Genomic DNA, 57,671 nt, shown 5'->3' with positions numbered 1-57,671 from the left:
CAGTTAATTGAGCTAAGTAAGCTGGTACGAGTGGGAAAATACATGGTGATAAAAAAGATATAATTCCAGCAAAAAAAGCGAGCCAGATTGAAACTTCCATTATGAAACCTCCTCATTTATACAACGAACGTTCATTTAAATGTATTCTAAAACAAATCGATTTTATAAATCAAATAATTAAAAAGCTGATATTTATTATTAGGAGTATGGGAACTTTCCACGAGATATTCGTGTGGAATACTTATAGCTCAGTCTATTATATCGCAATTATTCATTAAAAATAGGATGATCCATGAAAGTTCACGGAAAGGACAAGAGACTGAGTGTTCTCTCAGTCTAAAGTCTGAGAGAAAAACAATCTTGAGAGTGGCTACAGTAAATCGAGTGTCCTGTATGATAAGAGTAGATTCAAGAAGGAGGACATAGCAATGAAAATAACAGGAAAAGTGTTTGTCGGTTTTTTACTTATTTTTATTGGAGCAAGTATGCTACTAAGCTTGATTGGAATACATCTTGGAGGATTGCTAGGACTTGCAATTGGAGCTGCTCTGTTGTATTGGGGGTACTGCCGCTACCAAGAGCATGGACGCTGGTCATTATCTAGCATTATTCTGGTTGTTCTGGGAATAAGCTTTTTATTCGGAGGCATAGGAGGTGTCATTAGTTTATTAATTGGTGGGTTTTTAGTTTATGTTGGTTATCAATTTATGACAAAAAATGATATGAATAAGGACGAGGAAGCGGAAGAGGAAAGCTTGGATTACTCGAAATCAACATATGATTCATTAGATGAAGAAATCGATCGCTTATTAGAAAAGAAATAGTAGGAGGATGCTAAAGATGGATATGACAAAGCGAGTTCAGCAATTTTTTAAGGCTTATGTAAATGAAGGGTTAGAAAAGATGGAAGATCCTGTTATAATGGTGAAGCAATATATGCGAGATGTGAATGTAGAAATAAAACGAATGACACAATTAATTAAAAAGAAGCAAGAGCTTTCTGAAACGTTAAGAAAGGATGCTGAGCAGTTGAAGGAAACAATTGCGAAGCGAGAAAAGCAAGCGAAAATCGCCTTAGAAAATGAGGATGAGGAACTAGCAAAAAAGCTATTAAACAACAAGCATGATGCGTATGAGCAGAAAAATCGTTATGATGCTTTATTTGAGCGTAATGAGGAGCAGCTTGTTGAACAAAAGGCTGAATTAGAGCAGTTACTTGTGAAGTATCAAAAGCTAAAGGAACGTAAGCTTGATCTGTTATTACGAATGGAAGCAGTTGAATCAAAACGCCATGTTGAACAGTTGGAGAAGCAAGGCATCCGTCGCTCGCAAATACAGGAAGATCCATTTGAACGATGGGAAGAGAGAATAACGGAAATGGAACGACACCAAGGGAAGACGCATAAGCACGAAACCTTTCAGGTAAATCAATTAGTAATGGATGAGTTAAAGCAATTAAAGGCTAAATTAAACGAACAGAGATTATGAGTACAGTCGTGTGGGGATTGGAGTATTTTTCTTTCCTTCCCTCACGACTTTATCGCATGTAAGAATAGCCGCTGCGCGGTTTTCTTAAGTGAATGGGGGACTTATCATGAAATCTTTATTGGGGATCGCTTTAATTATCTTTGGTGTAATCATCGTTGTGTCTGCTGTTTGGCCAGCGTGGTCAACAATGAACAAGGATGAGGTAGGGGACTATTTACAGGAATCCACGGATCAATTGAATCAGGTGAAGCTTTCTGGTGTGTCAGTGGATTGGGAAATTGAAGAGTCAGATAGCTCATATATTGAAGTTGAGTTAGTAAATAAGCATAATAGTACGAATATGTATTCTTCTGTGCAAAATGGTGCATTAACAGTAGAGGTTAAACGAGAACAACGCTTTGCCTTTCTATCATTTGATTTTTCTTTTCAGCAAGAGCAAGCAATTGCTAGAATTCCAGCAGATTATATGGATTCTATTGAAGTTCATTCTGTCTCAGGTGACATACTCATGCGTGAATCGTCAAGCGTAAATTCTATTGTTCTAAAAACGGTATCAGGTGATATAAAGGCTGATTCTCTTACTATTGACTCGGAAGCGGATTTCAAAACGACCTCTGGCGATATTTTAATAGAGAGTATATTGGCAGAAGAAGTGAAGGCTGAGACAGTTTCAGGAGACATTGGTATCCTAACTATTCAGGGAGCTCTAGTTGCCAAGACGACTTCAGGAGATATTCAGGCAGAATTTCAGAATGAGCATAAGGAAGCGGCACTACGAACGATTTCAGGCGATGTACTTGTAGACTTGGCCAATGCGAATGCAGATTTATCATTAAAGACGACCTCTGGCGATTTAATGGTTGTACCGAGTTTGTCAAATCAGCAGCTTTCCAATCGTAAAATTTCTGGTAAGATTGGTGAGGGGGAATATCCAGTCTCGGTTACTACGACCTCCGGAGATATTGTAATTAAATAAATTGTTGGAAAGGAGCGGTTCTCATGAAGAAACAAACATTAATTGGAATTATTATTGCCATTATCGGATTAAATCTTCTGTTTAATTCCTTTCATCTTTCAATTGGTTCTTTAATTGGACCGCTCATTTTTATATTGTTGGCGATATTTTTTTACCAAAAGGGTCATCGCTTCTTAAGTTTGCTATTTTTTATCATTTTTTTAACAGTTGTGTTTGATTTCATTTTTTCTATCAATTTCTTTTCCCTTTTCATTGCAGGTGTGGCAATTTATTTTGGGATTCGTTTATTGCGCTCTAACAACAATGGTAATCAAGAAAACATTTACGAAACAAAATGGGAAACGGATGAAAATGATCAGAAGGAAATAGAACCACGACAGGAGCATAGCGCTTATCATGATGATGCGCCACTTATTCGTAGAAGTATTATTGGTGAGATTGATTATCGTGAATCATTCGAACTAAGAGATATGACAGTGTGGAACGGTATAGGAGAAGTTCGTCTAGATTTATCAAGGGCTATTATACCAGAAGGTGAGACGGTTGTTATTGTTCAAGGGTTGATTGGCGAAGTTCAGATTTATATTCCTGACGACCTAGCTGTTTCAGTGCAAGCTTCCACGATCCTAGGGGAAGTAGCTGTTCTTCATGAGCGGCATAGCGGTATTAATCCGAACTTAAGTATTACAACGAAAGGATATAAAGAATCCTCTCGACGTGTCAAGCTCATATTGTCAACCTCGATTGGGGAAGTGAAGGTGCGTTCACTATGAGAAAACGGCTTGCGCGTATTCAATGGCAGTTCATTCGACATAATTTAGTTGCGATGTTTCTTATTTCATTTTTCCTTATTTTTATGATTACGTATGAAAGCAGCCGTGGTTTTCTATTGTTAATTGATTATTCACTTGCAGGTATTCCAGTGTTAGTATTGTGTATTGCCGTTATTATTATGACAGGAATTGTAAGTGGCTATCTTCAAGCATTACCGATGCGGAGAAGAATGGATCAACTTGTGCATGCTGCCGCGAAATATGAGAGGGGAACTTTTGCTTACCGAACAGAAATAAGTGGTGAAGATGAAGTGTCAGAGCTAGCTGATCGTATGAACAGAATGGCGGCTCATATTGAGGAGCAAGTAGCATCTTTGCAACGTTTATCAGCCGAACGAGCTCGTATGCAGGATTCAATGAAGAAAGCCGCTGTTACGGAGGAAAGGCAGCGATTAGCACGGGAGTTACATGATGCTGTTAGTCAGCAATTATTTGCGATTTCCATGATGACTGCAGCGATTAAACAAAGCCTTGAGGAAAAAGAGGATTCTTCTGTTGAGCAAGTGAAGGTAGTGGAGAAAATGGCTAATACGGCACAGGCTGAAATGAGGGCATTATTGCTTCATTTGCGTCCTGCTCATTTAGAAGGAAAGAGTCTTCATGAGGGAGTTGAGCAGCTTCTTACTGAGTTAAAGCAAAAATATCAAATACGAATTCAAGTGAAAATAGCAGACGGTTTATTGATGCCAAAAGGAATAGAAGATCAATTGTTTCGTATGGTTCAGGAAGCGATTTCGAATGTTCTTAGGCATGCAAAAGCATCACAGCTCGAATTTGATTTGAAACAAACGGATAAAGAAGTCAAATTAAAGTTAATTGATAACGGTGTTGGCTTCTCTGAGAAGGACGTTCAGCAGAGCTCTTATGGTTTGCAAACAATGAAAGAACGAATGAATGAAATTGGTGGTACATTACATATCGTTTCCGTACCGAATAAAGGAACACAAATAGAGGCAAACATTCCAGTCACATGGAGGGACGAACAATGATTCGAGTCGTATTAGTTGATGATCACGAAATGGTACGTATGGGACTGTCCGCTTTTTTATCAACACAAGCTGATATTGAAGTTGTCGGAGAGGCTAGCAATGGCCAACTAGGAGTTGATTTAGTATTAAACAAAAAGCCTGACGTTGTATTAATGGATCTAGTAATGGAAACGATGGATGGAATAACAGCCACATCAGCCATTACAGAAAAGCTGCCAAATGTTAAAGTGATTGTTTTGACAAGCTTTATTGATGATGAAAAAGTATATCCTGTTATTGAAGCTGGAGCATTTAGCTATTTGTTAAAGACCTCCTCTGCCAATGAAATAGCAACGGCGATAAGAAGTGCAGCTAAGGGAGAAGCAATTGTAGAGGCTCAAGTAACGAATAAAATGATGCAAAGGATGCGAAGTGCGAAGGAGAAACCCCTTCACGACAGCTTAACGAGACGTGAGCATGAGGTGTTGCTGCTCATAGGTGAAGGAAAGAGCAATCAGGAGATTGCTGATACGCTTTTTATCGGGATAAAAACCGTGAAGACACATGTAAGCCATATTCTTCAGAAACTAATGCTTGAAGATCGGACGCAAATTGCTGTATATGCTCATCGATTTGGGTTAGTTGAATAAATTAAGATATAGATGTTACGAATCATTCTATGGAGTAGACTAGTGTTATCCTCTTTAGGATGGATTCATATGTTAATTGAATTGTTTTTATGGGTATTCGTATGGATCTTGGTGTACATAGCTAATATTAAAAAAGGAAGGTGTAAAGAGCTACATTCATGCAGACCTCATTATTTACACCATCTTCGCAAGTAACAGGTCTCATTGCGGAATATATTATTCAGTATTTATCTCAAGTGTTTCTGAGGCATCTTTCAAAGTACAAACGTTATGAAGGTATAATTAAATAGTTGATAGGCTTGAGTATACTCACTTTTATGTGAGTATTTTTTAGCGTGAAAGAGATGTAGCGATTTGAAGATTCCATCGACATTTTATGATAAAATTTGCATAAAGCTAAAGCTGATGATTCGCATTATTAAATAATAATCGTTATGATAAAAAGAAACATATGTACGTTAAAGGGGGTGTATACATGACAATGAAAAAGCGGATAGTTCTCTGGTTTGGAGGCTCTATCACACTTATATTATTAGCTTTTATTATATATCTTACTTTTCTATTAACTGGCCAATATGTCATTGATGAAGAGAAGCTCGTTATGAAATCAACGACATCATTAGTCGATCAAAATGGCGAATTAATTACTCAATTATATCGTGAAAATAGAGAACCAATCTCAATAATAGATGTACCAGAATATGTTCGAGATGCCTTTGTGGCCATAGAAGATGTCCGCTATTATGAGCATCAAGGGTTTGATATGAGAGCAATTGGCCGTGCCTTGTATCGAGATATTGCAGCAGGTGCAAAGGGTGAAGGTGGTAGCACGATTACACAGCAACTTGCCAAAAATGTCTTTTTGTCAAATGAGAAATCATGGTTAAGAAAGACACAGGAAGTTTCAATTGCGATGAATTTAGAGAGACGGTATAGCAAAGATGAGATACTAGAGATGTATTTAAATCAAATTTATTTTGGGCACGGTGTGTATGGTATTCAAGCAGCAGCCACACTTTACTTTAATAAAAATGTTTCAGAATTAACGGTGGATGAAGGAGCGTTGTTAGCAGGCTTACCGAAAGCTCCTAATGCCTATTCACCACTTGTTGATATTGAGCGTAGTAAAGAGCGTCGTGACCTTGTATTATCTGTTATGCAACAAAATGGGTTCTTATCAGCTGATGAGGCTGTTCGTCTGAAAGGAAGAACTGTCGCGGTTGCCGAGCGCAAGGATCTTAATCTCGACCCATATTTTACGTATATCGATATGGTCATGAATGAAGCGGAAGAGCGTTATCAGCTGACAAATGAAGAGCTTCTAACTGGAGGTTATACGATCGTCGTCCCGATGGATGAGCAATTATTAATCGATGCTTATACAAAACTACAAGCTGATCACTATTTTCCTTCTGAAGACGCTCATGCTGAAGCGGCATTTGTCCTAATTGATCATCAAACAGGTGGCGTACTAGCAGCTCATGGTGGTCGTGAGTATGTAAGGAAAGGATTGAATCGTGTTGATGTTAAACGTCAGCCAGGATCGTCCATTAAGCCGATTGCTGTCTTTGCTCCAGCAATGATGAATGGGTATGAGCCTTATTCACTATTAAAGGATGAGCGAATCGATTATGATGGGTACTCTCCGAGAAATTATCATGATCACTATCAAGGTGAAATCTCTCTTTATGAAGCAATCATACAATCGACAAACGCGCCGGCGGTTTGGTTACTTGATCAAATAGGATTGGACGATTCGATAGCACTACTCAATGACGTTCAAATTGAAATTGAGGATCGAGGGTTAGCAATAGCTTTAGGTGGATTAAGTGAAGGTGTATCTCCGCTTGAATTGGCGGCTGCTTATCAAATCTTTGCGAATGGTGGTTATTATGTGAAGCCGTCTTTTATTTCAGAAATTTACTCGCGTGATGGAGAGAAATTAGGTGAAGCAAGTCAGGAAAAACGAGCAGTTGTAAATCGACAGCTAGCCTGGGATATGACAAGGATGCTTGAATCTGTTGTTCAGGAGGGGACAGCAGCTGTTGGAAATACTCAGTGGTCTTTAGCAGGAAAGACAGGTACGACATCCTTTCCTGATGTTCAGGGTGCTACTCGCGATGCATGGTTTGTTGGATACACTCCGAAAGCGGTCGGAGCAGTGTGGATGGGGTATGATGTAACGACAACTGATCAATACTTCAATGGTGGTAGTCAGTATCCTACGGTATTGTTTAAGGATATTATTAGTGAACACAGAAGTGAGAATAGCTTACTTACATTTAATAAGCCGATCAATGTTAATGAATTAGAACGACCTATAAGAATGCCTACTTCTCTTGAATTGCAAGCTTCCAAGGCGTTTGGTGGCCGAGCCCCATTTAGTGTACGATTAAATTGGACTGAAACGGAAGATGGGCGGGTACAGTATACGATCTATGAAATAAATGAAGAGAGTAAGGAAGAGGTTGCGACTGTTATGGGTATTCATGAATATACATTGCCCATCTATAATCCATTTATAACAAAGACCTATCAAGTTGTATCGTACAATTATCAAACAGAGCAATCAGGTGAAGCTTCTAATTTGGTTGAAGCAACCTTTCAGTTTGGATTTCATTAGATATGGGCGTCGGCTTCGCTCGTTACACGCATTTCTGAAAGTACCCCATTTTCAGAAATGCTCATACCACTGTAACGGTTACGCGCGACGTTATTAAGAAAAGGCGCTATTGCGTATTTCTTAGGCGATTTTTTGACATTGTGTTGGAATGTGTATACAGCTAACAGTTGGGTGATTATAGTAGAAGTAGTAATTAAAAGAACGGATGAATAGGTGAAGGAGTGGCGAAATGACACAATCTAATTTTAATGACGCGTTTTTAAAGGCATGCCGAGGCGAGGTGCATGATCATGTACCTGTTTGGTATATGAGGCAAGCAGGACGGTCACAGCCAGAATATCGAGCATTGAAAGAAAAATATTCTTTATTTGAAATTACTCATGATCCTGAGATATGTGCATATGTGACGAAATTGCCGGTCGATCAATATAACAATGATGCTGCAATCTTATACAAAGATATTATGACACCACTTCCGGCCATTGGAGTCGATGTTGATATTAAGTCAGGCATTGGTCCGGTTATTGACAACCCAATTCGTTCTATAACCGATGTGGAACGATTAGGTTTCATACGTCCTGAAGAAGATGTACCTTACGTATTAGATACGATTAAGCTTTTAAGAAAACAGCTTTCTGTACCATTAATTAGCTTTGGAGGAGCCCCCTTTACTCTTGCGAGCTATATGATTGAAGGAGGGCCTTCGAAAAATTACAATAAAACAAAAGCTTTTATGTATGCTGAACCTAATGCGTGGCATCTACTCATGGACAAGCTTGGAGAAATGACGATTACATATGTGAAGTCACAAATTGCTGCTGGTGCGCAAGCGATTCAAATTTTTGATTCGTGGGTTGGAACCCTTAATGTGGCAGATTATTGTACATACGTAAAGCCAGTTATGACGAAAATTTTCACCGCTTTAAAAGAGGAGGGTGTTCCACTCATTATGTTTGGAGTCGGCGCGAGTCACCTCATTCATGAGTGGAACGAACTACCTTTAGATGTCGTTGGTCTTGATTGGCGACTATCGATTCAAGAGGCACGGGGGTTAGGCGTAACAAAATCCGTTCAAGGTAACTTAGATCCAGCGATTTTATTAGCGCCTTGGAATGTAATTGAAGAGCGAACGAAAGCAATTTTAGATGAAGGAATGCAAACACCAAACTTTATTTTCAATTTAGGACATGGTGTATTTCCTGATGTTAACCCAGATACGTTAAGAAAATTAACTGCATTTGTTCATGAATATACAACGACGAAATAGGAGGATATCTATATGACAAAGAAGAAAATTGGGCTACTTATAATGGCTTATGGTACACCAAGAAAAAAAGAAGAAATTGAACCTTATTACACGCACATTAGACATGGTCGAAAACCATCACAGGAAGCGCTAGATGATTTAACAGAACGTTATGAAGCCATTGGTGGGATTAGCCCATTAGCAAAAATTACAGAGGATCAAGCATATGGTCTTGAACGAACTTTAAATGAACGATTTGAACATATTGAATTTAAGGCATATCTTGGGTTAAAGCATATAGATCCATTTGTTGAGGATGCGGTACAACAAATGAAGCAAGATGGCATTGAAGAAGCTGTTAGTATTGTACTTGCGCCACATTTCTCTACATTCAGTGTGAAATCTTATAATGGACGTGCTCATGAAAAATCAGAGAAAATAGCTGGTCCACGTATTACGAGTGTAGAAAGTTGGTACGATGAACCACTATTCATTGACTATTGGGTAAGGCAAGTCAAAGAAACAATGAAGCTTATAAAGGATGATGACAAATCTTGCGTCATTTTTTCTGCACATAGTTTGCCAGAACGTATCTTACAAGTTGGGGATCCTTATCCTCATCAATTACGAGAAACGGCAGATCTTATTGCGAAGCAGGCAGGGGTTAAGCACTATGAAATAGGCTGGCAAAGTGAGGGAAATACACCTGACCCTTGGTTAGGACCTGATGTACAAGACTTAACGAAAAGCTTGTATGAACAGCATGGGTATACTTCATTTGTTTATTGCCCAGTTGGATTCGTGGCGGATCACCTCGAAGTTTTATATGACAATGATTACGAATGTAAGGTCGTAACGGATGAGCTTGGTGTTGATTATTATCGACCTGAAATGCCTAATGCAAAGCAGGAGTTTCTTGATTGTTTAGCAACAGTTGTTGAAAAAAAGCTTTTTGGAAATGAGTGAGGACGTTGAAGAAACGAATCGCAATCATTGGTGGAGGAATAACCGGGCTAGCAGCTGCTTGTCATTTAGAGCAAGCCATTGCTAGAGGAGCGAACATTGAATATGACTTGTATGAAGCTACTAATCGATTAGGTGGAAAAATCCGTACGGAATATCGCAATGGCTTCATCATTGAACGAGGGCCCGATTCTTTTTTAGCACGAAAGCAAAGTATGGCACGTCTCGCTAAGGAAATTGGGATGGAGGATGAGCTCCTTGCCAATGATACAGGACAAGCTTTTATTTTGAAGGGTGAGACGTTACACCCAATGCCTGAAGGAGCTGTTATGGGCATTCCTACACAATTAAAGCCTTTTTTGAAGACAGGCTTACTATCTCCTATCGGGAAGGTTGTTGCTTTAAAAGATTTGATGCTACCCCCTGTTACAGAGTCGGATGAGGATATTTCGTTAGGTCATTTCTTTCGAAGGAGATTAGGGGATGAAGTAGTCGATCATCTGATAGAGCCTCTATTATCAGGAATTTACGCGGGAGACCTTGATCGATTAAGCTTGAAATCAACCTTCCCCCAGTTTCAAAAGATGGAGGAGGAGCATGGTAGTCTCATTAAAGGCATTTCTAAGCAACGTGCAAAGAATCAAACATTCACAAAGTCAAATGAGAAAAAGCAAGGGATGTTTCTATCGTTTAAACGGGGATTAGAGTCATTTGTAGATGGAATTGAAGCTTATTTACAGAACGGAAGGATTTATAAAAATGCTCACATTAACGAAATTGTAAAGACTGAAAACAGCTATAACGTACATTTGATGAATAACTCTAGACGATATGATGCGGTTATCGTCTCAACACCTGCTCCGGTCGCAGGACAGTTGTTTAACGATGATCAGCATTTCTCTTATTTGAACGAGATGAAAGCAACATCTGTCGCAACGGTTGCGATGGCTTTTAGAGAGGAACAGGTTATTTTACCATATGACGGAACAGGATTTGTTGTCTCAAAGAAAGGTAATCACGTGATTACAGCATGTACATGGACTCATAAGAAGTGGAAGCATACTGCACCGGAAGGATATGCATTACTTAGAGCATATGTCGGTAGACCGAATGATTCAAATATTGTCGATCAATCGGATGAACAAATTGTGAAAGCCGCATTAGATGATTTAAAAACGATCACACATATTGAAGGTGAACCTGAATTTTTCTATGTGACTCGATGGAAGGAAGCGATGCCTCAGTATGAGGTAGGCCATTCTTTCAAAGTGGAGAAGCTAACGGAAGATATCGAAAAATTATATCCAGGTGCTTATTTAGCTGGTGGAGCGTATAAAGGAATTGGTTTGCCGGACTGTATTGATCAAGGAGAAGCAGCTGCCAAAGATGCTTTAATGTTTGTGAAGGGATCGTTATGATCGTTACATTGAATGTAGAATAAAAAAACACGGCCCATGTGAATTGAGGTGCCGTGTTTTTTCTGTATTTTGACTTATTCTGCTTCTAAAATTGCATCAAGCTTTGACGTATCAACAAATCCATCTAGATTTGGTTCAGCATCCATAAATTTCAGCTCATAAGAAGCATCAGCCCAATCTTGCAACGCTTCTGGATGCGTTTCGGTTGTTACAACCATACGTGTCCAAGCTTTTTCTAAAACAGCGTCTGGTAAGCGATTTTGTGTGAGCTCGTATAAATGATCATTAATCGCGCTTAACGTGTCTCCTGTGTTTTCTTGCGTATATTCAACGGCTTGCTTATGTCCACGAAGAACAGCCTCTACAGCTTCAGGATTTTCTTCTAGAAATTCATTCGTTGTGACAATGACGACACTTGGTAACGTTTCGCCAATGAATACATTATCCCATTCAGCGACAACATTCGCATTTAACTCTAGCTCTAAATAGGTTCCCCAAGGCTCAGGTGCTGCAGCGGCATCAATTTGTCCTTGTTCGAACATCGCCACCATGTTTGCGGGTGGTATACGTGATTGGTGTTCAACTGTACCACCGACACGATTTGATTCGAGTCCAAGTTCTTTTAACATAATCTCAAGCTGAACGTTGTGTGTACATCCATTCCCTGGAGTACAAAATGACTTTCCGTCGAAGTCATCTAAGGATTCTATTCCAGAATCCTCACGGGAAACGATTAATGTTGCTCCATTTGCGGCCGCTCCAAGAACAACAACATCGCCACCTGTTAAGAAATAGTTAATGGCAGGACCAGGTCCAACATAACCAATATCTAATGAACCAGTTGAAAGTGCATCAATAAAGTCATTTCCATTTGGAAAGTGAGTATATTCTGAACCTCGATTGCCTAATTCTTCATCGAAGTACCCTTTTTCCTTGCCGATAATCGCTGCTGCGTGATCTAAGTTAGGAAAGTAGCCAATCCTAACATCTTCACCCGGAGCTTCTTCGTCTGAATTCTCCCCTGTTGTACTTTCATTCGCTGTTCCACATGCTGCAATGAATGTCAATAGTGTAGCTGAAGTGATCAGTAAGATCCATTTTTTCATGATGTTTCTCTCTCCTTTTACTTATAAAATCTATTATTATTTTGCATATCCCCAACGAGTTAACACTTTTCGTTCGATTGGATTGAATATGAAATATTCAACAATAAGTCCGATAACCGCAATAATAATCATAATCGCAATTACGAGCTCCATATTAAAGAAATCACGTGCATCCATTAATGTCCTTCCTAATCCACCACGACCTAACAATTCAGCGGCCATTAGAGCTCGCCAACCGAATGCCCAAGAAAGACGAATACCTGTTAAAGCGGATGGAATAGACGCAGGAATCATGACCTTCCAAATAAGCTCAAAGCCGCGGTAGCCCATCGTCCTCGCGGCCCGAATGAGAATGGGCTGAACATTCTTCATACCCATTCTTACGTTCATCGTCATCGGCCATGTTCCCCCGAGAATCACGACGAACAAAATCGCCATTGGTCCACCTTGGAACATGACAAGTGCAAGTGGTAGCCAAACAATACTTGGTACGGATTGTAGGGCAACAACTAGTGAACCAAGTGTTTCATCTGCCAACTTTGACGTTGCAAGGGTAATTCCTAAAATAGAACCGATAATGATAGCAAGTGCAAACCCGAGCAAGATTCGGCCTAAGCTTGTTGTCAGTGCGGCGGTTAAAATCCCTGTTTCAAAAAATCCTTTATAAAGTTCTACGAACGAAAGAAAGGGAGACGGAAACATTTGCGTTCCGAAAACGTCTAATCTATATACGATCTCCCATATCCCGATGAGAACTGTAAAGAAGAGTAGCCTTCTGACTACGGTAATCATCTCCCATCTCCTCCTTCATCACTTTATCTATTTCTCCAGCTAGACGCTGACTAATTCGTTCCTCTAATGAAGTAAAAGCTTCATCACTTGTTTTACGTGGACGAGGTAATGGAACATCATAGGTTTCAATAATTCCTCCAGGTCTTGTTCCCATTAAGACAATTCGATCAGATAGTAAAATCGATTCACGAATGTTATGAGTCACAAACAGAATCGTTTTCTTTGTTTGTTGCCAAATATATTGCACTTCCTTATGAAGCATGGAGCGGGTTTGCTCATCAAGAGCACCGAATGGCTCATCCATCAATAACACTTCTGGGTCCATAGCAAGAGCTCGGGCAATCGATACACGCTGCTTCATTCCTCCAGATAATTCATGAGGATAAGAGTTAATAAATTTACTTAAATGAACCAGCTTTAAATATTCGATGGCGCGATCCTTCGCTTTTTTCTTGCCATATCGCTTCTTTATCGAAAACATAACATTATCCAGTACGGTCATCCATGGCATAAGTGCTGCTTCTTGGAAGACGACTCCACGGTCTGCACCAGGTCCCTTAACTGCAGTGTCTCCAACATAGACGACACCATTGCTTGCATGATCAAGTCCAGCAACAATGTTTAATAAGGTTGACTTTCCGCACCCAGAAGGACCGAGTAAGGATACGAATTCACCTGATTGAACATCTAAATGAATATCATTAAAAACGGTATAGGATGTTTTTTCTTCTTTATTTTCAAATGTTTTCCCAACATTTTCAATTTTGACATTAGCCATTTATAAGCTCCTCCTCTCTTCGTTGAGCTATAAAATTGATAATTCATACTTCTCTTGTCGGTTTTAACTTGTTTTAGTATAACAGATTCGTGAATGCTGTCAATTCCCGAGTTCACTGGAAATGTTGGGTTTTTAACTTTTTTTAGTGAATGTTCAGTAATGAGCGGAAAGTTGTCTTATTTGAAAAGCTTGATACGATTGTTTTTTTTGTATCAAGCACGCAACGAGTGTAGTCATGGCTACTCAAATAAAAGGGACTGAAAAAGTTGATTGGTCCTTTTTCAGTGTCCTCTAAATTCACTTTTTTGCTGGTGAAGAAGGATGGAATTGGCAATCTTTCATCAATATATAAAGAAATCCACTACGAATCTCTATGTCCTCCCCTTATTTCAATTAGTTTGTGGTAAGATATCGATAGAAAAAGATTGAACGAACTAATTACGATAGGGGAACGAGGAAGCAATGGTAGAAAAAGATGTCATTAATGCGTTACGTCATGCTAGACATGATTGGTTAAATATTATCCAATTAATTAAAGCGAACGTAGAACTTAAGCGGTATGATCGAATTGAAGACATTATCGAGAAAGCGGCTCAGCAAGCTTTTTGTGAAAGTCGACTATCGTCCTTGTATGTGACGAAAGTCGAATATTATCTTCTTACTTATCATTGGAATCAACATCCTGTTCAATTGGAACTAGAGGTCATTGGGGAGCCTTTTTCTCTTAAGCATGAAGAAGATCGTCTTTTTCGATTATGTCAGTCAGTATTGGAAAAACTAAATGATACGTGTACCGAAGATGCAGAGCATAATGTACTTATTTCTTTTCTTTTTAAAGAAAAGACTTGTCACATAACGTTTGATTTTCATGGAGTTGTGAAAATGAATGAAGATGAGTGGGAGACATTAGAACCGTTTAATCTTCAAGTTGAAGAATTCCATGAGCATGAATGTCTGTTATCTGCATCCTTCTGGAAAAAATGAGGTGAAACATCGATGTTTGTTGATAAGGTAAAAGTGTATGTAAAAGGCGGAGATGGCGGGAACGGTCAAGTTTCGTTCCGTCGTGAAAAGTATGTTCCTGATGGCGGGCCAGCAGGTGGAGATGGTGGACGCGGAGCAAGTGTTGTCTTTGAAGTGGAAGAAGGATTACGAACGTTAATGGATTTTCGTTATCAACGTCACTTTAAAGCCCAAAGAGGTGACCATGGTAGGCCGAAGAATCAGCATGGAAAGAATGCTGAGGATATGATTGTGAAGGTGCCACCTGGGACAACGGTAATGGATGCTGAGACCGAGCAAGTATTAGCTGATTTAACGGAGCATGGTCAACGTGCGGTGATTGCAAAAGGAGGTCGCGGAGGTCGCGGGAATACGCGTTTTGCTACCCCGGCGAACCCAGCACCGGAAATTGCTGAAAATGGAGAACCCGGGCAAGAGCGTGATGTCATTCTTGAGTTGAAAGTATTAGCGGATGTTGGATTAGTTGGCTTTCCTAGTGTAGGGAAATCAACGTTATTATCTGTTGTATCAGCTGCAAAGCCGAAAATTGCTGATTATCATTTTACGACGATTGCTCCTAACCTTGGTGTCGTTGAAACGGATGATCAACGAAGCTTCGTTATGGCCGATTTGCCAGGCTTAATTGAAGGGGCACATGAAGGAGTTGGTCTTGGTCATCAATTCCTAAGACATATTGAACGAACGAGAGTCATTGTACACGTTATTGATATGTCTGCTCTTGAAGGGCGAGACCCTTATGAGGATTTCTTGCTCATTAATGATGAGTTAAAGCAATACAATTTGCGTCTGCTAGAACGTCCACAAATTATCGTTGCGAATAAAATGGACATGCCTGAATCAGAAGAAAATCTAGAGAAATTTAAAGAGAAACTTACGGAGGATTACTCGATTTATCCAATATCAGCTGTGACCAAGCAAGGCTTACGTGAATTATTGCTTACGATTGCTGATAAAATTGAAGAAACTCCTGAATTTCCGCTTTATGAGGAAACAGAGGAATCCACTCGTGTGTTGTATAAGCATACGAAAGAGGACATACCGTTTGTTATAACTCGTGATGACGATGGAGCCTATGTATTATCAGGTGCTCAAATCGAGAAGCTGTTTAAGATGACAGACTTTTCACGTGAGGAATCGATACGTCGTTTTTCAAGACAAATGCGAGGGATGGGTGTTGATGAAGCATTACGCGAGCGCGGTGCAAAAGATGGTGACATCGTTCGCTTACTAAGCTTCGAATTTGAATTTATTGACTAAGAAAACCGCGTAGCAGTTTTCTTAAATGCGTCGGGTAAAGACATGACAAGGTTGTAGGTAGACTGAAAATGGTCTTCTTTCTGTCTACCGTGTCATGAGCGAAGCTGACGCTCTCCATTGAAATCACAAAAGTCTCTTTGTTTAAGGTTTTAAGCTTTTGACAAAATCAGAAAACCGCGTAGCAGTTTTCTTAAATGCTTTTGCTTAATTTGAAATAGCCTACACGATTGTACGATCTTCTCGTATGTTGTGTAGGCTGTTTGCATGAAAGAGCTTTTTTCATATTGTCAAATAGGGGTTGCACTCTTATAATAGGAAAGATAATGTAGTGGTGAAAGTAGGTGCTGATTTTGACATCACGGAAAGATTTTTATCTTGTTCGCGCTGATATGTTAACAGAGGCAATGGAGAAAACATTGCAAGCAAAAGAACTGCTTCATTCTGGTAAAGTAACAAAAATTAACGAAGCGGTTCATAAGGTTGGCATGAGCCGTAGTGCGTTTTATAAATACAAAGATGGGATATTCCCTTTTCATACGATGGTTCGTGAAAAGATTGTCACCTTATCGATCATTTTAGTTGATCGATCTGGCTCTTTGTCTCAGTTACTCGGAAAAGTAGCTGAAACAGGAGCGAACGTTTTAACGATTAATCAAACGATCCCATTACAAGGTCGTGCACAAATGACCATTACGATTGATACAGCTCCAATGCAGCTTGAGCTTGGAGATTTAATTGATTGGATTGAACAATTAGAGGCAGTTGAAAAGGTAGAATTGGTGGGAACTGGATCATAAAAGGAGCGGAAGACAATATGAAGGTTGGCTATTTAGGACCTAGAGGAACATTCACAGAAATGGCAGCACGGGGCTTGTTTGTTAAGGAAGACCTCATAGCATACCGAACGATTCCTGCATGTATGGATGCCGTTGCAAAAGAAGAAGTAGAGCTTGCTATTGTACCAATTGAAAATGCGATTGAGGGTACTGTTAATTTGACGCTAGATTATTTAATTCATAAACAACGCCTACCAATTGTTGGTGGAGTGACGTTACCAATTGTGCAACATTGTTTAATTCATCCACAAAATAAAGAAAAGCATGTAGAAAAGATTGTCTCTCATCCACATGCTATAGCTCAATGTCATGACTTTCTACAAAAAACGCATCCAAATGCTGAGTGGGAATATATGAATTCAACAGCAGCAGCAGCCGAATATGTCGCTAATCATCCAGAATTACCTGTTGCGGCTATTGCCAACGATTTGGCAGCCGAAGAATATGAATTAAAGGTTGCTCATGCGAATGTGCATGATTATCAGCAAAACCGCACTAGCTTCATCGTTCTTCGTAAGACGACAAAAGCCATTTCAATTGATGGAGCAGAACGCTCTGAGGATAAGACGACATTAATGGTGACATTACCTTCAGATTTTTCTGGAGCACTTCATCAAGTATTATCAGCATTTGCATGGAGGAAGTTAAATTTAACAAAAATAGAGTCAAGACCTATGAAAACAGGTTTAGGGAATTATTTCTTTATCATTGATGTCGAAGAGAAGCAAGACAACGTGCTAATTCCAGGAGTTATTTCTGAGCTAGAAGCACTTGGGTGTGGAGTAGAGATACTTGGTAGCTATCCTTGCTATGACTTGGCGATCGTAAAGACGGAAGCGTAGAAAGAAAAAAGAAGGATAAAAGAATGGGACAAAAAAGTACAGCCAAAGTAAAGCCTACATGGTGATTTAATGTAAAGCGTGCCTGCTCTCCATAAGATGGGATTCGAAGCGGCTGTGCTCTCTATACAAAAAAAGGCATTAAACCTCGTTTAACGCCTTTTTTTTGTATTAGGATTATGTCGCTTATACCTTCTGTACATGTTAAATAGGGAATGGATCAAGTAACCGATAATCAGTATAACAAGAACGGTAGCTACCACGGAAGTGTATTGACGGTATCCTAGTAGAAGAAAGAGGGCGAAGATAATAAACGAATAGAAAAGTAGCTTGAAACCTCTACTCATTATTGTTTCACCTGTTTGGTTATAGGACGTTCTCGATTATTCATATTCATCCAATAGAAAACCTTTCCTACTAAGTTCTAGTACGGCTTTATCAATTTGAGCTTCTGTTGCCGCTTCAACTAAATGAAGGTGCACACCATCGGTTAATTCTGAGAGCAACGATGAGTTGGTCTCTTCAACACGTTTACAAAATTGCTCGGCCTCATGGCGTGATGACACCATAAGGGATGCTGTTATTTCTCCGTAAATCGCATGCTCAACCATCACTTGTGACACCGTTAGTCCGTGATCGACTAGAATAAATAGCTCTTCTTTTGCCTGTTCACGATAATGCTTGCAGGCGATCATTCGTTTAGCTAGTACTGTTTCTTTCATTTGGTTGTATAGATACCCTTGAGCTGTAGCAATGATCGGATGCTTTTTTGCCTTTAATATCGAAATATCTTGAACGATGACTTGTCTACTCACATTTGATCTTTTTGATAATTCACTACCCGTGATTGGAGTATGAGTCGATGTTAACCAATTGATAATTTGCTTTCTGCGTTCTTCTCCTAATAATTTCTTACCATTGCTCATATGCATTGCTCCTTTAATACCGTTCGAGAATCTCATGTATGGCTACTATTAGTTTATCGATATCTTGTAACGTTGTCCATCGTCCAAATGTAATTCGAATTAACTCGAATGCCTCCTCCTTCGACCTCCCAATACTCATTAACGTTGAAGATGGATTTGTATCACCGACACGACAGGCTGATCCAGTTGAAATAGAAAAGCCTCTCCGGTTACATTCAAGCATGAGAAGCTGTCCTTCTATCCCTTTGATCCGAATAGCTAAATGAAATGGAAGTCTCTTTATCGGATGTCCTTCAAGAATGATACGCTTCTCCTGCTCAAACGCCTGTAAAAAATGAAGGCGAAGTTTTGATAAGCGGTTCATTTCTTCATCCTGTTTTTGGAAAGATTCTTCAGCGGTAGCAGCAAATGCAGCGATTCCTGGAGTATCAACCGTACCAGCTCTAAAGCCACCCTCGTGAGTCGTTCCTTCAAAGAATGGGTTCCATGGAAGTCGGCTTTGAATAAACGTTAGACCAACTCCCTTTGGACCATAACACTTATGTGCTGAAGCGCTCATACTCGATAACAAAGCTAATGGTATAGGTAGTTTTCCGAATGTTTGTACGCAATCACTATGAAAAAGGACATCATGCTTTCTTAACAGTTGACCAATTGCTGTAAGGTCTTGAATAGTTCCTACTTCACTATTGGCATGTCCAATGGAGGCAAGAATGACATCACTATTGAGTAGATGTTCCAAATGATCCATTTGAATACGCCCAAATTCATCGACTGAAATATAATCGATTTTAAAGTCGAAACCTTCTAAGTAGTTCAATGCTTGATGAACAGAATGATGCTCTCCTCTCGTGGTCAAAATCGTACTCCCTTTATGTTGATGTGCAAAGGCTAGTCCGGTTAAAGCGAGAAAGGTCGATTCTGATCCTGAACCTGTAAAATAAAGCTCCTGTGGTCGACAACTTAATATTTGCGCCAATGATTGACGACTGTATTCAATGATATCAGCACTTTCTTGACCATGAGTATGCAAGCTACGACTATTTCCAAAGAACTCACTCGCCACTCGATTATACGTTTCAATCGCAATGTCAGACATAGGAGTTGTTGCGCTGTAATCGAAATATATCATTCATTTTCCACCACTTTCTATATAAATCTAAAAAAACAATACAACTTCCCAAAATAACGTCTTGTCACTTTAATCATTTTATGTAAAGATAGGTGACAAGACAAGTGTTAAGTTTAAATGGAGGTGAAGGCATGGTTGATAGGACAGCTGATGTCATCATCATAGGTAGTGGTGTAGCTGGATTAATGACTGCTCACTTATTAGCTGACGAATTAAATGTGATGATTATCACAAAGTCAAATGTCGAAATAAGTAATTCAAGTTGGGCACAAGGTGGAATGGCTGCATCACTCGGAAAAGATGACACGTGGCAACAGCATTATGCAGATACATTACGAGCAGGATTAAATCATCATGACGAACAGCATGTCGAACACCTAGTCAAACATGCCCCTACTATTGTTAAGCAATTGCAGAAGCTAGGTGTAACTTTTGATCATAATGAGAGTGAGCTTGTCCTTGGAATGGAAGGAGCTCATCAACGAAGAAGAATTGTCCATGCAAATGGAGACCAGACTGGAAAGGCGCTTACTCATGCATTAATACATGCTGTAAAGGGGCGTGTCCAAATAGAAGAGCAAACCCATGTTTACTCGTTACTGAAAAAGAAGGAGCGAGTGATTGGGGTTCAGACAAATAAGGGAGCTATTTTTGCCAAAGCAACAGTGCTTGCAACAGGAGGTTTAGGTCAGATCTATTCGTATTCCTCCAATGTACGTGAAGCAACAGGGGATGGCTATGCTATTGCTTATCGAGCCGGAGCTACGTTGAAGGATATGGAATTTATTCAATTTCACCCGACATTGTTCATTCATAATGATCAATCTCAAGGGTTAGTGAGTGAGGCAGTGCGTGGTGAAGGAGGAAGGTTAATCAATCAAGCTGGAGAGTTTATTATGGCGCACCATCCTGAACGTGAGCTTGCTCCACGTGATGTCGTAAGCCGGGCCATTTATAGGATGATTGAACAAGGAGAAAACGTATATCTTGATTGCCGATCTATTGCAAATATAAAGGTTCGTTTCCCTGGTTTAGCAAAACGAGCAGGCAAAGTTGGTGTTGACCTTACAACGACGCCGATCCAGGTAGCGCCTGGAGCTCATTTTTGTAGTGGTGGAGTCGAAGTAGACCTTTACGGTAAAACGACTGTGGCAGGTTTATATGCGGTGGGCGAGGTAGCTTGTACAGGTGTTCATGGAGCAAATCGATTGGCAAGCAACTCATTGTTAGAAGGGTTCGTTTTTGCCCAAAAGCTGAGTGAAGCTGTAAAAGAAGAGGTGCAAACGGTCAAACTGGTATCTATATTGATATCAAGGAATCATCGTCAAGTTTCTGATCAGCTGCCAGAAAAAGAAGAGATTCAACAGAAAATGATGAAACATGCTGGAATTGAACGAACCGCTATTGGTTTACTGACATTAAAAAATTGGTTAGATCGATTTAAAGAGAAGTTTCTAGAAGTTGGATATGAGGACGAAGAACGGATTGAACGAAAAAATATGCTTCTGACAGCTAGCCTTATTGTTCATGCTGCTTTACAAAGGACAGAAAGCCGAGGAGGACATTACCGTTCAGATTTTCCAAATCAGAAGGATTATTGGTTAAAAAGATATGTCAAGCATGATTTAAATGAAAATAAAAAAAGAGAAACCCATGTCATATAAGGAGATAAAGGGTAAGGGGATGAGGAACATGAATCAGCTGTTGCTGAAGAGAAAGTTAGAAGAGTTTTTCCTAGAAGATGTTGGTGAAGGAGATGTGACAACAGAGTCATTGCTCGTAAGTGGTGAATATAGACGCGCCAACATTGTAGCAAAGGAAGAAGGAGTGTTGGCGGGAACTGACGTGATTAATGCCGGTTATGAAGTTATAAATAATGACATGATCGTTAAGCTTTTTAAAAAAGATGGAGAAGCATTTGAAAAAGGAGAAGTTTTGGCAACTGTTGCTGGTAAGGTTAATGATTTATTAGCTGGTGAGCGAGTCATTTTAAATTTATTACAACGAATGTCCGGTATTGCAACAATGGCTAGACGAGCGAAATCGGTATTAAACGATGAATCAATTCGGATTTGTGACACGAGAAAGACGACACCAGGTTTACGTATGTTTGAGAAGTATGCTGTTCGATGTGGTGGGGCTTATAATCATCGTCGTAGCTTAAGTGATGCGGTTCTTTTAAAGGAAAATCATCTTCTAGCTAGCGGTGGAGTGAAAAAAGCGGTCGAAGCTGTACGTGAGCGAATTGGTCACATGGTGAAGGTAGAAGTGGAGACGACAAATGAGAAGGAAGTACTCGAGGCCGTAACGGCAAACGTTGATGTCATCATGTTTGATAATGCAACACCAAAAGAGGTGAAAGCTTACCAGCAGCTTGTACCGGGACATATTGTGACAGAAGCTTCAGGAGGAATTAATTTAAATACGTTAGCGGAATATGCTGGTTGTGGTTGCCATTATATTTCACTTGGCTGTCTAACCCATTCCGTTCAATCAACAGATATTAGCTTTTTGCTAATAGAGGAGGAACAACGATGAGCATATTAGAACAATTAACAAAAATGGATCGAGTACCAGAACATTATCGAGAATTAGTGCTTGATGAGAAGCGTGAACGGATTTGGGCCATTAAAAAACGGTTAGGTAAGCGTTTGTTCATTCCTGGACATCACTATCAACGAGATGAAGTCATTGAATTTGCAGATGCGACAGGTGATTCTTTGCAGCTTGCTCAATTATCTCAAGATAATAAGGATGCCGAATATATCGTTTTTTGTGGTGTGCATTTCATGGCTGAAACTGCTGATATGCTAACAACCGATGAGCAACATGTCATTTTGCCTGATCTGAAGGCTGGCTGTTCAATGGCTGATATGGCAGATATCGACCAGACGGAATATGCATGGACGATTCTGCAAGATATGTTCAGTGACACGATTCTTCCACTAACATATGTGAATAGCACAGCAGCAATTAAAGCGTTTTGTGGTAGATACGGTGGTGCGACTGTGACTTCTTCAAATGCGAAGAAAATGGTCGAATGGGCGTTTACACAGAAAGAACGCTTGCTTTTCTTACCAGATCAACACCTTGGACGCAATACGGCTTACGACCTAGGAATTAGATTAGATGAGATGGCTGTGTGGGATCCAATTAATCGAAAGCTAGAATTTGAAGGTGACTTTGAACGGGTAAAGGTTATTCTTTGGAAAGGGCATTGCTCTGTTCATGAAAAATTTACTGTACCACAAATTGAACAATTCCGCCAAAACTCACCTGACACGAGCGTTATTGTTCATCCAGAATGCCCATATGAAGTTGTACAGGCGGCTGACTTAAATGGGTCTACGCATTATATTATCGAAACGATTCGCAAAGCTAAATCAGGTACATCATGGGCAGTTGGTACTGAAATGAATTTAGTTAATCGACTTGCTCAACAATTTCCAGATAAAAAAATTGTATCATTAAATCCGACTATGTGTCCTTGCTTAACAATGAATCGCATTGATATTGATCATTTACTTTGGTCATTGGAGGAGTTAGAAAAGGGCAATCTTCATTATCCAATTACTGTCGAGTCCAATACAACGAAGGAGGCATGTTTAGCATTAGAACGGATGCTTGAACGTAAGTAAATAGGGTATTAGAGCGAGATCTTCTATGGAGGTTTCGCTCTTTTTTAGGTGAGAATGATTAGACTCCTGCGCTGTCTAATATAAGGCCACTGAAAAAGTGGAAATCGCGAGGTCACTGAAAAAGTCCTTTCTAGTAACTCAAGGAAGAGTAATGGCTCCGCTCGTTGCGCGCCTTGCTATGAGAAACCCACTCATTGCAAGGCTTTCAAAATCGGGCAACGGCTACGCACATTACTTCAAAGCCACTGAAAAAGTTAAAACCAAACTTTTTCAGTGGCCTCGAAATCGCAGTTTTTCAGTGACCTCGTCTAATATGAGTGTTGGATCTGAATTATGGTAAAAAGTTTTAAGCGTATGTTCAAAGGTACCAAAAAAATATAGCAATGGCCTGTTCGCTACTCGTCATGTTGCGAGAAAAGCATTCACCACATGACTTTAAAGCTGTAGCGACTACACTAGATGTTTAAAGAGGGGGAAATTACCATTTTTGAACAATCTCTTTAAGAAAAGGTACTAAGCGATTTTCTAATTAGGCATAAACCTTTTTTTATAACATAAAATGTGCTAAAAGCCGTTTTCTATTCGAATTCTTCTTATTTTTTGTGAAAGGGCTCGTGTCATTTCGCCTACATTCACATAGGATGATATAGAGAACAAGAGGAGGGGAAGGAAAGTGAAAATTCATATTGTCCAAAAAGGCGACACTCTTTGGAAGCTTGCACAAAAGTACGGTGTGGACTTTGATCAACTGAAGGCTGCCAATGCCCAATTATCAAACCCGAATATGATCATGCCAGGAATGAAAATTAAAATCCCAACTGGAAGTGTTCCGGTCAAAAAAGAGTCACCGGCACAAATGGCTCCTGTAAAAGAGCAGCCTATTCAAATGCAACCGAAAGAGCAGCCAAAGAAAGAGCAACCGATACCAAAAGAACAGCCAATTGAAAAGCCACCAATTATGGAGATGCCAACGAAGGAAATGCCGGCACCACAACCTCCACCACAGCCACCTTCAAAGAAATTTGATTATAAGAAGAATGTGTACGAAACAAATATTCATTTTTATAAACCGCAACCACAACCGATTAAAAAGCCGGCACCACCTATGAAGGAAAAGCCAGTAAAGAAAGAAAAAATAAAACCAGAACTAAAGAAACCAGAAGTGACAAAACCGCAACCGACAAAAACCCAACCACAAATGCAGCCTAAAACCCAACCACAAATGCAACCTAAAGCACAACCACAAATGCAGCCGCAACTACAACCAATGCATCAACAACCGATGAAGCCACAACACCACCAACCAATGATGATGCCAATTGATTGTGGCCCAACACCAATTAGTCCAATGGTGCCTGGGTGTGCACCTAAGCATGGGCCATTTCAACAGGTGCAGCCAATGCATGGGACCCAACCGATGCCTTATTATCCTCAGCAAACTCATCAAATGAATATGGGATGTCAAGATTGCGGTCCTGGTCCACAGCCATTTTTCGATCCAATGATGCAACAGCAACCAATGATGTCAGCACCACAGCCACAACAAATGACTCAGCAACATCAGATGCTTGATCCATATCAGCAGCCGATGTATCAGCAACAACCGATGCAAGGGCCAAGTCAAATGCAAGCTTCACCGATGCAACCACAGCAACCGATACCACAAGCACCACCATATCCAGAACAAATGTCAATGCCTTATAATAACAATAATATGACTGAACAGCTTGCTCAATTAAATCCTTATCAGGAAACAGACGATTATGATGACTAATTATATTTAAATGCCGGTACAAATGTATCGGCTTTTTTCATATAGTATATGGTTAAACGTATTTTTGAAAAAGACACTTCAAAAAACTCAGCTGTGCACGACACAATTAAAAAAGCCTGTTAAGGGGGGACAAAAAGTTAAAAACCAAACTTTTAGTGATCTCTGCTAATGCGTTTTCATATCCAAGACTTAACAGACTAAAATGAGGTTCTCTAAGCCATTCTAAATGGTGAAAGGGGGAATTTCATTTGAAGAAAATAGCGATGACAGTCGCAACCGCTACGATACTTTTAGGTGGTTTTGCAGGTTGTGGTACTGATAATCAAGAAACAGGAATGAATGCACAAAATAATCGAACGGGTATTCATTCTCAAGATATGGGAGCAACTGGTACAACTGGTCGTCACCACGGTGAAGGACCTATAACAGATATGATGACACCAGACCGTGGACATCGAGGCGGATTTGGTACAACGAATCATAACCAGAACTTTGGTGGTCAAGGTGAGCGAGGAACTTATGGAACAAGCCGTGCTCAAGGCCATACGAATTATCATGGCACACTCGACAATCAACAACGTGGTGGTGGCTATGGGTTAAATGCTGGAGAAGGTCAGGGACGTACTCACTTAAATAATTATCATACACTAGGTGATGAACGAGGGTTTTTTGGTACGCAAGAAGGACGTACTCCAGGTATGGGGAGAACAGGATTGAATGAAGGAAGAATGGGAGCTCAAGCGACACAAGGTGGGTTTGGAGCAAGAGGAATTACTGGAAATGACCGTCCAGGGATGGTTGATGAGGATGGTGTTCTTCGTGAACGTGGAGGCAATCGTGTAGGAATGCAAAACCGTCATCAATCGAATCAACGTCAAGGAATGGGTGCTTTAAACTTAAACCCTCGACATAAGCAAGAGCGTTCGAGAGCTGTTGGTATGGAAAATAGTGCTACCCGTGGTTATCGCGATGCGCTTAATAATGAATTTGGTGTTGAAACTGGTGTAAATCGTCAAGATCGTCAACAAACGACTCGTGCGACAGAAAATAATCAAGGTCAAAAGGCTAACTACCACCGTAGTTACGATAGTCAAACAGTCGAGAAGATTAATAAAGAATTAAGAGGAATTAAAGGATTAAATGATTCACGTGTTATTGTTCATGATGATGATATCGTCGTGGGTGTACAAGCTGAACGCAATAGCGATGATGTACGTGATCGTGTAGAGGATCGAGTAAACGATATCGCAGATGGAAAGAATGTTCGTGTTGTATCTGATTCTGATGCGTTTGGTCGTATTCGTACGATGGATGATGAGCTTCGTGGAGGAGCTGCATTTGAAGAAGTCGGAGCAACCTTCGAAGATATGTTACGTGATTTAGGAAATGCTGTTCAACGCCCTTTTGAACGTTCACGTTAAGTATATGTTTTAAAAAGGCTACTGAAGATACGTTCAGTAGCCTTTTAATTTTGTGAATTAACATCATAGAGAGAAGGTTGGTTGAAAGACTACGGTAAAGCATGAAGCAATTAAGGTTTTCTTACTGAATAAAAAATTACTACTTTGGTAATGCTTATGTTGTATACACAATTTAAGAAAAATACGGTGGTGAACACGTATGAGAACAAAATCTTATCAGCTCATATTATTAGCTGTTTTAATCGGAACTTTTTTCTATATGAAGAATTCAACAGGTACCATTCAAGAAGAACATGTTGAAAGTGAGTCAGAAGCATATGAGGTTCTTGCTCCACAAACAGTCCAAGTTGTTTTAGAAAGAGTTTATTTAGATGGCGAAAAAAGCAAGGAATATGTAGAAGAAACGATATTATCGATGGAGGACTTTTGGGCTTTCTATGAAGATTGGGAGTTAATTAATCAAAGCGGTGAAGAAATTATTTTTCGAAAAGAGATGTATGATATTTCACCACTGTTAAAAATAAACGGCTATTTTGGTTTGACGGAGGAAGGTGTATTGACGATTTTTGAGGGAGAGCCTAGTCACGAGAAGGTGATTCAAACATTTTTCTATATCGATACATCAAAATTAAAAAGTCATCATTATACGGAGCTTGAAAACGGGATACCTGTAAAGGATTTACGGAACTATGAAGAAGTGTTGCAAGTATTTAGTCAATATAAGGCGAAGGAAATATGACAAACCAAGGGGGGAAGGTTGATTTCTCCTTTGGTTTTTTTGTTTATTCAGCATAGTGCAAAATAAGAAAAGATCGCTGAGCAGTTTTTCATATATCTTCATAGAGACTACAAGTAAGTTATGGTAAAATAGAATGTACTGTGTTGAGAGGAGAATATGAAAGTGATTGATTACATTCGTGGTCCGTTGGTTGAAATAGAATTGTCTTATATTGTCATTGATCATCAAGGTTTAGGTTATCAAATTTATTGTCCGAATCCGTTTCGATTTCAAGCTAATGTAGGTGAAGCGATTCAAATTTATACATATCATTATGTTCGTGAGGATGTTTTGCGTTTATACGGTTTTGCTGCTAAGGAAGAGCGGATACTATTTGAGAAGCTTTTAAATGTTTCAGGTATCGGTCCAAAAGGAGCATTGGCTATATTAGCCTCAGGGGAGCCTGAAAATGTCATTGCTGCCATTGAGCAAGAGGATGAGGCGTTTCTCGTTCGTTTTCCTGGTGTCGGTAAAAAAACAGCTCGACAAATGATTCTTGATTTGAAAGGAAAGCTTGAAGAACTAACAACTAATTTAACATCTAATCAGGAAGTTATTGAACGAGTAAGCACAGCACCTTCTGAGCTAGAAGAGGCTTTAGAAGCATTACGGGCATTAGGTTATGTTGAGAAAGAGCTTAAAAAGGTTCGACCGCATTTAGAGAACGAAGAGCTTACAACAGATGGTTATATTAAAAGAGCGCTACAATATATGTTAAAAAGCTAGGGAAGGGAGGAAGTGTTGGTGGAGGAACGAGTCGTTTCAGCGGAGGAGCAAGGTTATGAGGATTCACTTGATCAACAAGTCCGCCCACAGCAGATTGCTCAATATATTGGACAAGAAAAAGTAAAGCAAAATCTAAACGTATTTATGGAAGCTGCGAAAATGCGTGAGGAAAGCTTGGATCATGTTTTACTTTATGGGCCTCCAGGGCTAGGAAAAACAACGTTATCAGCGATCATAGCTAGTGAAATGGGTGTGAATATGCGGACAACATCTGGTCCAGCAATCGAACGTCCCGGTGATCTAGCAGCTATTCTTTCAGGTTTAGAGCCCGGGGATGTCCTTTTTATAGATGAAATTCATCGTTTAAACCGGATGGTAGAAGAAGTGCTATACCCTGCGATGGAGGATTTCTGTCTCGATATTGTCATTGGAAAAGGTCCGACAGCGAGGTCTGTCCGTCTTGATTTACCTCCATTCACATTAGTGGGGGCGACAACAAGAGCAGGGATGCTCTCTGCACCATTACGTGATCGATTTGGCGTGATGGCAAGGTTAGAGTATTATACAGAATCTGAGTTAACACAGATTGTCCGAAGAACGGCCGAGATTTTTCAAGCTGATATTGATGGGGAGGCAGCTGTTGAAATTGCGCGCCGCTCACGTGGAACACCTCGTATTGCTAATCGCTTGCTCCGTCGAGTCCGTGACTTTGCGCAAGTTCAAGGTGATGGTACGATTTCATTGGCGATAGCCGCACATTCACTTGAACAGCTCCAGGTTGATGAGTTAGGGCTTGATCATATTGACCATAAGCTACTGCTTGGAATGATCGAAAAGTTTAGAGGAGGTCCCGTTGGTTTAGAAACGATCGCTGCGACAATTGGTGAAGAAGCGGAAACGATTGAAGACGTGTATGAACCGTATTTGTTGCAAATAGGCTTTTTGCAACGAACACCGCGTGGACGTATCGTTAGTCCTATTTGCTATAAACATTTTCATTTGGAGGAGCCAAAATGAATATAGCAAAAGTCTTAATCAGCTTAGGTGTTTTGTTTATTATCATTGGTGTGCTGTGGATGTTGATTGGACGTTTTTTACCATTGGGGAAGCTACCTGGTGACATTGTTATAAAGAGAGAAAATATGACTGTTTATTTTCCAATTATGACAAGCATTATTGTTAGTATTGTTTTGTCACTGCTTTTCCTCCTTTTTCGAAGATAGTGAAAGACATTGCTCTTTTGCTTCGGTTTCGATATGATAACGTAGGAAAAGATGACGAAGACAGATTAAAGGTGAGAGACTAATGAATGTTGAAGATTTTGATTTTGACTTACCAGAGGAATTAATTGCGCAGACGCCGCTACTTGATCGGACGGCGTCTCGTTTGCTTGTGTTGGATCGCAACCGAGAAGACATGAAGGATCGTACGTTTATGAATGTACTTGATGAAATTCAAGCTGGTGATTGCTTAGTATTAAATGATAGCCGTGTGTTACCTGCTCGTCTTTATGGAACAAAGCACGAAACGGGTGCCCATATTGAAGTTTTACTTCTGAAGCAAGAGGAAGGTCACGTGTGGGAAACGTTGGTGAAGCCCGCCAAACGAGTGAAAGAGGGCACTGTCATTATGTTTGGTAATGGTCAACTGCGAGCAACATGTGTAGGTGAAGCGGATCATGGTGGTCGGATGTTAGAAATGAAATTTGAGGGTATTTTTCATGAAGTATTAGAAGAGCTAGGAGAAATGCCGTTGCCACCGTATATTAAGGAGACGCTACCGGATCAAGAGCGTTATCAGACGGTTTACTCGAAACATAGTGGCTCTGCAGCAGCTCCAACAGCAGGACTTCATTTTACAAATGAGCTACTAGAAGAAGTAAAAGCGAAGGGTGTACATGTCGCGTTTGTCACTCTTCATGTTGGACTTGGTACATTTCGCCCTGTTAGTGTGGGTACAATAGAAGAGCACAAAATGCATGCTGAGTTTTACCAAATGAGTGCACAGACCGCTCAATTGTTAAACTCTGTTCATGAGCAGGGAGGACGAATTATTGCGGTTGGAACGACGTCTGCCAGAACACTAGAGACCATTATGAGTGAGCATAGTGCTTTTAAGGAATGCTCAGGGTGGACATCCATTTTTATTTACCCAGGATATGAATTTAAAGGAATCGATGGCTTGCTAACGAACTTTCATTTACCGAAATCAACACTAATGATGCTCGTTAGTGCGTTTGGTGGAAAAGACTTTATGATGAGAGCATACGCTCATGCGATACGAGAGCGTTATCGTTTCTTTAGCTTCGGTGATGCGATGCTTATAATATAAGGAGGAACGTTGATGGCGGCCATAACATATGAACATCTAAAAACATGTAAACAATCAGGAGCGCGCCTCGGTCGTGTCCATACACCACATGGCTCCTTTGAAACGCCAATCTTCATGCCAGTAGGGACGCTGGCAACAGTAAAGACTATGAGTCCAGAAGATTTGAAAGAAATGAATGCACAAATTATTTTAAGTAATACGTATCACCTCTGGCTTCGTCCTGGTCATGATATTGTGCAAGAAGCAGGGGGCTTACATCGATTTATGAACTGGAATCGTCCCATTTTAACAGATTCCGGTGGGTTTCAAGTATTTAGTTTAAGTGATTTGCGTAAAATTGAAGAAGAAGGTGTTCATTTTCGAAACCATTTGAACGGTGACAAGTTATTTCTCAGTCCTGAGGGAGCAATGGAGATTCAAAATGCATTAGGCTCTGATATTATGATGGCCTTTGATGAATGTCCACCATATCCTGCTGAATATGATTATATGAAGGAGTCTGTTGAGCGAACGAGCCGTTGGGCTGAACGGTGTTTAGAAGGGCATAAGCGTCCAGATGCACAAGGGTTGTTTGGGATTGTTCAAGGTGGTGAATACGAAGAGCTTCGTAAGCAAAGTGCTCGTGATCTTGTTTCGCTTGATTTTCCAGGCTATGCAATTGGAGGTCTTTCGGTTGGTGAACCGAAAGATGTCATGAATCGAGTATTGGAGTTTACGACTCCACATTTACCATTTGATAAGCCCCGTTATTTAATGGGAGTCGGTTCAGCTGATTCACTTATTGATGGAGCAATCCGAGGTATTGATATGTTTGACTGTGTGCTACCGACACGAATTGCTCGAAATGGGACGTTAATGACAAGTGAAGGAAGACTCGTCGTTCGCAATGCGAAATATGCGCGTGACTTCCGGCCGCTCGATGAAAATTGTGATTGTCATGTGTGCAAAAATTACACAAGAGCTTACATTCGTCACTTAATAAAATGTGAAGAAACGTTCGGATTTAGACTTACCTCTTATCATAATCTCTATTTCCTGTTAAACTTAATGGAGCAAGTAAGACAAGCGATTCGAGATGATCGTTTGCTTGACTTTAGAGAAGATTTTTTTGAGCAATATGGTTTTAATAAACCAAATGCCAAAAACTTCTAATGAATGATTAACTGAATGAAGGGAGGGAACAAAATGGAACTAATGGCTACAGTCATACCACTTATTTTAATGTTTGCGATTTTTTATTTCCTTTTAATTCGTCCACAGCAAAAGAAACAGAAGGCGATTAATGAAATGCATAGTGCATTACAACGTGGAGATAAAATTATTACAATTGGTGGCTTACACGGTACAATTGATGCCATCGATGAAGATCGTATTGTGATCCTTGTAAATGACAACCGTAAGCTTACTTTTGATCGCACAGCTATTCGTGAAATTGTTAACCCAGATTGATACATAGTAAGGGGTAACGAAACCATGTGTGAACATGAATCAAAAAAAGATTCTCAACCTTTTCGGGTGGGAATCTTTTTTATTATAATGGCTCGATTATTCACTTGAAAGGTTAACTCCGACGATTCCGCCTATTGCTCCTGTTAATATATATAATCCATGGAATAGATATTGTTCATTTGAAAAACTAACATCAAAACCTAAAAATTGAATAAGAAATGTGAGCAAAGAGAACATAAGTGCCGTTATTGCCCCTACTAATAAGCCTTTCTCTTTCGCACGTCCTCCAGCTATTAAGCCTCCAGTAAACATCGCTAAAAAGGCAATCGTAATAATAAACCAATGTACGGATTGTTCTGTTAACGAGCTAAATGACAGAATAAGCGAAATAACAAGGCTCGTCGTCAAGATAAGGACGAGAATAGTCATGAAACCGAATAAAATTGCGGGGAAAAATCCTCGGTTATTCATAAAGTAAGACACACCTTTCTGATTATATTTTATTAAAGCTTATTCAGGCTTGTTCAAAATAGACGTATTTCCTAAAAGAAAAGGTAGACATGTTTAAGTAAGACAAGTCATACGATGGTAGAAATGAGTGGAAGGGAGTTCATTTCATGGCCGTCACCTTAGCCTTAGTCATTTTTTTAGCGAGCTATTTTTTTATCATCATTGAAAAGTTTAATCGAGCGGTGATTGCTTGTTTTGGTGGAGTTCTTATGCTCGTTTTCGGTGTATATGATATTAACATCGCTTTTTTACATCATATTGATTGGCATACGATTACGTTGCTATTAGCAATGATGATTTTAGTTTCTATTACGAGTCAGAGTGGTTTTTTTGAATATATAGCTGTCTCTTTAGCAAAGAAAGTTCAAGGTCGTCCGCTTCCGTTACTTTTTGCTGTAGCGAGTCTAACAGCTGTCGGTTCAGCATTTTTAAATAATGTGACGACTGTATTATTGCTAGTACCGATTATATTTACATTAACGTCATTATTGAAGTTGCCACCAGTTCCTTTTTTACTAACCGTTGTGATGGCATCTAATATTGGAGGGACAGCAACGCTCATTGGTGATCCTCCGAACTTAATGATTGGTCAAGCAGTGTCACATTTAACCTTTAATGATTTTTTAATAAATTTAAGCCCTGTTGTCATATTGATCTTTTTCGTTGTAATGTTTGGACTGCTTTGGATGTATCGCAAACAATTGCTTGTATCGGATCAAGATCGAAAGAAATTAATGGCGATTAATCCTGCTCTCTATATTAAAAATAAGACGTTACTCGTTAAATCTGTCTCGATATTAACGATTACGACGATTGGCTTTATCATTCAACCTTTTATTCATGTGGATTTAACAAGCATTGCAATGGTAGGGGCATTATTATTAATGCTTGTCACACATGATGAACAGGATATGGAGGATGTATTTCGCTCGGTTGAATGGGTAACCTTGTTTTTCTTTGTCGGCCTTTTTTTACTTGTTGGTGGTCTTAAGGAAGTTGGAATTATAGATGAACTGGCGAAGGCGATTATTTATTATACAGAAGGGGACTTACCGAAAACAGCGATTTTTATTTTGTGGGGATCTGGAATATTATCAGGCTTTGTTGATAACATTCCTTTTGTAGCCGCAATGATTCCAGTCATATTGGAATTCCAAGAGTTTGGGATGAATGAGTTAGATCCACTTTGGTGGGCATTGGCGTTAGGTGCTTGCTTAGGTGGGAACGCAACGATTATCGGTGCGACAGCTAATGTAATTGTTGCCGGTATGGCACTTAGAGCGAAATGTCCATTTAGTTATTGGGAATTTCTAAAGGTCGGTGCACCGATTGCCTTTGTTTCCTTTTTCATTTCGACTATTTATTTATATTTTCGCTATTTAGTTGAGTTCCTTTAACTACCATCTGAATAAGATGTAAATTAGGTCATACTACAATTATAAGGCAATTTAAAAGGAGAGCGTGCTGATGGATTATTTAACAATCATCGTTAGGGCAGTGTTCATTTATTTCATTGTGCTTTTCGCGATACGATTGTGTCAGAAGCGTGAATGGTTAAATATCGTTGTCGTCTTTATGATCGCTCAGCTCGGTGTCGTGTTTCTTATTTATGTTGAGAAGCCCCTATTACTCTTTTTGCTTCCGACTCTTACCTTACTTCTTATTCATTTATTATATATGTGGCTTGTGAAGAAAGAGGAGGAAATGGTTGAGCGTTTTCAAGATAACGGTGAGAAACAGCAGTTGCTCCAACAAATGATCGAAAGCAGTCATTCGAGGAAAGAGGATGTAAGAAGACGAACGGTTGTACTAATCATTGATGGTCAAATTCAGTTTCAATCTCTTCAAGACTTGAAAAAAACAGAATTTTGGCTAAGAAAGCAGCTAAAACAGCTTGGTTTTCGTAGTGTTAAGGATATTTCTTACTGCTCGCTTAAGGATGAAGGTACATTTTATATAGAAGAAAGTTCTCAGGATTATTCATGAAAGGAATAAAAGTGTTAAAGCAGATGTCTGTAATAAAGGAGAATAGGATGGCGGCTAAATACGCAACTACGCATAAAAATACGAAATTAAATTCAGTTGAAATGTCGAGTCTTTGGCGCGGTTATACGATTGAAACGGTGGCTCATTACATGTTTGAGTATTTTCTTGTGCACGTTGAAGACCGTGATATTAAGAAATTAATACAAACTTGTCACAAGATGACGAAGGAGCAAGTTGAGCTATATGAGAGCTTATTTAAAAAAGAACATTTTCCAGTTCCAAGAGCGATCCTTTTAGAAGATGTCAACCTACAGGCACCAAGATTATTTACAGATGCCTATTATATTAATTATATTAAAACGATGACGAAATTTATGATTTTAGAATATACGAACTCTTTTACAGAAGTGACAAGAGATGATTTAGAGAAGGTATTTAGCAATTTTATTAGTAATTTGAAAAAGCTTGAGCTACAAGCAACGGATTTAATGCTGTCTAAAGGATTATATACACATCCACCATTGGTCCCTGTACCAGAAACGATTGATTTCGTTAAGGATCAAAGCTTTATAGGAAACATGATTCATTCGAGTAGGCCATTAAATGTCACTGAAGTTGCCAATTTATTTACTGTTGCGGAGGCTAATGCTCTTGGAAAGGCAACATTGATGGCATTTTCGCAAGTCGCACAGGATACGAAAGTTAAACAATATTTGCTACGAGGAAAAGAGATTGCTCATAAATATATTCACATCTTTAATGATATTCTATTGGAGGAAGACATCTCAACCGTAAAAACGTATGATAATGAAATAACAGATTGTCAAGTTTCGCCGTTCTCAGATCGCTTTATGCTTATTCAAACGAACTTATTAATTACAAAAGGAATTGGCAATTATGGAGCAGCTTTAGCCGCGGACCAAAGAAAGGATTTAGCAACTCATTTTGCTAGAATTATGATGGAGGTTGCTACGTATGGTGGGGATGGGATGAAGTTACTAATAGGAAAAGGCTGGATGGAACAACCACCACTTGCTGTAAATCGCAATAAGTTAGCTGCTAAAAAGTAATTTATGTAAGTAAGTTTTTTTTGAGGAGGGTGTTGTATCCCTACCTATGTTCACGTATTTTTGAAATAGGAAATAGGAATTCACTTCTTAGAAAAGCTTAGCCTTTTTGTAACGACTCTCCACACAAAGAAATTAAAAAGACACTGAAAAAGTAAATGAGTACTTTTTCAGTGTCTTTGTAGTTGCTCGCTTGTTACGGGAAAACCAAATCGTATCAAACTTTTAAAAATAGGTAACGCATTGCACAATTACCATTGCTGAGCAACTTTTTTCGCTTGTTCAATTCCTTTAGAGATAATAGTTTCAGCTTCATCAGGGAATTGATTGTGACCTTCAATAATAACCTTTGTAAGGTCAGTAACACCCCAAAATTGTAGCAGTGCTGTAACATAGTTGACGGCCATTTCATTTGCTTGTGCTGGCCCCTCTGAATAAACACCACCACGAGCATTTAATAGAACAACCTTCTTCTCAGGTAGTAACCCAACTGGACCTTCAGGTGTATAACGGAATGTTTTGCCTGCTTGAGCTAAATAATCTAGATAAGTGTGTAACACGGCAGGAACCGTAAAGTTCCAAAGAGGGAATGCAAAAACGACTTTATCTGCATCTAAAAATTGATTAAGGTAGTGGGTTACTAAATTTGCTGATTCTTGCTCATTTGCTGTTAGTTCGATTCCGTTACCTAATTTGAACATTCCGTTAATTTTATCTGTGTCATAATAAGGTAAATTTTCTTTGAATAGATCAAGCTCAATGATTTCATCTTCGGGATGAGTTTTCTTGTACTCCTGAAGAAACGCTTCGTATAATTGTACACTAACTGCTTGTTCTACTGGTCGAGAATTTGCTTTAATAAATAATACGTTTGCCATGAATAAAAAACCTCCAACTGAATGTAAATGGTTGTTGTAGCAACCTTTTTTATTGTTTAAGTTGTTATAGCAACAAAAAGAGCGTAAGGTGCTCGTTCATTACTGAACATTTTCTCTAATTTTCAAAAGTAACCGTTCAAGCTCATGAATCTCATCTCGGGACAGACCATTTGTGACATGATTATTAAATTGTTCGGCGATTGGAATGATTTCATTGCCTAAATTCTGTCCACAAGCTGTTAAATAGAGCTTCATTAGTCGTCTATCATTAGGACAGTGCTCCCTTTTAACAAAGCCTTTTGACTCTAAACTTGCCGCCATTCGTGCAATATTCGTTTTATCTTTATTTAGCTTTTCGACTAGTTGATTTTGTGATAAGCCGTCTTTCTCCCATAGCAGCATCATAATAAGGTTCTGCTCTGGTGCAAGGTTAAAGGGTGCAAGCTTAGATTTTATGACACTTGTTAGGACTAAGTCTGTTCTATGAATGGAAATACTAATGTAATCCTGAAAGGTTAGATTCATGTGCATCCCTCACTATTTGGTTGCTATACATACTAAGTAACAAAAGTTAGTATAACGAATAATGAATAGAATTGTCAAATAGAATCATTCTCAATTATAAAAAAGCTAATAGGCGTTTGAATAGAAATGCGTAATTACATTTTCAATTAAACAACGATGTGTTTGTCGTCATGTATTTCTTTTAAGCTTTCTGCTACAAGCTTTGCTATATGAAAAGCACCTAGCTCTGAAAAGTGAGTATCGTCCATCACTCGTTCAGGATGAAAACCAAATTCTGATGGTTCAAGCCACATAAAGAGACTTTTGGTTGTACGTGGTCCTAAACGTTCAAAAAGAGATTTGCTTTTCAAAGCAAGATCAATACAACTAGCGTGTTGTTTAGCGGCGACTTCTTTCATAGCTTGCAAATAATCATCATGTGTATTTATAATCTTTTCGCATTGATCAAATTTACGGCGATGCATCGGAGTCACAAGGATAGGATAGGCACCATGCTTATTTGCAGTATGTATGAACGTATTCAAGTTAGCTGTATAGGATGAATACGGTTTTGTACCACCTTTATTATCTTTTTCGTCGTTATGACCGAATTGGATCATCATAATGTCATCTTTTTGTAGAAGTTTTTCAATATCTTCAAGTCGATTTTCTTCAATAAAGCTTTTCGTACTTCTGCCTGAACGGGCATGGTTTGAAACAACGGCGTGTTCGGTTAAGAAGTTGGGTAGAAATTGCCCCCAGCCTGTGTAGGGGTATTGGCTGGCTGGTTGGTTCACAACCGTAGAATCTCCACAAAGGAAAATCGTGCGAATATCATGATGACGTGATAATTCAATGGAGCGGATAGCTGGGTGTATACCTGTAAAAGCGAGACGGAGCTCTTTTGAATGAACAGGAACTGCGGCAAGTATCGTTTTCGACTGCCCTTTATCAACATGAATGAGATGATGAATTCTTTGACCAGCTCCTGCAATAACAGTCGTGCACGAATCATAGTGATCTGAACCGAATGTGATTTTCATTTGATAGTTTCCATTTTCTACTTGAATGATTAAGCTAGGAGCGAACGGAAGTGTATAGTTCCCTGGGTAAGAGTCATGTTTGTCTTCATTGTTTGAAATAGGTGTATCAAATAGAAACCCATAGCCTTTGTAAGGGGAAAAGAGTGTATCTGGAGATAAAAAAACAACGTTATTATTACATGCTAGTTCAAAGCCTTCTAACAAAGCCATATAAATTCCTCCTCATTTGTGCTTACAATTAGTATAACTGATTTATACTGATTTTTTAATATTTTCCTAAATTAGTTAAGTTATAATCAACTTATTATGCAGATGCTCATTTCAAACCAAACAATTGTTACTAAGAATCCAAATAAGGGTCAAAGTACATATTTTGTTCAACATAGTGACATTTGATCGTCTATCGACATAATGGGATGAGAAATAACTTTGAAAAAAGGGAAATAATGAAACGAAAAGCAAGATAGACTCGTCAAAGTGGTGAGGAAGGGGTGAGAGAATGGACCGTGTCGAACGATTTACGAATCATCAGTCCGTTTCATCACAGTATGAGCTACTTGATGAAATGATGGATTGCTACGGACAAGCTATACAGCAGCTTGTGTATACATATGTGAAAGATTACGCAACAGCAGAAGATTTAACTCAAGAAATATTTATTAAAGCTTTTAAAAAGCTACATACTTTTCGGCATCAAGCTTCAGTTAAAACGTGGTTGTTTCGAATTGCCATGAATCATTTCAAAGATTATTTGAAAAGTTGGCATTACCGTCAAATTGTATTAGATAACGATTTCGTTCATAATACGATCGCCAATGAAGTTCAAATTGAGCAAAGATTCATGCAACAGTCTGAAGAGAAAAGGCTTGCGAATGCAGTATTGAAGCTACCTTTAGCATATAGAGAAGTTGTTTATTTGTATTATTACGAGGAATGGACGACTAGAGAAATTAGTCAAATGACTCAAAAAAATGAAAATACGATTAAAAAGAGATTAAACCGTGCTAGAAAGCTGATTAAAAATTTATTAAGTCAGGAGGAGAGCGAATGAATGATCCACTAATGAACGTAAAACATGCGTTTGACAAAACGGTATTTGAACGTGTGCAATTTACAGAAAATCAAAAAAAGAAAACATTGATACAAGTCGATCCATTGAAGCAAAAAAAAATAGAAATTATGATTTTACAAACGTTATATGATTCAACTAAAACGGGGTTTGCGATTCTGAACGATCTAAAGAAGAGAATAGGGAAAGAGGATTTTCAAAACAATGAAGGTTCCGTGTACATTTTGTTACATCAATTAGAAAGCAAACGATATATTCAATCACAATGGGAAGATAACAAAGGGGCAAAAATTAAATACTATCATATCGAAAACAAAGGAAGAAAACGTTTAGTCGAAATAGAAAATGAAGAGGGAAATAAAACATCTTTCCGTCTAGATTGGGAAGGTGGTTTAAGAGGATGAGTAGGCAAGTGTTCAAACAATTTATAAACGAAGTAAAAGCACAAATCCGTTCAAAAGAAGCGCAACAGTTTGTAGAGGCTGAATTGACGAGTCACTTTATAGAGCGTAAACAAGAAATGTTGACAGAAGGGTTATCTGAAATAGAATCAGAGAAAAAGGCAGTTGAACAATTAGGAAATCCGTTAACACTTGGAAAGAAAATGCATCAAATTCATAAACCTAAAATCGATTGGTGGACGATTGGGTTATTGCTGGCTGTTATTAGCATTGGAATGGTGACTTTATATTCTCTGCCAACATTTTCTGGAATCTCAAGTTTACATTATGTTCGAGTTCAACTCATTTCAAGCATCATTGCTTTGGTTGTAATGACTGGGATTATGTTTTTGGATTATCGTAAAATGGAAAGATATTGGATGTATCTTTTGGTAGTGGGAATTATTTTATCCTTTTTCTTTTTTTATTTAAGTTCTTCAAGGAACGGCATTCTCTATTTAGATATGAGATATTTTGATATTACTTTTTGGTCTATAAGCTTGTTATACATTCTTGCATTAGCGGGGATTTTAAGTTCAAAGCATTTAAAAGGCTTTATGAAAGTGTTACTCGCGACTGTTGTGATTTGGCTTTTAGTTGCTCTTACTTACCTTTCACTAGGAAGTGCGATGATGATCTTTTTAGCTACGTGTCTGATCATGTCGGCAGTAGCGCCGATGAAGAGAAAAAGAATATTCTATATCGTAAATAGCGTTCTTTTATTAATAGGAAGTACGGTCTTCGCATTGTTTCTTGCAGAGCATCAAATGGAACGAATCGTAGGTTTTTTGTATCCAGAGGATTATGCAAGTAGCTATGGCTATATCTACGTGGTGATCAAAGAACTATTGCGAGAGGCTACTTTTTTGTGGAATGATTATACATTTATAGGTGAAAAGCTCCCTGAAGCACATACAGACTTCATTATTGTCTCTATCATTCATCAGTTCGGTTGGGGGGTTGGAAGCTTAATATTTATTACGTTGTTTGCATTTCTAATTAGAATTCTTCAAATTGTCAAGAAAACAAATGATCCTTTTGGTCGTATCATCGCTTTAGCAAGTATGGCGGTGATTGGGGTAACGAGCGTTTGGAATATGGGAATGGTCTTTGGGCTATTACCGATAATAGGAATCTCCTTACCGTTCACAAGTTATGGTGGAGCATCCATGATTTTATATAGTATTTATGTTGGCTTTATTCTGAGTGTCTATCGGAGGAAAGATTTAGTCCAACATCAAACAAGTAGAGCTGTTTGAAACGTTAACAGCTCTTTTTTCGTATATAATGAAGGATAGTCGAATATCGTTTAGAAATAGTATAACAGGGAATATCATTCGTATGAGAAAAGGATAGGAAGGGTTGTGTCGAACGTGCATGTGTCATTAATTGTGGCAATGGATAAAAATAGAGTGATTGGTAAGGACAACCACTTGCCATGGAGCATTCCTCATGATTGGGCTTATGTTATGAAGAAAACGGAGGGGATACCCATTATCCTCGGAAGAAAAAATGCTGAATCTAACGGGAAAGCACTCCCTGGAAGACGCAATATTGTTGTGACAAGGAATAAGCAGTTTATGTACCCTGGATGTGAGATTGCTCATTCTGTTGAAGATGTGTTTGCTTTATGTCGAGATGAAAAGGAGATTTTTATATTTGGTGGCGAGCAAATCTATGAGCTGTTCATGCCTTATGTCGAAACGATGTACATAACAAAGATTGAGCATCAATTCGAAGGTGATACTTTTTTCCCGGAAGTGGATAGGACTGAGTGGCAGGAAATTTCTGTTGAAAAAGGACTTAAGAATGAAGAGAACCCGTATGATTATTATTTTTGTGTGTATGAACGTAAGAAGTGATAGAGAAATAGAACATAATGAGATTTAGTAAAGAGTGTCTAGAACCATCAACAAATTATATTTTTACTCAAAGGTAGGAGAAGTATGGTTCAAACTGAAAAAGTATTTATAGAAGTAGATGGACATCAACTAGGAATGTTTATTGAGACAGTAAATGAAGATCACCCAGTTTTGTTATTTTTGCATGGAGGGCCAGGCTTTCCACAATATCCAATGATCAAGAAGTCTGAACTTAGGTTGGAGGCGGAATTTACCGTTTGTTATTGGGATCAGCGTGGAGCAGGAATGTCGTATAATGCTAGGACGCAAGGTGAATTAACCTTGGATAAAGCGATAAAAGATACATTGGAAGTGACCCAGTTTTTAAAAGAAAGATTTCGCAAAGAGAAAATTTATCTATTTGGACATTCGTGGGGTGCTTTGTTAGGAAGCGTTGTAGCAAGTCGATTTGGAGAGCATTATGCTGCTTATATCGGTTCGGGTCAGTTCGGTCGCCATAATCAATCGAATGAAGAAACCTATCAATTTCTATTACATACCGCGATTGAGAAAGGGGATCAAAAAGCTGAAAAGGATATTCGTGCGTATACGTTTGATGAAAATTTCTATCAGAGTCAGACGTACAGAAAGATCTTGAGCAAGTATTTAACGAAGTATGGTGGAGGGATGAAACGCGAGAGTTATACGCAGTGGGACGGATTAAAAGAATGGTTTACATGTAAAGAGTATACGTGGGGAGAAAGATTCAATCTTCCTAAAGGGGTTTTTGCTTCTTATGATGCTTTATCAGAAACGATGGCCAAAGCTGATGCAACGCTACTTGCACCGAATTTTCAAATGCCTGTATACATTTTTCAAGGTAAATATGATTATCAAACGAGTTACAAAGAAGCTAAAAGATTTTTTGAATTGATTAAAGCCCCACATAAACAATTCTATTCATTTGACAATTGCGCTCACTCTCCATTTTTGGAGGAAGCAAGTAGAGTTCTATCGATCTTAAAAGAGGAAGTATTGAGAACACCTATAGAGAAGGGAACTGGTAAAGTTTAATTTTCAACTTTTTTGGTGCTCTCAGAGCGAGGAAGCTTAGTTAGAAAGGCTTCCTCACTTTTCTTTTTAGGTTATAGTTTCTAGTAGATCTTTGAGTATATGACAAAGGATACAAAGATAGTAGTGATCATTAGCGCAATTAATACATATAGTAATTCGTTCGCATTCAACGTGATGAACTCAAGCTGTAAGCCAAATATAAAAAGGATAAAATAAACCATTAATACAATAAAGGATGCGAACATCCCCTTCTCTCTAATGCGTCTCATGCGTTCATCTTTTTGTTTAAATTGTGGGTAAAGGTAAGCGAGGCAAAAACACATAATCGCTTGTGCTAGAAACAAATACATAACCATTAATGGTGGTTTACTTGTGAAAAGGCTAACGAAAAGTAATAACCCACTGAAACCAATGAAGCTAAATCCAAATAGTGAAAATATTCTTTTCATATACTCCTCCTGTCATCATAACTCACTTTTCCATTTATAATTTACTTGGAAAAACTATATCTTCTCGCTCGATTATGAACATTCCTTCATCCTAATGAGATCCTTTTGATCATTGATGAAGCTTTCTCGCAATCGACTCTAATATATAAACAACAGGGACTTGAGTTGTCACATTTGCGTTTTCGCAATGCTCGACTGTCACGTAGTATGGGATATTAATTGTTGAGATTTTCGCAACGGTTGAATGTTTATCATTCGTAATACTGATGATTGTGCTGTTTACTTTTTTTAGTTGGTTCATTTGAGCTAATGTAAAAGGTGTTTCACCAGATACGGATAAAGCAATGGTCACACTATTATTACGAAATTTAGCATGGATGGGGAAATGAGGATCTTTAATATAAATTGAGAATTTACCCATACTAGAGAAATAACGGGCACCGTATTCAGCGAGAATTCCCGAACTACCCGTTCCAATGAAGATGACCGTATCTGCTTCCGTAATTGTTTTTGCAGCTTGATTCATTTTATTCTCTATATCCCCTTCTAACGTTCGTTCAAAAAATTCTGTGATCGACTGTTGAGGCGTTTTGATCGATGTTTTTGTTTTTCTTCCATTTTCCATCTTAAGTTTCACTTTAAACTCAGAGAAGCCTTCACAGTTTATTTTTCGACAAAACCGTAAAATGGTTGCAGTTGATACATGGGTTTCATCAGCTAGTTCACGAATACGCATATAAGCCACTTTCTCACTGTTTTGAGAAATATAATTGTAAAGAGAGGTTTCTAAATCATTAAAGGATGCGATCATTTCGGCTGTAAACATTTATCGTACTCCTCATCATTTGTTATTTCATTAGTTTACCATAAAGTAACATAGCGTTACATCGTTGAAACATTTCACTTGTTCTGTTATATGAAACAGGATGGTCATAATTGCTATGAAGCGATAATGGATACGATATACTTGAACTAGAAATCGAATGGAGGAGGATTTATTATGAGTCATTTGAATACATTACAATTTCCAAAAGGATTCTTATGGGGAGGCGCAACGGCAGCTAATCAGCTAGAAGGTGCCTACAATGAAGGTGGAAAAGGATTAAATTTAGCCGATGTTTTACCAGGTGGTAAAGTAAGGATGAATATTATTAAAGAAACAGGTTTCAATTTTGAAATTGATCAAGAACAATACACATATCCAAATCATGATGGGATTGATCATTACCATCGTTATAAAGAAGACATTGCTTTATTTGCTGAAATGGGCTTTAAAACGTACCGTATGTCGATTGCATGGTCACGTATATTTCCAAATGGTGATGAAACAGAGCCAAATGAAGAAGGATTAGCCTTTTATGACCGTGTGTTTGATGAACTGCATAAGTATGGAATTGAACCAGTTGTGACGATATCGCATTATGAAATGCCGTTATATCTTATTAAAAAATATGGCGGATGGAGAAGTCGTGAAGTCATTCCGATGTTTGTGAAATACGCAGAAACGCTATTTAATCGTTATAAAGGAAAAGTGAACTATTGGATGACGTTTAATGAAATTAATAGTGCGGTCTTTCATCCGATTATGAGCTTAGGCTTTTCTCCAGACAATGAGGAATCAAAGCTCCAAGAAACGTTTCAAGGCTTGCACCACCAATTTGTTGCAAGTAGCTTAGCAACGAAAGCATGTCATGAAATCATTCCTGGTTCACAAATTGGTTGTATGATTTTATATGCTCCTGTTTACTCAGGCGATTGTAACCCTAATAATATATTAAACGCTTTAAAGGAAGAGCAAATCTTTGATTACATTTGTGGTGATGTTCATGTCCGTGGTGAATATCCGGCCTTTACGAAGCGCTACTTCAAAGAAAACGGTATAAAGCTTGATATTCAGGAAGGTGACTTAGATATCATTAAAGAGTATACCGTCGATTATATCGCTTTAAGCTATTATATGTCGCGTACTGAAGTAAAGGAAGAAGGAGACGGTGATTATACAGCCGGAAATTTCTTCACTGGGATGAAAAATCCATTTCTAAAAGCGAGTGATTGGGGATGGGAGATTGATCCAGTTGGCCTACGTATCTCTCTTAATCAATTATATGACCGTTATCAAGTGCCTCTATTTGTCGTTGAGAACGGTTTAGGAGCTTATGATACGGTTGAAGAGGACGGATCGATCAACGATGATTATCGCATCGAGTATTTACGTGAGCATATTAGATCCATTGGCGAAGCAATCGAAGATGGCGTTGAGGTGATGGGGTATACGGCTTGGGGATGTATTGATTTAGTTAGTGCATCAACAGGTGAAATGTCTAAACGTTATGGGTTCATTTATGTGGACAAGCATGATGACGGAAGTGGGACACTTGAGCGAAAGAAGAAAAAGTCATTCTTCTGGTATCAGAATGTGATTGCAACGAATGGAGAAGAGTTATAATCGTAGCTAATGTATAACTAGCCTAAGACTGGACAAAAGGTTCCGAACATTGATTTTTGATGTTCGGAACCTTTTTTAGTAAGATCGTTCGGGGCATTTGATCCAATAGGTGCTTTTGGCAATTATATGTCCAATGATGTAAAATAAAATCAGATAACGGAAAATGTTTAAAGTAGAAGAATGTTTCGTGGTTTCTGACATTCGTTGCATTGTTTTAAGCCATAGTTAAAATTCTGTAAACTTTTGTGATTTTCCATCCTTTTTATGAATAAATTAGTAAAATGGTGCTACACGTACTGAGGATGGTGAATTCATGAGGAAGTTTTCAAAACAAGAAACTAGTTGGATGTTCTATGATTGGGCGAGCAATGCCTTTTCAGTCATTATTACGACTGCGGTTTTTCCGATATTTTATAAAGCACAGGCCACATTAGCAGGTATTGATGGTGCGGATTCAACAGCATATCTTGGGTATACAATTGCCATTTTTACATTTATTTTAGCTATTATTGGGCCAATATTAGGAACAATTGCCGATTATGAAGGATATAAGAAACGATTTTTCATTAGTTTTTTACTATTAGGAATAGTTTCTACCTTCAGTCTCGTTTTTGTTCCAGAGGGGGAATGGCTATTATTATTAGTTTTTTATACGCTAGCTTCTCTTGGGTCAACAGGTGCCAATCTTTTTTATGATGCTTTTTTAGTCGACGTCACGGAAAATAAGAGGATGAACAAAGTTTCAGCTAGAGGGTTCGGCTATGGGTATATCGGTGGAGCGATCCCATTTGTTTTAAGTATTGTTGTCATTTTAATGGCTCAACAGGGGATGATTCCGATCTCAAGTACAACTGCGAGCAAAATCGCCTTTTTGATTGCTTGTATCTGGTGGGCGTTCTTTGCCATTCCATTGTTGAAAAATGTTAAACAAATCCATGCAATCAAACGCGACAAAAAGCCAATTCGTACAAGCTTTCTTCGTCTTAAAGAAACGATTACACATATTAGTCAATATAAGTACATAACAATTTTTTTAATTGCTTACTTCTTCTATATAGATGGTGTTGGTACAATTATTTCAATGGCAACCGCTTATGGAACAGATGTTGGAGTTGATTCGACGGTATTATTAATCGTACTTTTTGTAACACAAATTGTCGCAGCTCCTTTTGCATTGCTGTATGGGAAGTTAGCTGATCGTTTTTCCGCAAAGCTCATGTTAAACGTCGGTATTGTGATCTACATCATTGTGTGCGTGTATGGATATTTCCTTGAAACGGCATTGGATTTTTGGATTCTTGCCATGCTCGTTGCCACATCACAAGGGGGAATGCAAGCACTGAGTCGCTCGTATTTTGCTAAGATGGTACCAAAACATAAGTCGAATGAGTTCTTTGGTTTTTACAATATCTTTGGTAAGTTTGCATCTGTGACAGGGCCTTTATTAGTCGGCGTCACAGCGCAAGTGACCGGCAAATCAAATGCTGGTGTATTAAGCCTAATTGTATTGTTTATTATCGGAGCGATCGTGTTATTTTTTGTTCCTTCTGATAAGAAAATAGAGCAGTTTAACAATGAAGCTACTTTAAAGAGTAGGAAAATTTAAAAAGTCTAGGAGAGCCTGAGCTCAAGTTAAAATAGAGGAGTGTTTTCCAGTGAAGCGGAATAATACGATAATCGTAATGGGGATAGTGTGGACGGTCATTTTTTCAGGGATGAGCTTTTATTGGGCAATGGGTGGCATGATAGGTGTTAGGTCGCTAGGAGGGTCAATTTACGAAATGTCTCTAGATCCTTCTCCTTCGTTCGTCGCAGTTGTTTGGCTTTCTGGCTTCATTAAGCTACTTGGTGTCATTGTATTATCGATGCTGTTTGTTCAATGGAAGAAGCTGATAATAATTAAAATTCTTTATTACATAACGAAAGGTGTAGGAATCTTTTTATTTTTATATGGATTTCTTAATTTTGTTACGATTACATTAAGTGCATTTGCTATTTTAGATTTTGATTTAGAAAATGATGCGACGTTTTGGAGGTTAACTTTTTGGGAGCCTTTTTGGATGATCGGAGGTATTTTTTATTTCTTTTCTGTTAAAAAGAGTAAGCTGTAACTGAGCTTGTTCCGAACCCTTTGATAGAGTCTGCTTTATATTTATAGAGACTACTGCAAAAGTATAAATGAATATTTCTAATGTTTTTCATTCGAGTAGCAATGGCATCAAACGTTGTGCGCTTGATACGAGAAGATCACTCGTATCAAGCTTTTCATAATAACGAAGGATCATTTTTAAAAAATTGCAGAAACCTTTTAATTAGTTTGATGAAATTTTAACAGCTGTCCCGTATGCAATAATCTCTGCAGCAGAAGCCATAACTGTTGACGTTTGTAAACGAAATCCAATAATTGCATTAGCACCTTGACTTTCGGCGTTTTCAACCATACGGCCGATAGCCACTTTACGAGCTTGCTCCATCATTTCGTTATAGCCACTAATTTCACCACCAACAAGCCCTTTCAATGAAGCGGTAATATCACGGCCGACATGCTTCGTCTGTACCGTACTTCCTTTCACATACCCTATTACTTCTACTATTTCACGGTTTGCCACTTCATTAGTAGTCACGATCATCATATTGATCTTCCTCCTTTTTCTCTTTCAATCGTTCTTTTATAAACAATATAAATAGTAAGACGACGGTAACCCCGTAGAGAGCAAATACAACGAGTGCCCATTTTAAAGAGTAAATTAATAGCCAAAAAGCTGCAATATGTAAAATGACAATCAATAAAATGAGCAGTAATTTGCTCTTCACGTATTTTTCTTTCATTGGCATTCCATCCATTTCTTTGTTGTGTCTATATCTTTACGTTTTGTTTAACTGAATTGTTTCATATTTTGTTCAAGTTCATGAAAAAATTTAGAATGTATGTACTCGTTCATGATATTGTTAGAATAAAATGATGCAATTGGTTGTCATTAACATTGATTTCTAAAGAAACTGATATAATAATAAAAGTAAGCAAATAGATGGAAGGATATGTGATGAAGTGTGATGGAACTAAAAACAAGAGAAGAAATAAATGAGCGTAAATCATTACGACATCATATAAGACAAGTAGTAGAGCATCGATATTTTCAACCTACCGTGATTGGGATTATTTTATTGAATGGATTGATCATTGTTGCTGAAACGTACGCAACAGGAAACTCTTTATTGATCACATTAGATAAAATCATTGTTTGGGTCTTTGTTGTAGAATTGATTTTAAAATTAATCGGATTAGGGTTTAGAGGTTATTTCTCTGATCGTTGGAATCTATTTGATTTTGCTATTGTAATAGGTAGTTTAGTCTTCTATTCTACACCATTTGTTAGTGTGTTACGACTTATTCGTGTCTTACGATTAATAAGAATGATACCTGCAATACCAGCATTACGAAAGATTATTGATTCGCTCTTAAAATCAGTACCAGCTTTAACGGGCATTTTAGGCTTATCGATTTTGATTTTTTCTATTTATGCGATTATTGGAACGACATTTTTTAGTGACGTCTTACCGTATGAGTTTTTTGGGAGCTTTCATACATCGTTATTTACATTAATGCAAGTCGTAACGTTCGAATCATGGGCAAGCCAAGTGGCACGACCGATCATTAATGAAATCCCATGGTCATGGGCGTATTTTGTTTCGTTTATTATCATTGGTGCTCTTGTCATCTTAAATCTTGTTGTAGCTGTGATTTTAAGTTATTTAGGTCAAGAGGATGATGCAGAGCGTGATAAGCAAATGAATCGTTTGTATGAAGAAAATAAGGCATTAAAGCAAGATGTAGCTGAGATTAAAGAGATCTTGTTGAAGGGACAAAAGAGTCAATAAGGAAAAGAAAATAGCGTTAATAAAGGATCATGCTGACTAAGGCTGTTTGGAGATCACAAGGGTTACTTTACATTTGTAGGCTGATTATGATGAAATGGTATCAAAAGGAGAGATGTTTATGTCTTTACATCAAACGGTTACTCATTTAAATCGTGTTCGAGAACAAAATCCACTAGTGCACAATATAACGAATGTGGTGGTGACAAATTTTACAGCGAATGGTTTGTATGCACTTGGCGCTTCACCAGTCATGGCTTATGCGAAAGAGGAAGTAGCCGATATGGCGCAAATTGCTGGTGCACTCGTATTAAATATCGGTACGCTGAAAGAAGAAGACGTGGAGGCGATGCTCATTGCCGGGAAATCAGCAAATGAGCATGGAGTTCCTATCATTTTTGACCCAGTTGGTGCAGGAGCAACTGTTTATCGAACGGAAACGTCTCGTAAAATTCTCGATGAACTCAATGTTTCGGTTATCCGTGGAAATGCAGCTGAGATTGCAAATGTGATCGGTGAGCAATCTGAAATTAAAGGCGTCGATGGCGGGAGTGGTCGCCATAATTCAGTTGAATTAGCGGAGAAGGCAGCTAAACACCTTGATACAATTGTTGTGATTACGGGTAAAGAGGATGTCATAACTGATGGTCAGTCGACATTTATTGGACGAAACGGACATCCGATGTTAACAAAAGTGACCGGAGCGGGATGCCTATTAAGCTCTGTCGTAGGAGCATTTGCCGCTGTTGAGGAAAATCTCGTATTAGCTTGTGTATCAGCAGTATCTGTTTATGGTGTGGCAGCTGAATTTGCAGCAGATCAATCGGCAGAAGAAGGACCTGGTAGCTTTCAAATAGAGTTTCTAAATCAATTATCGAAGGTAAGTACAAAGCATTTGGATGAGCGTCTAGCAGTTAATAAGAAGTAATAGGAAATCCCTAAGCTGAGCGCTTTTAGGGATTTCTCTAAAAAAGAAACTGAATGGAATTCTTCCTGATCTCCTTTTAACCTTAAGAGGTAAAAGATGCTAAGTATTTTCCAATATAGGGAATCCTCTTTAATTCTTCTGATTTGACTAAGCCAAGTGCAAGAGTAAGGGCACAATAAAATAGAACAGTAATGGAGATAGTCAGTAAAGTATGAACAAAGAGTGATGATTGTGTAAAAGCATATTCAGATAATAGATAGCCAACCCAGCCCGAGATGAGGATAAGAAAGATGGATTTTAGCACCATCTTTGTATCGATTGTAAAGCTGATTGATTTAGCAACAGAAGCAAAATGAAGCAGCGTGACAAGAATAAAGCCGATCACAATAGCGAGAGCGGCTCCCATAATGCCGAACTCAGGCCTAGTGGCTAAGGCGAAAATAGCAACGATTTTCACAACGGCTCCAAAGAGACTATTCATCATGGCCGCCTTTGCTAAATCGAGGGCTTGTAATGTTGCTTGTAGGGGTGCTTGAAAATAGAGAAATAACGTAAAAGGAGCCATAAGCTTTACATAGGTGGCAACGGTTGGTGCGTCGTACATGAGTGTCATAATCGGCTCTGAATAAATATAAAGCACGACAACAGAAATACCACCAGAAAGCATCGCGAGTCTTAAAGCTTGATTTAGTCTGAAATGAACGGTTTGATAATGATCACGAGCAACAGCTTCGCTAATAGCAGGAACCAAAGAGACAGATAGCGAATACGTAATAAATGTAGGAAGTAGAATCAAAGGAATGACAAATCCTGTTAGCTCTCCATATTGCTTCGTTGCCATAACGGTTGTCACGCCAGCGATTGCTAGACTATGGGCAACGACAATCGGTTCAAAGAAGAGACCAACGGAGCCAATTAAGCGGCTCCCGGTTGTCGGCAAAGCAATGCCCATTAGATCACGAAATGTTTTTTTCCCATCCTTTACATATTGGAAGAAATGACGACGAACCTTAAAGCGTTTATTTGTTTTAAACATGAAGATCATATAAAGCAACGACGCAAGTTCTCCAAAGACGACAGAAATCATAGCGCCTGCAGCAGCATATTCAATTCCTAACGGTAAGAAAGCTGAAGTTGTAATGGCTACTAGTGTGATACGAACCACTTGTTCAATTACTTGTGACATGGCTGTTGGTTTCATATTTTGCTTACCTTGGAAATAGCCTCTCATAACAGATGAGAGTGCGACGATCGGAACAATGGGAGCGATCGCAATAAGTGGATAATAAGCTCGTTCATCCGTTAAAAGCGTCTGTGCGACAAATGGAGCAAAAATGATCATAGCAGTTGTGAAGATAAGACTTAATATAGCAGTGATCGAAATGGAGACGACGAGAATTTTTTTGATTTTCCCGCGATCATTGTTTGCTTCGGCTTCAGCAACTAGCTTAGAAATGGCTACAGGTAGTCCTAATTGTGTTAGTGTGATAACGAGTATTAGTGTTGGAACGGCCATCATATATAGACCAACACCTTCAGCACCCATAATGCGAGCGACGACAATTCTATTCACAAACCCTAGAAATCTAGTGATTAAGCCTGCAATGATTAGGATAAACGCTCCTTTTAGAAACGTTTGTTTTGACATGGGCACCCCTACTTTCTTGAAAAAAATGATGGATATTTGCGGTATTTATTTATATGCTTAATAGTGGGTCAAGCATGACAAGTTGTTTACTAGAAAGAGATCATATTTATTTACTTACTGTTATCCGTTTTCCGAAAACTGGAGCGTATCGTGTTGGTTTAGCAGCAATTTTACAAAAGGGAGGAAGCAAGTATGACAGAAAAACAACAATTTGAAGTGTGGAAGGAAGATGTGGAACCGGCGTTACGTAGCAAAGTCGATGAGTTTCATCTATTGGGCTATGATCGCGCTACGATGGAGGACGTATGGACATGTGTCTTGTATCAATTAAGGAAGAAAAAAGAATACATGCATAAACATACTTTTGTGAATCACATTTTAACGTTGAAATCACAGACATATATGACATGGTTGACGATGCATGCTTTTAAAGAGCCAACGGATTGGTTTACTGAATTTGAAGAGAAAGAGGCTTAGATAAAAACATCTCTTGCTGGCTGATATTAATGATAAGAAACGATAACATTTAAGGGGATTCAAAGAAAAAACCGTTTTGGAAGCCACTGAAAAAGTCCGAATCAACTTTTTCAGTACCCTACCGCTTTGCGGTTTTTCTTTAGGCAAGATATAATGGAAATTATTGTAGTCACGGGATTAGAGAAGGGGGCAAAAGAGACATATGGTTAAGAAAGGGCGAATTGTCGCTTTTTTTCTCATTGTTGCTTTAATTGCTGGTCTTATTTGGCAGACAGCGATGGACGTGGCAACGGAGATTAAGCTAGGGCTTGACCTTCAAGGTGGATTTGAAGTGCTTTATGAAGTGAAGCCTGCTAATGAAGGAGACATTATAAATGATGAGGCACTTGAAGCGACAGCAAGTGCATTGAATCAAAGAATTAACGTCATCGGGGTATCTGAGCCATTCATTGGGATTGAGGGTGATGATCGGATACGTGTGCAATTAGCCGGTGTTGAGGATCAGCAATCAGCGAGAGAGATACTCGCAACGGAAGCAGAACTATCGATTCGAAATGTGTATGATGAAGTTCTAGCGCATGGTAGTGATTTACGACAAGGTGGGGCAAATGCCAATCTACATCCAGATACGAACGACCCAATTGTGAATCTTACGTTTCAAGATTCGCGATTAATGCAAGAGATTACTGGGGAGTTATACCATGGTCCTCCTGAAGAGAACATGCTTGTCGTATGGCTCGATTTTGAAGAAGGAGTAGACTCATACGAAGAAGAGCGAATGAAAGATGATCCGAAATATTTATCAGCTGCTGTTGTTCGAGATGTGATCACGAGTCCTACCGCTACGATTAGTGGTGACTTTACAGTAGAGGAAACGAGACAGCTAGCGGAAATTTTAAATGCAGGTGCGCTTCCGACAACATTAGAGGAGCTATCCTCGAATTCAGTTGGGGCATCACTTGGTGAAAGAGCTATGGAGCAAACGATATATGCTGGCTTTATCGGCATTGCACTCGTATTTATTTATATGATCATCTATTATCGTTTTATGGGAGCCGTAGCAGTTGTCACATTGAGTGCGTATATTTATTTAGTGCTACTCGTCTTTAATTTGATGAATGCTGTACTAACATTACCGGGTATTGCTGCGCTTATTCTTGGTGTTGGGATGGCGGTGGATGCGAACATTATTACATACGAACGGATTAAGGATGAAATTCGTTCAGGTAAGTCTGTTTTATCTTCATTTAAAGCAGGAGCGAAACGATCTCTATCAACGATTTTAGATGCGAACATCACGACGATTTTAGCAGCAGCTGTTCTGTTTTGGTTTGGGACAAGCTCTGTACAAGGATTTGCGGTGATGCTGATTGTCAGTATTTTAACAAGCTTCATCACAGCTGTATTTGGTACGAGATTGCTCCTCGGACTTTGGGTGAAGAGTCGTGCTCTTGATAAGAAATATCGTTTGTTTGGGGTAAAGGAGGATGAGATAAATGATCTTTAATTTTCAAAACAAAGACATTGACTTTGTGAAGCATCGTAAGAAATTCTTCCTTTTCTCAGGCTCCTTTGCACTACTTGGGATCATTCTATTACTTACATTTGGTTTAAATTTAGGGATTGATTTTGATAGTGGCTCACGAGTTGACCTTTTATCTAATGAATCGATAACGGAAGAAGAGCTTATTGAAGACTTTGAACAGTTAGGACATAGTATTACAGTGAATGATATTACGCTCGCTGGAGATACCTTCGATATGGCGAGTGTACGATTTGTCGGTGTATTAGATTCAAATGAAATAGCAGAAATCCAAACGTTCTACAATGATAAGTTCGGTGCTGAACCAAATATTAGTACGGTTGATCCGCGAATTGGTCGAGAGCTTGCTCGCAATGCATTAATGGCTGTGGCGATAGCATCGGTTGGGATTATCATTTATGTCTCAATTCGGTTTGAATATTTATATGGAATTGCGGCCATTGTTGCCTTACTTCATGATGCGTTCTTTATTATTGCCGTCTTTAGCTTGTTGCAAATAGAGGTGAATGTACCGTTTATTGCTGCCGTCCTAACAATCGTCGGGTACTCAATTAATGACACGATCGTCACCTTTGACCGAATTAGGGAGAATATGAAGCTAGCGAAGAGGGTAAAGGACTTTGCTGATTTAGCTGCCATTGTGAATAAGAGTCTTGTCCAAACTTTAGCTCGTTCGATTAATACGGTCTTAACTGTAGTCTTTGCTGCAGGCGCTATCTTCTTATTTGGAGGAGAAGCGATTCGTACGTTTGCGTTTGCTCTAGTAGTAGGGTTAGTTGCAGGAACGTATTCATCCATGTTCCTTGCTTCTCAGCTATGGTTAGTTTGGAAATCAAAACAACTTGCGAAGAAACGATTTGATGCACAAAAGCAAGATCCAGAGGGAAATCCGACTGTATAAGAAGAAAGGGTACATGAGCAATTAATATGTTGCTTATGTACCCTTTTGTCGCTAGAAAACGAGTGATGATAGAAGATTTCGGGTATACTTAAGAAGAATAGAGGTTCGGTCTGACTTAAGTAACCCGAATGAAAAGTAGGTGTGAATGTTGGTAGGAGCAGAATCAGAGGTTCGTTATAAAAAAGTCCGATTTGCAGCGTGGGTAGGGATCGTTGGAAATGTGATTCTTGCAATTGTAAAGGCTATTATTGGTGTAATGTCAAATAGTAAAGCATTAATTGCTGATGCAGCTCACTCAGCGTCCGACGTAGTCGGTTCCGTTGTCGTATTAATTGGCGTTCGTGCTGCCAAGCTACCTCCTGATCGTGATCATCCATATGGACATGGAAAAGCAGAATCTGTGGCAGCGATCATAGTGGCGGTGCTATTATTTATTGTAGGGTTTGAAATTGCGATTCGTGCTATCCATTCATTTTTTGAACCTGTTGTCGTACCGAAGGCGATTGCGATTTATGCTGTTCTTTTTTCAATAATTGTAAAGGAATGTATGTTTAGATATAAGCATTACTTGGGTAATAAATATAAGAGTGAAGCGTTAGTGACAGATGCGTGGCATCATCGCTCTGATGTGTTTTCCTCATTAGCAGCCTTGATAGGGATCGGGGCGGCTTTGCTCGGGGGGCGTATGAATATTGCTTGGCTCGTTTATGGAGATGCGATAGCAAGTGCCTTCGTTGCGATTCTAATTGCGAAAATGGCTTGGTCTCTTGGGCAACAGTCGATTCATAATGCGTTGGATCATGTCCTTCATGAAGAGGATACAGTGGAGATGAAGCGCATGGCTCAAGAAGTAGATGGTGTGATGAATATTGATGAATTCTATGCGCGTGAGCATGGGCATTATGTCATTATTGATATTAAGGTTGCTGTAGATCCATATATCACTGTTGAAGAAGGCCATGCAATTGGTAAGCAGGTGAAGGCGAAACTAACGGAGGATAAGCAAGTTCAAGATGTTCTCGTTCATATTAACCCATATGATGTAGATGGAGACGAAGATGAGAAGGAGGAGACGTGATGCGAGGACAATGGGCACTCATAATAAGTCTAGTTATAGCGATTATTATTTCCGTTTTTGCTATTATTAATGTTGAAGCTGTACCTGTCAATTATTTATTTGGTGTGGCAGAATGGCCTCTTATTTTAATAATATTAGGGTCAGTACTAATGGGGGCTATTATTGCCGGAGCAATTGGGATGGTTCGAATTTATCGGTTACAGTATGAATTGAAACGAACTAAGCAAGCACAGGCAGTAGCAGAGTTTGATAGTGAAGCTAATCAGACAATTGAGGAAGAAGTCGAAAGCACATCCAATGACAAGAAGTAATACAAGAGACCACTGAAAAAATTAAAACTAAACTTTTTCAGTGCCTTTAATAGAGAGCATTGTCACCCTTTGACCACTCCTGTATAATGGGAAGGTCAAGGGGTGTTTGTATGTTAAAATCTAAAGCACGATGGAAGGTTGAAACACAGCCAAAAGAACGTGTTGAACAATTAGTTGACAAGCTTCAAGTTGCACCATTAGTTGCAAAGCTACTGTTGAATAGAGGGATTGATACTGTAGAGGCAGCTCGAAGGTTTTTATATAAAGAAGAGATGAACTACCACGATCCATTTTTACTAGATGATATGGATCGTCTAGTTGTCCGTGTAAAGGAAGCTATTGAGAAGCAGGAACGAATGTTAATATTCGGTGATTATGATGCTGATGGTGTAAGCAGTACAGCTCTCATGTATGAAGCTTTAACTTCACTAGGAGCACACGTCGATTACTACATACCGAACCGTTTTACAGAAGGATATGGACCAAATGAGCCAGCCATTCGTCAAGCAAAAGAAGACGGTGTTGACCTCGTGATAACGGTTGATACTGGTATTGCTGCTGTTGATGTTGCACGTGTCGCTAAAGAGATAGAGCTTGATTTCATCGTTACTGATCACCATGAGGCACCACCGCAATTACCTAATGCATTGGCAATCGTGAATCCGAAGAAGCCAGGCTGCGAGTACCCATTCAAAGGGCTAGCAGGAGTCGGAGTCGTGCTAAAGGTAGTACAAGCACTTTTAGGGCGTGTGCCGACTGAATGGCTTGATATAGCTGTTATTGGGACTGTCGCTGATCTTGTTCCACTAGTAGACGAAAATCGCCTTCTTGTTATGGAAGGGTTACAAACTCTACAGGAAACTTCGAGACCTGGCTTAATTGCTTTAAAGAAAATGTGCGGCTTAGACGGTCAAGTTCTCCAATCGGATCATGTAGGGTTTGGTATAGGTCCGAGAATTAATGCAGCTGGTCGATTAGACTCAGCTGATCCTGCTGTTGAATTATTACTGACAAATGATAGCGATGAAGCGGAACAGCTAGCATTAGAAATTGACCGTTTAAATAAAGAGAGAAAATCGGTTGTTGCGACAATTGCCGATGCTGCCATTGCTAAGGTCGAGTCTGAATTTCCAGCAAATGAAAATGAAGTGCTTGTCATTGCAGGTGAGGGATGGAATCCAGGTGTAATTGGTATTGTCGCATCGCGATTAGTCGAACGTTATTATCGACCAACAATCGTTCTTAGTATTGATGCAGAAAAAGGATTAGCCAAAGGGTCAGCTCGAAGCATTGAAGGGTTCGATATGTTTGCAGAATTATCAAAGAGCCGTGACATATTGCCCCATTTCGGAGGTCATCCAATGGCTGCGGGGTTGACGATGAATGTAACTGATGTTGATGAGCTAAGAGCACGCTTGCTCCAACAGGCAAAAGAGGGATTAACAGAAGAAGATTTTAAGCCTGTAACAAAAGTAGACCTCATTGCAACGGTTGAAGAGGTATCAGTATCCGTTATTCAGCAGATGGAGCGTTTAGCTCCATTTGGAGTAAACAATCCAACACCGAAAGTGATGCTTGAGAATGTCTCTCTTTCACAAATGCGAAAGATAGGCAGTGAATCTAATCACTTA

The 57,671-nt window shown here is 39.0% G+C and carries 61 protein-coding genes (2 of these 61 running past the window's edge); 46 read left to right on the top strand and 15 right to left on the bottom strand.

Annotation, left to right across the window (positions count from 1 at the left end; translation table 11 throughout):
- Nucleotides 1–103, bottom strand: partial view of a cytochrome c biogenesis CcdA family protein gene (locus MW695_RS07175; RefSeq protein ID WP_247104516.1) — the 5' end (the start) only. 614 nt of this gene lie to the left of the window's left edge; 103 of the gene's 717 nt are visible here — the first part of the coding sequence; it begins with the start codon at nt 101–103; its stop codon lies off the left edge, out of view.
- Between the two features lie 325 nt (nt 104–428).
- Between MW695_RS07175 and MW695_RS07170 the strand changes: the two genes are divergently transcribed.
- The 10 genes from MW695_RS07170 (at nt 429) to hemY (ending at nt 11,165) form a co-directional block, all read left to right on the top strand.
- Nucleotides 429–824, top strand: coding sequence for a 5-bromo-4-chloroindolyl phosphate hydrolysis family protein (locus MW695_RS07170; RefSeq protein ID WP_247104488.1), 396 nt, complete (start codon nt 429–431; stop codon nt 822–824).
- A gap of 16 nt (nt 825–840) precedes the next feature.
- Entirely contained in the window at nt 841–1,488 is a 648-nt protein-coding gene (locus MW695_RS07165; protein ID WP_247104487.1) for a PspA/IM30 family protein, read from the top strand.
- A 106-nt stretch (nt 1,489–1,594) separates the two neighbouring features.
- Entirely contained in the window at nt 1,595–2,464 is an 870-nt protein-coding gene (locus tag MW695_RS07160) for a DUF4097 family beta strand repeat-containing protein (RefSeq protein ID WP_247104485.1), read from the top strand.
- Nucleotides 2,465–2,487: 23 nt separating this feature from the next.
- Nucleotides 2,488–3,237, top strand: a complete 750-nt coding sequence (liaF, locus tag MW695_RS07155; RefSeq protein WP_247104483.1) for a cell wall-active antibiotics response protein LiaF — start codon at nt 2,488–2,490, stop codon at nt 3,235–3,237.
- Entirely contained in the window at nt 3,234–4,286 is a 1,053-nt protein-coding gene (locus MW695_RS07150) for a HAMP domain-containing sensor histidine kinase (protein WP_247104482.1), read from the top strand. The genes liaF and MW695_RS07150 overlap by 4 nt, the downstream gene beginning before the upstream one ends.
- Nucleotides 4,283–4,915: a response regulator transcription factor gene (locus tag MW695_RS07145; protein ID WP_247104481.1), complete on the top strand. Its 633-nt coding sequence runs from the start codon at nt 4,283–4,285 to the stop codon at nt 4,913–4,915. Before MW695_RS07150 ends, MW695_RS07145 begins: the two co-directional genes overlap by 4 nt.
- A 475-nt stretch (nt 4,916–5,390) precedes the next feature.
- Complete coding sequence (locus MW695_RS07140; RefSeq protein WP_483299849.1) at nt 5,391–7,538, top strand: transglycosylase domain-containing protein; 2,148 nt, start codon at nt 5,391–5,393, stop codon at nt 7,536–7,538.
- Nucleotides 7,539–7,767: 229 nt separating this feature from the next.
- Entirely contained in the window at nt 7,768–8,805 is a 1,038-nt protein-coding gene (gene hemE / locus MW695_RS07135) for a uroporphyrinogen decarboxylase (RefSeq protein ID WP_247104480.1), read from the top strand.
- 12 nt (nt 8,806–8,817) lie between these two features.
- Nucleotides 8,818–9,750, top strand: coding sequence for a ferrochelatase (gene hemH / locus MW695_RS07130; RefSeq protein ID WP_247104479.1), 933 nt, complete (start codon nt 8,818–8,820; stop codon nt 9,748–9,750).
- Between the two features lie 5 nt (nt 9,751–9,755).
- Nucleotides 9,756–11,165 (top strand): protoporphyrinogen oxidase, encoded by a 1,410-nt coding sequence (gene hemY / locus MW695_RS07125; RefSeq protein ID WP_252120674.1) that lies wholly within the window; start codon nt 9,756–9,758, stop codon nt 11,163–11,165.
- A gap of 74 nt (nt 11,166–11,239) precedes the next feature.
- On the opposite strand, the gene MW695_RS07120 is transcribed toward hemY, so the two are convergent.
- The 3 genes from MW695_RS07120 to MW695_RS07110 are packed head-to-tail and all read right to left on the bottom strand — an operon-like array spanning nt 11,240 to nt 13,841.
- Entirely contained in the window at nt 11,240–12,271 is a 1,032-nt protein-coding gene (locus tag MW695_RS07120) for an aliphatic sulfonate ABC transporter substrate-binding protein (protein WP_247104476.1), read from the bottom strand.
- Nucleotides 12,272–12,307: 36 nt separating this feature from the next.
- Nucleotides 12,308–13,063, bottom strand: coding sequence for an ABC transporter permease (locus tag MW695_RS07115; protein ID WP_247104474.1), 756 nt, complete (start codon nt 13,061–13,063; stop codon nt 12,308–12,310).
- On the bottom strand, nt 12,996–13,841 hold the full coding sequence (locus MW695_RS07110; protein WP_247104473.1) for an ABC transporter ATP-binding protein: 846 nt from the start codon (nt 13,839–13,841) through the stop codon (nt 12,996–12,998). The genes MW695_RS07115 and MW695_RS07110 overlap by 68 nt, the downstream gene beginning before the upstream one ends.
- A gap of 462 nt (nt 13,842–14,303) precedes the next feature.
- Between MW695_RS07110 and MW695_RS07105 the strand changes: the two genes are divergently transcribed.
- The 4 genes from MW695_RS07105 to pheA all read left to right on the top strand — a co-directional run bounded on the left by MW695_RS07105 (nt 14,304) and on the right by pheA (nt 17,799).
- A complete protein-coding gene (locus MW695_RS07105; RefSeq protein ID WP_247104472.1) occupies nt 14,304–14,825 on the top strand; it encodes a Spo0B C-terminal domain-containing protein in 522 nt (173 codons plus the stop codon).
- Nucleotides 14,826–14,837: 12 nt separating this feature from the next.
- The gene (gene obgE, locus MW695_RS07100) at nt 14,838–16,121 is read left to right on the top strand and encodes a GTPase ObgE (RefSeq protein ID WP_247104471.1); all 1,284 of its coding nucleotides are present in this window, start codon (nt 14,838–14,840) and stop codon (nt 16,119–16,121) included.
- A gap of 350 nt (nt 16,122–16,471) precedes the next feature.
- Complete coding sequence (locus MW695_RS07095; protein ID WP_260505878.1) at nt 16,472–16,918, top strand: ACT domain-containing protein; 447 nt, start codon at nt 16,472–16,474, stop codon at nt 16,916–16,918.
- 17 nt (nt 16,919–16,935) lie between these two features.
- Nucleotides 16,936–17,799, top strand: a complete 864-nt coding sequence (gene pheA / locus MW695_RS07090; protein WP_247104470.1) for a prephenate dehydratase — start codon at nt 16,936–16,938, stop codon at nt 17,797–17,799.
- A 380-nt stretch (nt 17,800–18,179) separates the two neighbouring features.
- On the opposite strand, the gene MW695_RS07085 is transcribed toward pheA, so the two are convergent.
- Nucleotides 18,180–18,722 (bottom strand): transcription repressor NadR, encoded by a 543-nt coding sequence (locus tag MW695_RS07085; RefSeq protein WP_247104467.1) that lies wholly within the window; start codon nt 18,720–18,722, stop codon nt 18,180–18,182.
- 13 nt (nt 18,723–18,735) lie between these two features.
- Nucleotides 18,736–19,854 (bottom strand): cysteine desulfurase family protein, encoded by a 1,119-nt coding sequence (locus MW695_RS07080; protein ID WP_247104465.1) that lies wholly within the window; start codon nt 19,852–19,854, stop codon nt 18,736–18,738.
- A 131-nt stretch (nt 19,855–19,985) separates the two neighbouring features.
- Between MW695_RS07080 and nadB the strand changes: the two genes are divergently transcribed.
- The 12 genes from nadB (at nt 19,986) to yajC (ending at nt 31,971) form a co-directional block, all read left to right on the top strand.
- A complete protein-coding gene (nadB, locus tag MW695_RS07075) occupies nt 19,986–21,518 on the top strand; it encodes an L-aspartate oxidase (RefSeq protein ID WP_247104463.1) in 1,533 nt (510 codons plus the stop codon).
- Nucleotides 21,519–21,546: 28 nt separating this feature from the next.
- Entirely contained in the window at nt 21,547–22,392 is an 846-nt protein-coding gene (gene nadC / locus MW695_RS07070; RefSeq protein WP_247104461.1) for a carboxylating nicotinate-nucleotide diphosphorylase, read from the top strand.
- Nucleotides 22,389–23,492, top strand: a complete 1,104-nt coding sequence (nadA, locus tag MW695_RS07065) for a quinolinate synthase NadA (protein WP_247104459.1) — start codon at nt 22,389–22,391, stop codon at nt 23,490–23,492. Before nadC ends, nadA begins: the two co-directional genes overlap by 4 nt.
- 673 nt (nt 23,493–24,165) lie before the next feature.
- On the top strand, nt 24,166–25,266 hold the full coding sequence (gene safA / locus MW695_RS22810; RefSeq protein WP_308446075.1) for a SafA/ExsA family spore coat assembly protein: 1,101 nt from the start codon (nt 24,166–24,168) through the stop codon (nt 25,264–25,266).
- Nucleotides 25,267–25,514: 248 nt separating this feature from the next.
- The gene (locus MW695_RS07055) at nt 25,515–26,687 is read left to right on the top strand and encodes a YhcN/YlaJ family sporulation lipoprotein (protein WP_247104457.1); all 1,173 of its coding nucleotides are present in this window, start codon (nt 25,515–25,517) and stop codon (nt 26,685–26,687) included.
- A gap of 199 nt (nt 26,688–26,886) precedes the next feature.
- Nucleotides 26,887–27,426 carry an intercompartmental signaling factor BofC gene (locus MW695_RS07050; RefSeq protein ID WP_247104456.1) on the top strand — a complete coding sequence of 180 codons (540 nt, stop codon included), beginning with the start codon at nt 26,887–26,889 and terminating at the stop codon, nt 27,424–27,426.
- A gap of 162 nt (nt 27,427–27,588) precedes the next feature.
- Complete coding sequence (gene ruvA, locus MW695_RS07045; protein WP_247104455.1) at nt 27,589–28,191, top strand: Holliday junction branch migration protein RuvA; 603 nt, start codon at nt 27,589–27,591, stop codon at nt 28,189–28,191.
- A gap of 18 nt (nt 28,192–28,209) precedes the next feature.
- On the top strand, nt 28,210–29,208 hold the full coding sequence (gene ruvB, locus MW695_RS07040) for a Holliday junction branch migration DNA helicase RuvB (RefSeq protein WP_247104454.1): 999 nt from the start codon (nt 28,210–28,212) through the stop codon (nt 29,206–29,208).
- Complete coding sequence (locus MW695_RS07035) at nt 29,205–29,414, top strand: DUF2905 domain-containing protein (RefSeq protein ID WP_247104453.1); 210 nt, start codon at nt 29,205–29,207, stop codon at nt 29,412–29,414. The genes ruvB and MW695_RS07035 overlap by 4 nt, the downstream gene beginning before the upstream one ends.
- 82 nt (nt 29,415–29,496) lie before the next feature.
- Nucleotides 29,497–30,522, top strand: coding sequence for a tRNA preQ1(34) S-adenosylmethionine ribosyltransferase-isomerase QueA (gene queA, locus MW695_RS07030; protein ID WP_247104452.1), 1,026 nt, complete (start codon nt 29,497–29,499; stop codon nt 30,520–30,522).
- Between the two features lie 12 nt (nt 30,523–30,534).
- Nucleotides 30,535–31,674 (top strand): tRNA guanosine(34) transglycosylase Tgt, encoded by a 1,140-nt coding sequence (tgt, locus tag MW695_RS07025; protein WP_247104451.1) that lies wholly within the window; start codon nt 30,535–30,537, stop codon nt 31,672–31,674.
- 33 nt (nt 31,675–31,707) lie between these two features.
- The gene (gene yajC, locus MW695_RS07020; protein WP_247104450.1) at nt 31,708–31,971 is read left to right on the top strand and encodes a preprotein translocase subunit YajC; all 264 of its coding nucleotides are present in this window, start codon (nt 31,708–31,710) and stop codon (nt 31,969–31,971) included.
- Between the two features lie 96 nt (nt 31,972–32,067).
- Here yajC and MW695_RS07015 read toward each other — a convergent pair whose 3' ends face one another.
- Nucleotides 32,068–32,442, bottom strand: a complete 375-nt coding sequence (locus tag MW695_RS07015) for a TIGR04086 family membrane protein (protein WP_260505874.1) — start codon at nt 32,440–32,442, stop codon at nt 32,068–32,070.
- Nucleotides 32,443–32,588: 146 nt separating this feature from the next.
- Between MW695_RS07015 and MW695_RS07010 the strand changes: the two genes are divergently transcribed.
- The 3 genes from MW695_RS07010 to MW695_RS07000 all read left to right on the top strand — a co-directional run bounded on the left by MW695_RS07010 (nt 32,589) and on the right by MW695_RS07000 (nt 35,537).
- Complete coding sequence (locus tag MW695_RS07010) at nt 32,589–33,878, top strand: ArsB/NhaD family transporter (RefSeq protein WP_247104448.1); 1,290 nt, start codon at nt 32,589–32,591, stop codon at nt 33,876–33,878.
- Nucleotides 33,879–33,948: 70 nt separating this feature from the next.
- Nucleotides 33,949–34,467 carry a YetF domain-containing protein gene (locus MW695_RS07005; protein WP_247104447.1) on the top strand — a complete coding sequence of 173 codons (519 nt, stop codon included), beginning with the start codon at nt 33,949–33,951 and terminating at the stop codon, nt 34,465–34,467.
- Nucleotides 34,468–34,514: 47 nt separating this feature from the next.
- Nucleotides 34,515–35,537: a DUF3231 family protein gene (locus tag MW695_RS07000; RefSeq protein ID WP_247104446.1), complete on the top strand. Its 1,023-nt coding sequence runs from the start codon at nt 34,515–34,517 to the stop codon at nt 35,535–35,537.
- A 248-nt stretch (nt 35,538–35,785) separates the two neighbouring features.
- Here the strand turns inward: MW695_RS07000 and MW695_RS06995 are convergent, their stop codons facing one another.
- The 3 genes from MW695_RS06995 to MW695_RS06985 all read right to left on the bottom strand — a co-directional run bounded on the left by MW695_RS06995 (nt 35,786) and on the right by MW695_RS06985 (nt 38,169).
- Complete coding sequence (locus MW695_RS06995) at nt 35,786–36,412, bottom strand: FMN-dependent NADH-azoreductase (RefSeq protein WP_247104445.1); 627 nt, start codon at nt 36,410–36,412, stop codon at nt 35,786–35,788.
- 99 nt (nt 36,413–36,511) lie between these two features.
- Complete coding sequence (locus MW695_RS06990; RefSeq protein ID WP_306421096.1) at nt 36,512–36,943, bottom strand: MarR family winged helix-turn-helix transcriptional regulator; 432 nt, start codon at nt 36,941–36,943, stop codon at nt 36,512–36,514.
- 140 nt (nt 36,944–37,083) lie between these two features.
- Nucleotides 37,084–38,169, bottom strand: a complete 1,086-nt coding sequence (locus MW695_RS06985; protein WP_247104444.1) for a rhamnogalacturonan acetylesterase — start codon at nt 38,167–38,169, stop codon at nt 37,084–37,086.
- A gap of 289 nt (nt 38,170–38,458) precedes the next feature.
- On the opposite strand from MW695_RS06985, the gene MW695_RS06980 reads away from it, so the two are divergent.
- From MW695_RS06980 to MW695_RS06960, 5 genes are all read left to right on the top strand, one after another.
- Nucleotides 38,459–39,010, top strand: a complete 552-nt coding sequence (locus MW695_RS06980) for a sigma-70 family RNA polymerase sigma factor (protein WP_247104442.1) — start codon at nt 38,459–38,461, stop codon at nt 39,008–39,010.
- Nucleotides 39,007–39,432, top strand: coding sequence for a helix-turn-helix transcriptional regulator (locus tag MW695_RS06975; protein WP_247104440.1), 426 nt, complete (start codon nt 39,007–39,009; stop codon nt 39,430–39,432). The genes MW695_RS06980 and MW695_RS06975 overlap by 4 nt, the downstream gene beginning before the upstream one ends.
- Complete coding sequence (locus MW695_RS06970) at nt 39,429–40,727, top strand: FtsW/RodA/SpoVE family cell cycle protein (RefSeq protein ID WP_247104438.1); 1,299 nt, start codon at nt 39,429–39,431, stop codon at nt 40,725–40,727. The genes MW695_RS06975 and MW695_RS06970 overlap by 4 nt, the downstream gene beginning before the upstream one ends.
- Before the next feature lie 114 nt (nt 40,728–40,841).
- On the top strand, nt 40,842–41,330 hold the full coding sequence (locus tag MW695_RS06965; RefSeq protein WP_247104511.1) for a dihydrofolate reductase: 489 nt from the start codon (nt 40,842–40,844) through the stop codon (nt 41,328–41,330).
- An 84-nt stretch (nt 41,331–41,414) separates the two neighbouring features.
- The gene (locus MW695_RS06960; protein WP_247104436.1) at nt 41,415–42,383 is read left to right on the top strand and encodes an alpha/beta fold hydrolase; all 969 of its coding nucleotides are present in this window, start codon (nt 41,415–41,417) and stop codon (nt 42,381–42,383) included.
- An 80-nt stretch (nt 42,384–42,463) separates the two neighbouring features.
- Here the strand turns inward: MW695_RS06960 and MW695_RS06955 are convergent, their stop codons facing one another.
- Both MW695_RS06955 and MW695_RS06950 read right to left on the bottom strand, forming a co-directional pair.
- The gene (locus MW695_RS06955) at nt 42,464–42,832 is read right to left on the bottom strand and encodes a permease (protein WP_247104434.1); all 369 of its coding nucleotides are present in this window, start codon (nt 42,830–42,832) and stop codon (nt 42,464–42,466) included.
- 109 nt (nt 42,833–42,941) lie between these two features.
- Nucleotides 42,942–43,658, bottom strand: coding sequence for a MurR/RpiR family transcriptional regulator (locus tag MW695_RS06950; protein ID WP_247104432.1), 717 nt, complete (start codon nt 43,656–43,658; stop codon nt 42,942–42,944).
- Nucleotides 43,659–43,832: 174 nt separating this feature from the next.
- Here MW695_RS06950 and MW695_RS06945 point away from each other — a divergent pair, with 174 nt between their 5' ends.
- The 3 genes from MW695_RS06945 to MW695_RS06935 all read left to right on the top strand — a co-directional run bounded on the left by MW695_RS06945 (nt 43,833) and on the right by MW695_RS06935 (nt 47,389).
- On the top strand, nt 43,833–45,278 hold the full coding sequence (locus MW695_RS06945; RefSeq protein WP_247104431.1) for a glycoside hydrolase family 1 protein: 1,446 nt from the start codon (nt 43,833–43,835) through the stop codon (nt 45,276–45,278).
- 313 nt (nt 45,279–45,591) lie between these two features.
- The gene (locus MW695_RS06940) at nt 45,592–46,884 is read left to right on the top strand and encodes an MFS transporter (protein ID WP_247104430.1); all 1,293 of its coding nucleotides are present in this window, start codon (nt 45,592–45,594) and stop codon (nt 46,882–46,884) included.
- A gap of 49 nt (nt 46,885–46,933) precedes the next feature.
- Nucleotides 46,934–47,389: a DUF3995 domain-containing protein gene (locus tag MW695_RS06935; protein ID WP_247104429.1), complete on the top strand. Its 456-nt coding sequence runs from the start codon at nt 46,934–46,936 to the stop codon at nt 47,387–47,389.
- Nucleotides 47,390–47,590: 201 nt separating this feature from the next.
- On the opposite strand, the gene MW695_RS06930 is transcribed toward MW695_RS06935, so the two are convergent.
- Together MW695_RS06930 and MW695_RS06925 are read right to left on the bottom strand one after the other, a co-directional pair.
- The gene (locus MW695_RS06930; protein WP_247104428.1) at nt 47,591–47,911 is read right to left on the bottom strand and encodes a YbjQ family protein; all 321 of its coding nucleotides are present in this window, start codon (nt 47,909–47,911) and stop codon (nt 47,591–47,593) included.
- Complete coding sequence (locus MW695_RS06925) at nt 47,892–48,107, bottom strand: hypothetical protein (RefSeq protein WP_247104427.1); 216 nt, start codon at nt 48,105–48,107, stop codon at nt 47,892–47,894. The genes MW695_RS06930 and MW695_RS06925 overlap by 20 nt, the downstream gene beginning before the upstream one ends.
- 225 nt (nt 48,108–48,332) lie before the next feature.
- Here MW695_RS06925 and MW695_RS06920 point away from each other — a divergent pair, with 225 nt between their 5' ends.
- A complete protein-coding gene (locus MW695_RS06920; protein WP_247104426.1) occupies nt 48,333–49,157 on the top strand; it encodes an ion transporter in 825 nt (274 codons plus the stop codon).
- Nucleotides 49,158–49,275: 118 nt separating this feature from the next.
- The gene (gene thiM, locus MW695_RS06915) at nt 49,276–50,082 is read left to right on the top strand and encodes a hydroxyethylthiazole kinase (protein ID WP_247104425.1); all 807 of its coding nucleotides are present in this window, start codon (nt 49,276–49,278) and stop codon (nt 50,080–50,082) included.
- Between the two features lie 82 nt (nt 50,083–50,164).
- Here thiM and spoVB read toward each other — a convergent pair whose 3' ends face one another.
- On the bottom strand, nt 50,165–51,730 hold the full coding sequence (gene spoVB, locus MW695_RS06910) for a stage V sporulation protein B (protein WP_247104424.1): 1,566 nt from the start codon (nt 51,728–51,730) through the stop codon (nt 50,165–50,167).
- Between the two features lie 74 nt (nt 51,731–51,804).
- Here spoVB and MW695_RS06905 point away from each other — a divergent pair, with 74 nt between their 5' ends.
- The 7 genes from MW695_RS06905 to recJ form a co-directional block, all read left to right on the top strand.
- Nucleotides 51,805–51,945: a hypothetical protein gene (locus tag MW695_RS06905; protein WP_247104421.1), complete on the top strand. Its 141-nt coding sequence runs from the start codon at nt 51,805–51,807 to the stop codon at nt 51,943–51,945.
- Nucleotides 51,923–52,207 (top strand): post-transcriptional regulator, encoded by a 285-nt coding sequence (locus MW695_RS06900; RefSeq protein WP_247104419.1) that lies wholly within the window; start codon nt 51,923–51,925, stop codon nt 52,205–52,207. The genes MW695_RS06905 and MW695_RS06900 overlap by 23 nt, the downstream gene beginning before the upstream one ends.
- A gap of 202 nt (nt 52,208–52,409) precedes the next feature.
- Nucleotides 52,410–53,714 carry a protein translocase subunit SecD gene (gene secD / locus MW695_RS06895; protein ID WP_247104417.1) on the top strand — a complete coding sequence of 435 codons (1,305 nt, stop codon included), beginning with the start codon at nt 52,410–52,412 and terminating at the stop codon, nt 53,712–53,714.
- Nucleotides 53,704–54,651: a protein translocase subunit SecF gene (gene secF, locus MW695_RS06890; RefSeq protein WP_247104415.1), complete on the top strand. Its 948-nt coding sequence runs from the start codon at nt 53,704–53,706 to the stop codon at nt 54,649–54,651. Before secD ends, secF begins: the two co-directional genes overlap by 11 nt.
- 145 nt (nt 54,652–54,796) lie before the next feature.
- Nucleotides 54,797–55,729 carry a cation diffusion facilitator family transporter gene (locus MW695_RS06885; RefSeq protein WP_247104413.1) on the top strand — a complete coding sequence of 311 codons (933 nt, stop codon included), beginning with the start codon at nt 54,797–54,799 and terminating at the stop codon, nt 55,727–55,729.
- Nucleotides 55,729–56,040, top strand: coding sequence for a LapA family protein (locus MW695_RS06880; protein ID WP_247104411.1), 312 nt, complete (start codon nt 55,729–55,731; stop codon nt 56,038–56,040). The genes MW695_RS06885 and MW695_RS06880 overlap by 1 nt, the downstream gene beginning before the upstream one ends.
- Nucleotides 56,041–56,150: 110 nt before the next feature.
- Nucleotides 56,151–57,671 carry the 5' portion of a single-stranded-DNA-specific exonuclease RecJ gene (gene recJ, locus MW695_RS06875; RefSeq protein ID WP_247104409.1) on the top strand. It continues 822 nt past the right edge of the window, so only the first 1,521 of its 2,343 coding nucleotides appear in the window; the start codon lies at nt 56,151–56,153; its stop codon lies off the right edge, out of view.

This window comes from Halalkalibacter sp. APA_J-10(15) (assembly GCF_023017105.1).
In the GTDB taxonomy this organism is placed as follows: Bacteria; Bacillota; Bacilli; order Bacillales; family Bacillaceae_D; genus Halalkalibacter.
Note: the sequence above shows the minus strand (reverse complement) of the source record. Positions and strands in the feature narration are given on the sequence as shown.

Excerpts from the sequence above, each read along its gene's own strand:
- nadC (WP_247104461.1), top strand. The coding sequence starts at position 21,547 with ATGAATCAGCTGTTGCTGAAGAGAAAGTTAGAAGAGTTTTTCCTAGAA.
- MW695_RS06955 (WP_247104434.1), bottom strand. The coding sequence starts at position 42,832 with ATGAAAAGAATATTTTCACTATTTGGATTTAGCTTCATTGGTTTCAGT.
- MW695_RS07105 (WP_247104472.1), top strand. The coding sequence starts at position 14,304 with ATGGTAGAAAAAGATGTCATTAATGCGTTACGTCATGCTAGACATGAT.
- secF (WP_247104415.1), top strand. The coding sequence starts at position 53,704 with ATGATCTTTAATTTTCAAAACAAAGACATTGACTTTGTGAAGCATCGT.
- MW695_RS07140 (WP_483299849.1), top strand. The coding sequence starts at position 5,391 with ATGACAATGAAAAAGCGGATAGTTCTCTGGTTTGGAGGCTCTATCACA.
- MW695_RS06920 (WP_247104426.1), top strand. The coding sequence starts at position 48,333 with ATGGAACTAAAAACAAGAGAAGAAATAAATGAGCGTAAATCATTACGA.
- obgE (WP_247104471.1), top strand. The coding sequence starts at position 14,838 with ATGTTTGTTGATAAGGTAAAAGTGTATGTAAAAGGCGGAGATGGCGGG.
- MW695_RS06900 (WP_247104419.1), top strand. The coding sequence starts at position 51,923 with ATGACAGAAAAACAACAATTTGAAGTGTGGAAGGAAGATGTGGAACCG.
- yajC (WP_247104450.1), top strand. The coding sequence starts at position 31,708 with ATGGAACTAATGGCTACAGTCATACCACTTATTTTAATGTTTGCGATT.
- MW695_RS06880 (WP_247104411.1), top strand. The coding sequence starts at position 55,729 with ATGCGAGGACAATGGGCACTCATAATAAGTCTAGTTATAGCGATTATT.
- MW695_RS06925 (WP_247104427.1), bottom strand. The coding sequence starts at position 48,107 with ATGAAAGAAAAATACGTGAAGAGCAAATTACTGCTCATTTTATTGATT.
- MW695_RS07170 (WP_247104488.1), top strand. The coding sequence starts at position 429 with ATGAAAATAACAGGAAAAGTGTTTGTCGGTTTTTTACTTATTTTTATT.
- MW695_RS07010 (WP_247104448.1), top strand. The coding sequence starts at position 32,589 with ATGGCCGTCACCTTAGCCTTAGTCATTTTTTTAGCGAGCTATTTTTTT.
- MW695_RS06905 (WP_247104421.1), top strand. The coding sequence starts at position 51,805 with ATGACAAGTTGTTTACTAGAAAGAGATCATATTTATTTACTTACTGTT.
- MW695_RS07005 (WP_247104447.1), top strand. The coding sequence starts at position 33,949 with ATGGATTATTTAACAATCATCGTTAGGGCAGTGTTCATTTATTTCATT.
- MW695_RS06980 (WP_247104442.1), top strand. The coding sequence starts at position 38,459 with ATGGACCGTGTCGAACGATTTACGAATCATCAGTCCGTTTCATCACAG.
- MW695_RS07120 (WP_247104476.1), bottom strand. The coding sequence starts at position 12,271 with ATGAAAAAATGGATCTTACTGATCACTTCAGCTACACTATTGACATTC.
- secD (WP_247104417.1), top strand. The coding sequence starts at position 52,410 with ATGGTTAAGAAAGGGCGAATTGTCGCTTTTTTTCTCATTGTTGCTTTA.
- MW695_RS06985 (WP_247104444.1), bottom strand. The coding sequence starts at position 38,169 with ATGGCTTTGTTAGAAGGCTTTGAACTAGCATGTAATAATAACGTTGTT.
- spoVB (WP_247104424.1), bottom strand. The coding sequence starts at position 51,730 with ATGTCAAAACAAACGTTTCTAAAAGGAGCGTTTATCCTAATCATTGCA.
- nadA (WP_247104459.1), top strand. The coding sequence starts at position 22,389 with ATGAGCATATTAGAACAATTAACAAAAATGGATCGAGTACCAGAACAT.
- MW695_RS07080 (WP_247104465.1), bottom strand. The coding sequence starts at position 19,854 with ATGATATATTTCGATTACAGCGCAACAACTCCTATGTCTGACATTGCG.
- MW695_RS06990 (WP_306421096.1), bottom strand. The coding sequence starts at position 36,943 with ATGCACATGAATCTAACCTTTCAGGATTACATTAGTATTTCCATTCAT.
- pheA (WP_247104470.1), top strand. The coding sequence starts at position 16,936 with ATGAAGGTTGGCTATTTAGGACCTAGAGGAACATTCACAGAAATGGCA.
- MW695_RS07145 (WP_247104481.1), top strand. The coding sequence starts at position 4,283 with ATGATTCGAGTCGTATTAGTTGATGATCACGAAATGGTACGTATGGGA.
- MW695_RS07035 (WP_247104453.1), top strand. The coding sequence starts at position 29,205 with ATGAATATAGCAAAAGTCTTAATCAGCTTAGGTGTTTTGTTTATTATC.
- nadB (WP_247104463.1), top strand. The coding sequence starts at position 19,986 with ATGGTTGATAGGACAGCTGATGTCATCATCATAGGTAGTGGTGTAGCT.
- MW695_RS07050 (WP_247104456.1), top strand. The coding sequence starts at position 26,887 with ATGAGAACAAAATCTTATCAGCTCATATTATTAGCTGTTTTAATCGGA.
- MW695_RS07015 (WP_260505874.1), bottom strand. The coding sequence starts at position 32,442 with ATGAATAACCGAGGATTTTTCCCCGCAATTTTATTCGGTTTCATGACT.
- MW695_RS06975 (WP_247104440.1), top strand. The coding sequence starts at position 39,007 with ATGAATGATCCACTAATGAACGTAAAACATGCGTTTGACAAAACGGTA.
- MW695_RS06970 (WP_247104438.1), top strand. The coding sequence starts at position 39,429 with ATGAGTAGGCAAGTGTTCAAACAATTTATAAACGAAGTAAAAGCACAA.
- MW695_RS06945 (WP_247104431.1), top strand. The coding sequence starts at position 43,833 with ATGAGTCATTTGAATACATTACAATTTCCAAAAGGATTCTTATGGGGA.
- hemE (WP_247104480.1), top strand. The coding sequence starts at position 7,768 with ATGACACAATCTAATTTTAATGACGCGTTTTTAAAGGCATGCCGAGGC.
- MW695_RS07110 (WP_247104473.1), bottom strand. The coding sequence starts at position 13,841 with ATGGCTAATGTCAAAATTGAAAATGTTGGGAAAACATTTGAAAATAAA.
- MW695_RS06930 (WP_247104428.1), bottom strand. The coding sequence starts at position 47,911 with ATGATGATCGTGACTACTAATGAAGTGGCAAACCGTGAAATAGTAGAA.
- MW695_RS07160 (WP_247104485.1), top strand. The coding sequence starts at position 1,595 with ATGAAATCTTTATTGGGGATCGCTTTAATTATCTTTGGTGTAATCATC.
- MW695_RS07000 (WP_247104446.1), top strand. The coding sequence starts at position 34,515 with ATGGCGGCTAAATACGCAACTACGCATAAAAATACGAAATTAAATTCA.
- MW695_RS06950 (WP_247104432.1), bottom strand. The coding sequence starts at position 43,658 with ATGTTTACAGCCGAAATGATCGCATCCTTTAATGATTTAGAAACCTCT.
- MW695_RS07085 (WP_247104467.1), bottom strand. The coding sequence starts at position 18,722 with ATGAGCAATGGTAAGAAATTATTAGGAGAAGAACGCAGAAAGCAAATT.
- MW695_RS06885 (WP_247104413.1), top strand. The coding sequence starts at position 54,797 with ATGTTGGTAGGAGCAGAATCAGAGGTTCGTTATAAAAAAGTCCGATTT.
- MW695_RS07115 (WP_247104474.1), bottom strand. The coding sequence starts at position 13,063 with ATGATTACCGTAGTCAGAAGGCTACTCTTCTTTACAGTTCTCATCGGG.
- thiM (WP_247104425.1), top strand. The coding sequence starts at position 49,276 with ATGTCTTTACATCAAACGGTTACTCATTTAAATCGTGTTCGAGAACAA.
- MW695_RS07165 (WP_247104487.1), top strand. The coding sequence starts at position 841 with ATGGATATGACAAAGCGAGTTCAGCAATTTTTTAAGGCTTATGTAAAT.
- queA (WP_247104452.1), top strand. The coding sequence starts at position 29,497 with ATGAATGTTGAAGATTTTGATTTTGACTTACCAGAGGAATTAATTGCG.
- liaF (WP_247104483.1), top strand. The coding sequence starts at position 2,488 with ATGAAGAAACAAACATTAATTGGAATTATTATTGCCATTATCGGATTA.
- tgt (WP_247104451.1), top strand. The coding sequence starts at position 30,535 with ATGGCGGCCATAACATATGAACATCTAAAAACATGTAAACAATCAGGA.
- MW695_RS06995 (WP_247104445.1), bottom strand. The coding sequence starts at position 36,412 with ATGGCAAACGTATTATTTATTAAAGCAAATTCTCGACCAGTAGAACAA.
- hemH (WP_247104479.1), top strand. The coding sequence starts at position 8,818 with ATGACAAAGAAGAAAATTGGGCTACTTATAATGGCTTATGGTACACCA.
- MW695_RS06960 (WP_247104436.1), top strand. The coding sequence starts at position 41,415 with ATGGTTCAAACTGAAAAAGTATTTATAGAAGTAGATGGACATCAACTA.
- MW695_RS07150 (WP_247104482.1), top strand. The coding sequence starts at position 3,234 with ATGAGAAAACGGCTTGCGCGTATTCAATGGCAGTTCATTCGACATAAT.
- MW695_RS06940 (WP_247104430.1), top strand. The coding sequence starts at position 45,592 with ATGAGGAAGTTTTCAAAACAAGAAACTAGTTGGATGTTCTATGATTGG.